Source organism: Flavobacterium sp. (genome assembly GCF_046155325.1).
In the GTDB taxonomy this organism is placed as follows: domain Bacteria; phylum Bacteroidota; class Bacteroidia; order Flavobacteriales; family Flavobacteriaceae; genus Flavobacterium.
In genome coordinates, this window is record NZ_JBJXDQ010000054.1 from 1 (window position 1) to 50,144 (window position 50,144).

At 30.6% G+C, this 50,144-nt stretch carries 41 protein-coding genes and 1 tRNA gene; 16 read left to right on the forward strand and 26 right to left on the reverse strand.

Annotated elements, in window-relative coordinates; all coding sequences use genetic code 11:
• The coding region (locus ACKVOD_RS03500) for a glutaminyl-peptide cyclotransferase (RefSeq protein WP_409208094.1) at positions 1-920 on the forward strand (920 nt) is incomplete at its 5' end.
• A gap of 74 nt (positions 921-994) precedes the next feature.
• On the opposite strand, the gene ACKVOD_RS03505 is transcribed toward ACKVOD_RS03500, so the two are convergent.
• Positions 995-1,879 carry a hypothetical protein gene (locus ACKVOD_RS03505; RefSeq protein WP_409208095.1) on the reverse strand — a complete coding sequence of 295 codons (885 nt, stop codon included), beginning with the start codon at positions 1,877-1,879 and terminating at the stop codon, positions 995-997.
• Positions 1,880-1,972: 93 nt separating this feature from the next.
• On the opposite strand from ACKVOD_RS03505, the gene ACKVOD_RS03510 reads away from it, so the two are divergent.
• Positions 1,973-3,016, forward strand: coding sequence for an arginase family protein (locus tag ACKVOD_RS03510; RefSeq protein WP_409208096.1), 1,044 nt, complete (start codon positions 1,973-1,975; stop codon positions 3,014-3,016).
• 112 nt (positions 3,017-3,128) lie between these two features.
• On the forward strand, positions 3,129-4,382 hold the full coding sequence (locus ACKVOD_RS03515) for a DEAD/DEAH box helicase (protein ID WP_409208097.1): 1,254 nt from the start codon (positions 3,129-3,131) through the stop codon (positions 4,380-4,382).
• 10 nt (positions 4,383-4,392) lie between these two features.
• Here ACKVOD_RS03515 and ACKVOD_RS03520 read toward each other — a convergent pair whose 3' ends face one another.
• The 4 genes from ACKVOD_RS03520 to ACKVOD_RS03535 form a co-directional block, all read right to left on the reverse strand.
• Positions 4,393-6,609 carry a response regulator gene (locus ACKVOD_RS03520; protein WP_409208098.1) on the reverse strand — a complete coding sequence of 739 codons (2,217 nt, stop codon included), beginning with the start codon at positions 6,607-6,609 and terminating at the stop codon, positions 4,393-4,395.
• A gap of 54 nt (positions 6,610-6,663) precedes the next feature.
• Positions 6,664-7,923, reverse strand: coding sequence for a dicarboxylate/amino acid:cation symporter (locus ACKVOD_RS03525; RefSeq protein WP_409208099.1), 1,260 nt, complete (start codon positions 7,921-7,923; stop codon positions 6,664-6,666).
• A 33-nt stretch (positions 7,924-7,956) separates the two neighbouring features.
• The gene (gene aroC, locus ACKVOD_RS03530) at positions 7,957-9,027 is read right to left on the reverse strand and encodes a chorismate synthase (protein WP_409208100.1); all 1,071 of its coding nucleotides are present in this window, start codon (positions 9,025-9,027) and stop codon (positions 7,957-7,959) included.
• Positions 9,028-9,298: 271 nt separating this feature from the next.
• Positions 9,299-9,850 carry a Smr/MutS family protein gene (locus ACKVOD_RS03535; RefSeq protein WP_409208101.1) on the reverse strand — a complete coding sequence of 184 codons (552 nt, stop codon included), beginning with the start codon at positions 9,848-9,850 and terminating at the stop codon, positions 9,299-9,301.
• Positions 9,851-10,074: 224 nt separating this feature from the next.
• On the opposite strand from ACKVOD_RS03535, the gene ACKVOD_RS03540 reads away from it, so the two are divergent.
• From ACKVOD_RS03540 to ACKVOD_RS03550, 3 genes are all read left to right on the forward strand, one after another.
• Positions 10,075-10,659, forward strand: a complete 585-nt coding sequence (locus tag ACKVOD_RS03540; protein WP_409208102.1) for a Maf-like protein — start codon at positions 10,075-10,077, stop codon at positions 10,657-10,659.
• A gap of 169 nt (positions 10,660-10,828) precedes the next feature.
• Complete coding sequence (locus tag ACKVOD_RS03545) at positions 10,829-13,351, forward strand: PIG-L family deacetylase (protein WP_409208103.1); 2,523 nt, start codon at positions 10,829-10,831, stop codon at positions 13,349-13,351.
• 128 nt (positions 13,352-13,479) lie between these two features.
• On the forward strand, positions 13,480-15,195 hold the full coding sequence (locus ACKVOD_RS03550) for a sodium:solute symporter (RefSeq protein ID WP_409208104.1): 1,716 nt from the start codon (positions 13,480-13,482) through the stop codon (positions 15,193-15,195).
• Between the two features lie 77 nt (positions 15,196-15,272).
• Here ACKVOD_RS03550 and ACKVOD_RS03555 read toward each other — a convergent pair whose 3' ends face one another.
• The 5 genes from ACKVOD_RS03555 to ACKVOD_RS03575 all read right to left on the reverse strand — a co-directional run bounded on the left by ACKVOD_RS03555 (position 15,273) and on the right by ACKVOD_RS03575 (position 18,869).
• A complete protein-coding gene (locus tag ACKVOD_RS03555; RefSeq protein WP_409208105.1) occupies positions 15,273-16,118 on the reverse strand; it encodes a DUF2911 domain-containing protein in 846 nt (281 codons plus the stop codon).
• Between the two features lie 69 nt (positions 16,119-16,187).
• Positions 16,188-16,841 carry an HAD family hydrolase gene (locus tag ACKVOD_RS03560; protein ID WP_409208106.1) on the reverse strand — a complete coding sequence of 218 codons (654 nt, stop codon included), beginning with the start codon at positions 16,839-16,841 and terminating at the stop codon, positions 16,188-16,190.
• Between the two features lie 46 nt (positions 16,842-16,887).
• A complete protein-coding gene (locus tag ACKVOD_RS03565; RefSeq protein WP_409208107.1) occupies positions 16,888-17,601 on the reverse strand; it encodes a ThiF family adenylyltransferase in 714 nt (237 codons plus the stop codon).
• A 3-nt stretch (positions 17,602-17,604) separates the two neighbouring features.
• The gene (locus tag ACKVOD_RS03570; RefSeq protein ID WP_409208108.1) at positions 17,605-18,267 is read right to left on the reverse strand and encodes a TatD family hydrolase; all 663 of its coding nucleotides are present in this window, start codon (positions 18,265-18,267) and stop codon (positions 17,605-17,607) included.
• The gene (locus ACKVOD_RS03575; protein ID WP_409208109.1) at positions 18,267-18,869 is read right to left on the reverse strand and encodes a DUF1684 domain-containing protein; all 603 of its coding nucleotides are present in this window, start codon (positions 18,867-18,869) and stop codon (positions 18,267-18,269) included. Before ACKVOD_RS03575 ends, ACKVOD_RS03570 begins: the two co-directional genes overlap by 1 nt.
• A 130-nt stretch (positions 18,870-18,999) precedes the next feature.
• On the opposite strand from ACKVOD_RS03575, the gene ACKVOD_RS03580 reads away from it, so the two are divergent.
• From ACKVOD_RS03580 to ACKVOD_RS03595, 4 genes are all read left to right on the forward strand, one after another.
• On the forward strand, positions 19,000-20,226 hold the full coding sequence (locus ACKVOD_RS03580) for an MDR family MFS transporter (RefSeq protein ID WP_409208110.1): 1,227 nt from the start codon (positions 19,000-19,002) through the stop codon (positions 20,224-20,226).
• 28 nt (positions 20,227-20,254) lie between these two features.
• Positions 20,255-20,398 carry an SsrA-binding protein gene (locus ACKVOD_RS03585; RefSeq protein WP_409208111.1) on the forward strand — a complete coding sequence of 48 codons (144 nt, stop codon included), beginning with the start codon at positions 20,255-20,257 and terminating at the stop codon, positions 20,396-20,398.
• A 105-nt stretch (positions 20,399-20,503) separates the two neighbouring features.
• Positions 20,504-20,577, forward strand: a tRNA-Arg gene (locus ACKVOD_RS03590).
• A gap of 117 nt (positions 20,578-20,694) precedes the next feature.
• Positions 20,695-21,264: a pentapeptide repeat-containing protein gene (locus ACKVOD_RS03595; protein ID WP_409208112.1), complete on the forward strand. Its 570-nt coding sequence runs from the start codon at positions 20,695-20,697 to the stop codon at positions 21,262-21,264.
• 18 nt (positions 21,265-21,282) lie between these two features.
• On the opposite strand, the gene ACKVOD_RS03600 is transcribed toward ACKVOD_RS03595, so the two are convergent.
• The 10 genes from ACKVOD_RS03600 to ACKVOD_RS03645 all read right to left on the reverse strand — a co-directional run bounded on the left by ACKVOD_RS03600 (position 21,283) and on the right by ACKVOD_RS03645 (position 30,342).
• Positions 21,283-22,674, reverse strand: a complete 1,392-nt coding sequence (locus tag ACKVOD_RS03600) for a YHYH protein (protein WP_409208113.1) — start codon at positions 22,672-22,674, stop codon at positions 21,283-21,285.
• 62 nt (positions 22,675-22,736) lie between these two features.
• Positions 22,737-23,354, reverse strand: a complete 618-nt coding sequence (locus ACKVOD_RS03605) for a thioredoxin family protein (RefSeq protein WP_409208114.1) — start codon at positions 23,352-23,354, stop codon at positions 22,737-22,739.
• Complete coding sequence (locus ACKVOD_RS03610; RefSeq protein WP_409208115.1) at positions 23,344-25,062, reverse strand: multicopper oxidase domain-containing protein; 1,719 nt, start codon at positions 25,060-25,062, stop codon at positions 23,344-23,346. The genes ACKVOD_RS03605 and ACKVOD_RS03610 overlap by 11 nt, the downstream gene beginning before the upstream one ends.
• Positions 25,063-25,126: 64 nt before the next feature.
• Positions 25,127-26,149: a cytochrome-c peroxidase gene (locus tag ACKVOD_RS03615; protein ID WP_409208116.1), complete on the reverse strand. Its 1,023-nt coding sequence runs from the start codon at positions 26,147-26,149 to the stop codon at positions 25,127-25,129.
• The gene (locus ACKVOD_RS03620) at positions 26,146-26,763 is read right to left on the reverse strand and encodes an MbnP family protein (protein ID WP_409208117.1); all 618 of its coding nucleotides are present in this window, start codon (positions 26,761-26,763) and stop codon (positions 26,146-26,148) included. The genes ACKVOD_RS03615 and ACKVOD_RS03620 overlap by 4 nt, the downstream gene beginning before the upstream one ends.
• Positions 26,764-26,836: 73 nt before the next feature.
• On the reverse strand, positions 26,837-27,313 hold the full coding sequence (locus tag ACKVOD_RS03625; RefSeq protein WP_409208118.1) for a hypothetical protein: 477 nt from the start codon (positions 27,311-27,313) through the stop codon (positions 26,837-26,839).
• A gap of 2 nt (positions 27,314-27,315) precedes the next feature.
• The gene (locus tag ACKVOD_RS03630; RefSeq protein ID WP_409208119.1) at positions 27,316-27,588 is read right to left on the reverse strand and encodes a hypothetical protein; all 273 of its coding nucleotides are present in this window, start codon (positions 27,586-27,588) and stop codon (positions 27,316-27,318) included.
• A 20-nt stretch (positions 27,589-27,608) separates the two neighbouring features.
• Entirely contained in the window at positions 27,609-28,157 is a 549-nt protein-coding gene (locus tag ACKVOD_RS03635) for an RNA polymerase sigma factor (RefSeq protein ID WP_409208120.1), read from the reverse strand.
• A gap of 163 nt (positions 28,158-28,320) precedes the next feature.
• On the reverse strand, positions 28,321-29,661 hold the full coding sequence (locus ACKVOD_RS03640; RefSeq protein ID WP_409208121.1) for an anion permease: 1,341 nt from the start codon (positions 29,659-29,661) through the stop codon (positions 28,321-28,323).
• A gap of 36 nt (positions 29,662-29,697) precedes the next feature.
• Entirely contained in the window at positions 29,698-30,342 is a 645-nt protein-coding gene (locus ACKVOD_RS03645) for a DUF47 domain-containing protein (protein ID WP_409208122.1), read from the reverse strand.
• Positions 30,343-30,832: 490 nt separating this feature from the next.
• Here ACKVOD_RS03645 and thrA point away from each other — a divergent pair, with 490 nt between their 5' ends.
• From thrA to thrC, 3 genes are all read left to right on the forward strand, one after another.
• A complete protein-coding gene (gene thrA, locus ACKVOD_RS03650) occupies positions 30,833-33,280 on the forward strand; it encodes a bifunctional aspartate kinase/homoserine dehydrogenase I (protein WP_409208123.1) in 2,448 nt (815 codons plus the stop codon).
• Between the two features lie 76 nt (positions 33,281-33,356).
• Entirely contained in the window at positions 33,357-34,292 is a 936-nt protein-coding gene (locus tag ACKVOD_RS03655) for a homoserine kinase (protein WP_409208124.1), read from the forward strand.
• A 41-nt stretch (positions 34,293-34,333) separates the two neighbouring features.
• The gene (gene thrC / locus ACKVOD_RS03660) at positions 34,334-35,623 is read left to right on the forward strand and encodes a threonine synthase (RefSeq protein WP_409208125.1); all 1,290 of its coding nucleotides are present in this window, start codon (positions 34,334-34,336) and stop codon (positions 35,621-35,623) included.
• 37 nt (positions 35,624-35,660) lie between these two features.
• Here the strand turns inward: thrC and ACKVOD_RS03665 are convergent, their stop codons facing one another.
• Positions 35,661-35,972, reverse strand: a complete 312-nt coding sequence (locus tag ACKVOD_RS03665) for a DUF1348 family protein (RefSeq protein ID WP_409208134.1) — start codon at positions 35,970-35,972, stop codon at positions 35,661-35,663.
• A 418-nt stretch (positions 35,973-36,390) separates the two neighbouring features.
• On the opposite strand from ACKVOD_RS03665, the gene ACKVOD_RS03670 reads away from it, so the two are divergent.
• Both ACKVOD_RS03670 and ACKVOD_RS03675 read left to right on the forward strand, forming a co-directional pair.
• Positions 36,391-37,278, forward strand: coding sequence for a carbon-nitrogen hydrolase (locus ACKVOD_RS03670; protein ID WP_409208126.1), 888 nt, complete (start codon positions 36,391-36,393; stop codon positions 37,276-37,278).
• Between the two features lie 2 nt (positions 37,279-37,280).
• On the forward strand, positions 37,281-38,321 hold the full coding sequence (locus tag ACKVOD_RS03675) for an agmatine/peptidylarginine deiminase (protein ID WP_409208127.1): 1,041 nt from the start codon (positions 37,281-37,283) through the stop codon (positions 38,319-38,321).
• 35 nt (positions 38,322-38,356) lie between these two features.
• Here the strand turns inward: ACKVOD_RS03675 and ACKVOD_RS03680 are convergent, their stop codons facing one another.
• From ACKVOD_RS03680 to gyrA, 3 genes are all read right to left on the reverse strand, one after another.
• Positions 38,357-38,857, reverse strand: a complete 501-nt coding sequence (locus ACKVOD_RS03680) for a CAP domain-containing protein (protein ID WP_409208128.1) — start codon at positions 38,855-38,857, stop codon at positions 38,357-38,359.
• Between the two features lie 281 nt (positions 38,858-39,138).
• Complete coding sequence (locus ACKVOD_RS03685; protein ID WP_409208129.1) at positions 39,139-40,413, reverse strand: tetratricopeptide repeat protein; 1,275 nt, start codon at positions 40,411-40,413, stop codon at positions 39,139-39,141.
• Positions 40,414-40,440: 27 nt separating this feature from the next.
• Complete coding sequence (gyrA, locus tag ACKVOD_RS03690) at positions 40,441-43,056, reverse strand: DNA gyrase subunit A (RefSeq protein WP_409208130.1); 2,616 nt, start codon at positions 43,054-43,056, stop codon at positions 40,441-40,443.
• 261 nt (positions 43,057-43,317) lie between these two features.
• Between gyrA and ACKVOD_RS03695 the strand changes: the two genes are divergently transcribed.
• Positions 43,318-45,867: an ATP-dependent Clp protease ATP-binding subunit gene (locus tag ACKVOD_RS03695; protein ID WP_409208131.1), complete on the forward strand. Its 2,550-nt coding sequence runs from the start codon at positions 43,318-43,320 to the stop codon at positions 45,865-45,867.
• Between the two features lie 34 nt (positions 45,868-45,901).
• Here the strand turns inward: ACKVOD_RS03695 and gpmI are convergent, their stop codons facing one another.
• The gene (gene gpmI, locus ACKVOD_RS03700) at positions 45,902-47,419 is read right to left on the reverse strand and encodes a 2,3-bisphosphoglycerate-independent phosphoglycerate mutase (RefSeq protein ID WP_409208132.1); all 1,518 of its coding nucleotides are present in this window, start codon (positions 47,417-47,419) and stop codon (positions 45,902-45,904) included.
• 148 nt (positions 47,420-47,567) lie between these two features.
• Positions 47,568-49,958, reverse strand: a complete 2,391-nt coding sequence (locus ACKVOD_RS03705; protein WP_409208133.1) for a DUF5916 domain-containing protein — start codon at positions 49,956-49,958, stop codon at positions 47,568-47,570.
• Positions 49,959-50,144: the final 186 nt, after the last annotated feature.

A 50,144-nucleotide genomic window follows, 5' to 3' on the forward strand; every position in this document is an offset into this window, starting at 1 on the left:
AAGAAGCTTTAGAGTTAGAAATTCTAAATCCAAATGCTAAAACTATTGACAGTATAAACTATTTTGTAAATGATAAGAAAATAGGCTCTAAAAAGAATCTTGAAAAAGTAAATTTTGAATTAAAAGATCAAAAATTCGGCTATCAAAACCTAAAAGCATTGGTCTATTTTGAAGGTAAAAATAGCGAAGCAACTTCTAGAATTGAATTAGTATCCAGCATTGAGCCTAAACTGTTAAAATACACTATAATAAATACTTTCCCGCATGACCCTAATTATTTTACCGAAGGACTAGAGTTTTATAATGATGCCTTATACGAAAGTACAGGATTAAATGGCAAATCACAGCTAAAAAAATATGATTATAAAACAGGTGAAATATCTAACAAAATTGATTTAGATCCAAAATATTTTGGGGAAGGAATCACTATTATTAACAACAAACTCTTCCTATTGACTTGGAAAGAAAAAACAGGTTTTATATACGATCCAAATACTTTTAAACTAGAAAAAACCTTTACTTACGAAAAAGACATTGAAGGTTGGGGAATGACCAATGACGGCAAATACATTTATCAAACTGATGGAACTGAAAAAATTTGGAAAATGGATCCAAACACGCAAAAAATGGTTGATTATGTAAATGTTTATTCCTATACGAATAAGATTCCAAGCATCAATGAATTAGAATGGATTGATGGCAAACTATATTGTAATGTATGGCAAAAAGATGCTATAGCTGTTGTTAATCCTTCTAGTGGCGCTGTTGAAGGAATACTTGATATGTCAGGTTTAAGAAAACAAGTTCAATCCCCTAATGCCGAAGTACTAAACGGTATTGCGTATAATCCAAAAACAAAAACCATATTTTTGACTGGTAAAAATTGGGATAAAATGTTCGAAATCAAGGTTTCGGAATAATTTAAAATCAAAATTCGGTCATAAAAAAAGAGGAACATCAAGTTCCTCTTTTTTATTAATTTGTAAAAGATATTTTATTTTAAATTAAAACTGGTTTTAGAAACTAATTCATCTTTATCAAAAACATTAACGAAATAAGTTCCTTTTTCAAAGTTTTTACCCGGTAAATCTTCCGAAACATCTACTGTTTTGTTTGCATATTTTACATTAGTAATAAAACTATAGGTTAATGATTTTTCTCCAAAAGATTCTGTTTTCTTTTCGCCTAAGACATTGCTTTTACTGTCAATTACCTGTATATAATAGTTTTTGTCACCTGATTTAGCTATTTTATTTTCGGCAATTGTAAAACTAATTTTTAGCATATCTGCTCTACTTGCTTTTTCAGTTGAAATCTGCTTACCCGAACTTCTCAATTTATAAGCAGAAGATTTGATGTTTAAAACCGTTAATTTTGATCCTAATTCTACTGTTTTCGATAATTCATCGTTTTTAGTTGACAAAACCTCATTAGTTTTTTTTGCTTCACCTAATACAACTACAGTACTATCACGTTGAACTGTAAGTTTGGTGTTTTTGTTTTTAAGCCCTTCATTCTCAGCTAACAAAACTTTCATATCATCCTGCAATTTGATAAACTGTGTTTTGTATTTGGATAATGAAGCTACATCTCCTTTAGATTTTTTTACTTCAGAAATTAAATTTACAATCTTTTCACGTTCTTTAATTAACTCTTCTGATATTGAAGTATTTTCAGCAATTGCTGCATCATAAGTAGTTTTAAGTTCTTGTAAATCTTTTAAAACTGATTCTTTTTCAGATACTGTTTTTACTAGTTCTGTTTGAACAACCTTAGCATCCGAGGTTATTTTAAAAATATAAACTAAACTTCCAGCTAATAAAATTGCTAAAACAGCAACAATTGCTTTTAAACTCGAATTACTTTGTTGATTTTCCATGTTGTATGTTTTTTTTTTACAAAAATAATAATATAATAATAGCAACAAACGAATTATCAACATTTATATTATATTTGGGCAATTTAAATTTTTATGGAAAAGCTCATTCTATTTACCATCAATGAACTTGCAAAAATTACGAACCACAGAAGTGGTGAAATAAAATTTGGAGAAAAAATGTTGACCGTACCAAAAGAAGTTGATGTAATTTCATTTTTAGGAATTTGTGAAGTACAATATGTATTGTTCGGAATACCTGAAGATATAGGAATTAGAGCAAATAATGGAAGACCAGGAGCGGCATCAGCTTGGAGTAGTGCGATTAAAAGCATTGCGAACATACAACATAATAAATTTTGCAAAGGAAGTCAAATTCTTGTTTTAGGACATCTTGATGTTTCGGAAGAAATGGAAGAAGTTAAAAATTTAGATTTTAACAATGTTGCTGATCGAATAAAACAAAGCCAATTAGTTGAAAAAATTGACAAAGAAGTCTCCCATATTATTTTTAATATTATTAAATCCGGAAAAATCCCAATAATTATTGGTGGTGGACACAATAATGCCTACGGAAATATAAAAGGTAGTGCGCTTGCTAAAGGCAAAGCAATTAATGCTGTAAATTTTGATTCACGATCTGATTTTAGAATATTAGAAGGAAGACATAGCGGAAATGGTTTTTCTTATGCTTATGAACAGGGATTTTTAAAAAAATATTTCATATTTGGATTGCATGAAAACTACATCTCCAAAAATGTTTTAGATACAATAAAAAAAACCGAAGATCGAATACGCTACAATACATTTGAAAGCATTAAAATAAGAAAAGAAAAAGAATTTACTTTTGAGCTTTTTCAAGCACTAGAATTTATACAAAATGATTTTTATGGAATTGAAATAGACTTATCTGCAATTCCTTTAATCCCTGCTAGTTTTATGACTTTGGATGGTTTTTCTGTTGATGAATTGAGGAAATTTGTATCTTATTTTGGTAAAAATAAAAACGCAGCTTATTTACACATTTGTGAGGGTGCTCCTGAATTAGGGGATGAAAAGAACGATCATCTCGTTGGTAAATTAATTGGATACCTTTTAACAGATTTCATAAAATCAAATAATGTATTGATTACTTTATAGTGAATTTTTAATTGATTTTAAATTTCAACTAACTATAAATTACAAATTCACAATTAAATCTATCTTTGCCTTGTTATCCATATATTATAATTTGGATATTTAAATAAAATATATGTTATTCGAAGATTTATCACTTTCAAAAAGTATACAAAAAGCCGTTTTTGAAGAAGGCTATACAACTGCAACTCCAATTCAAGAACAATCAATCCCATTAGTTTTATCTGGAAGAGATTTGATTGGTTGTGCACAAACAGGAACAGGAAAAACAGCAGCTTTTGCAATCCCGATTATACATCAATTGCATAGAATCGTTGGTTCCTCAAAGAAAGCAAAAGAAATTAGGGCTCTAATTGTTACTCCTACTAGAGAATTGGCAGTACAAATTGGGCAAAGTTTTGATACCTACGGAAAATATACTAATCTGACTCAATTAACCATTTTTGGAGGTGTTTCGCAAGTGCCTCAGGTTGATATGCTTCGGAAAGGAATAGATATTTTAGTAGCAACTCCAGGACGATTACTCGATTTACACAAACAAGGTTTTATTGATTTTGATCATTTACATACATTGGTACTTGATGAGGCCGATCAAATGTTAGATATGGGTTTTATAAACGACGTAAAAAAAATCGTAAAGCTCACTCCAAAAAACAGGCAAACATTATTATTTTCTGCAACAATGCCAATTGCAATTCGAGAGTTAGCCGAAATGTTTTTGAAAGACCCTGCAAAAGTAGAAGTTTCGCCGGTATCTTCGACTGCTGAAAATGTTGAACAACATATCTATTTTGTTGAAAAAACAGAAAAACGAAATTTATTATACCATTTAATAAAAAATGAAAATTTGTCGGATGTTTTGGTTTTTTCTCGAACCAAACATGGTGCAGATAATGTTGTAAAAGCATTAAGAAAAAACAATATTGCAGCAGAAGCTATTCACGGAGATAAATCACAAAATGCAAGACAACGCGTTTTAGATGCCTTTAAAAACAAAGAAATTGGAGTTCTTGTAGCTACTGACATAGCTGCTAGAGGAATAGATATCGATCAATTACCTTATGTAATTAATTTTGACCTACCCAATATTCCCGAAACTTATGTACATAGAATAGGTAGAACTGGGCGTGCAGGAAACGAAGGAATAGCGATCTCATTTTGTAGTAAAGATGAGCATCAATATTGGAAAGATATTCAAAAATTAATTAAAGTGGATGTAAAAACAATAAATGATCACCCTTATCCGTGGCATTCAGGAAATCCAGAGACAGCTCCCAGAAGCTCACAAAAAAACTCCAACCGAAGTGGTGGAGCACATAAATCGCGAAAATCAGAAGGATCAAAACAAAATAAAAAACGCTGGTACTAATCTACTTAAATTAAGAATTTAAGTCTGATTTTTTTGCTTTTTCTATTTGGTCGTTTATCACTTGAAATAATTGTATCGGTTCAAAAGGTTTAACCATAATATCGTTCATACCTGCCGAAATCCCTTCCTCTATAATTTCTGCTTTTGTAAAAGCTGTAAGTGCAATAATAGGGGTTTTAATCCCTTTACGACGAATTTTTTTTGTAGTTTCGAAACCATTCATAATTGGCATATTAATATCCATAAGAATGATGTCGAAAACTTCATTTTCTAAAATTTCTAATGCCTGAAAACCATCATCTGCAAGGGTGCAAACAAAATTATTTTTATTAATTATCTTTTGGGTAACGATTTGGTTAATCTTATTGTCTTCAACAACTAAGACCCTATACATTTGTTTTTCTGACAAATCGACTTGAATATTATTGATAATCTCTTTTGTTTTTTCGGGATTATATTCAAACGGAATCGTAAAAGTAAATGTCGATCCCACTCCAACTTCACTTTCAAGTGCAATAGTACTATTAAATAGCGTTAATAATTGTTTTACTATTGACAACCCCAATCCTGTACCTTGATAATCGGTATTATTCCTGCCAACTTGAACAAATTTATCAAAAATTTTATCTTGATCCACTTTTGAAATTCCTACTCCCGTATCCTTGATTTTGAATTCTACAAAACGCAATTGATCTTCTTGATTTACTAATTTTGCAAGTATGAATACTTCTCCATTTTTTGTGAATTTCAATGCATTACTGACTAAGTTTATTAATATTTGTGAAAACCTTAGTTTGTCTCCAATTAAATTTTCTGGAATAGATTGGTCAACATCAACAGTTATAATCGTATCGTTATTTTTTGCTAAAAAGGATAACGAGTTTTTTATCATTATAATTTCGTCCAAGATATTCAAAGTTAAACTTTCGAGTACAATTCTATTTTCTTCTATTTTATTGATTTGTAAAACGTCATTTACTAAAGAAAGTAAATATCTGGCAGAGAATTTAAGCGAAGCCAAATGAGGACTATTGGCCAACTCTTTGTGTTCTTCTAATAGCATATTGGTAATTCCTACAACGCCATACAAAGGAGTTCTCAATTCGTGGCTAATGGTAGATAAAAATTGCGATTTTAATTTTGACGCCTCAATTGCGTTGTCTTTGGCAACAATTAATTCTTCATTAGTCAATCTTAATTCGGCATTTACTTTTTTCTTAAATCTATCATTTTTATAAATAGAATAAAGTAATAATAATAATATTCCAAATATGATGTAAAACAAAAAAAGAATAATTCTAGATTTCCTTATGATTTGAACTTGTAATTTATTTTGATTTTCGATTTTAACTACTTCTCTTTTATACTCATCTACTTCAAGATTTATACCAGCGACATTGGCTTTTTCTAGTTTTCCGATTTCATAAATTTCTTCATCAATTTTTTTATATGAATCTAAGTTTAGATATGCATTTTTATAATCTCCCACTTTATATAAAAATTTAGAATACTCATAATATGAATAAGACAAATCAGATTTTTCGTTTCCTGCATTTCCTAATTTAATTGCATTTTTGAAATAAAAATTTGATTCTGACTTTTTATCTATATTTCCATAATACATTCCGTTAAGCATATTCAAAGCTACAATTGTAGATTTATCTCCAAATTTTGGATGAAATCTATTTATAAAATTTAAATGTGGCAATCCCTCTTCAAAATCACCAATATCAAAAGAAGCCCAAACAATATTAATTTTTGTGAAAATAATTTGACTCGTATCAGACATTTTTATATTGAACTCTAATGCTTTTTTGTAATAATTTACACCTTTTTTGAATTGCTTTTTTTCAAAACAATACAAATTACCTAAATTGTTATATAACTTAGATTTCACAAAATTATTATCGGTTTTGTTAGCATATAGAAGCCCTTTATTATAATAGAAAATGGCTTTGTCAAACTCCACTAAAAAATTAAAATTTGCAGCAATGATGTTGTAGTTAATAGCTATAAGATTATCATCTTTTATTTTAATAGCATGGTCTAATGCTTTTCTTGAAGTAACTAATGACTTTTCAAAATTAGCATCGTACATATATTGCGTTGCTAATTTTGACAAATTTTTAATTTCTTCTTTTGAATAAGATTTTGATTGTGCCGTAGAAAAAAATCCGAAAACATTCAGGAAAAACAGGAGATATAAAACATTTCGTTTTGGACTCATAAATAAATTGTACTGCTTCAAATATACACTATAAATCGTATAAAATCATAAAAATCATTCTTCTTTCATTTCCCATTTTCCTACTACTGATGTCGCAAGAGCATTGCCCAAAACATTGGTAGCACTACGAAACATATCGCAAAAATGATCTATCGGAAGAATTAAAGCAATTCCTTCGATTGGAATTTCAAACATACCACAAGTTGCAGCAACAATAACTAAACTGGCTCTTGGAACACCAGCAATTCCTTTACTTGTAAGCATTAGAACCAAAAGCATGGTCAATTGCGTTCCTAAATCTAAATGAACACCATAGGCTTGAGCAATGAAAATACTAGCAAAAGTCATGTACATCATACTCCCGTCAAGATTAAACGAATAACCGAGTGGTAACATAAATGATACAATTTTATCTTTGACTCCAAAACGCTCTAATTCTTCGGTCAATTTTGGAAAAACCGCTTCGCTACTCGTAGTTCCAAAAGCAATAATCAATGGACTAACAATATGATTTAATAAAATTTTCATTCGTTTACCAAGAAAAATAATTCCTATTACCAATAGAAAAATCCAAAGTGAGGCAATTCCGACTAGGAAAGAACTGAAAAATTTGATGTAAGTAAAAACCAACTCGTTTAAATCTTTTATAGCAAAGACCCCTGCAATCGCACCAAAAACACCAATTGGCGCAAATTTCATTACGAAATTTACCATTTTCAAAATGATATGCGATGTTTTGTCTAAGGCATTAATCACGGGTTTAACATAGTCTCCTATCGAAGCGGCGGCTAATCCAAAAAAGATAGAAAAAATAACTATTTGCAGAATTTCGTTATTCGCCATAGCTTCGAAAATACTTTTCGGAAAAATATGTTCAATAAAATTTTGAGCAGAAAAATTCTGAGTTTTTTCGGTTACTTCTACCGCAGAGGCTAAATCAAGATTAGATAAATTTAGTCCAATTCCTGGTTGTAAAACATTAACCCAAAACAAACCTATTAGAAGTGAAATAAAAGAAGCACTAAAAAACCAGACTAATGCCTTCCCTCCTATTCTTCCAACGGTCTTAACATCACCAAGTTTGGCGATTCCTACCACTAAAGTTGTGAAAACTAATGGTGCAATTATCATTTGCACCAATCGAATAAAAACAGTGGCTAGAATTTTTATAGTATCACTAAATTCTTTGGCAAAAACACCATCATAATTGGTATGAATAAAAACACCCAAAACAGCCCCAAAAATCATAGCAATAAGTATTTGAAAAGTCAAATTAACTAGTATTGATTTTTTTGGAGTTTCGTTATGAGTCATTCTATTTTTAATTTAAATTACTAAAAAATGTGTTTAAAAATCTTTATTGTAGGTTTTATTAATTAAATAAAAATCAGCAAGAACTATCGCCACCATCGCCTCAACAATAGGAACTGCTCTAGGAACAACACAAGGATCGTGTCTACCTTTTCCTGTCATTTCTGTAATTTCACCTTTGTTGTTGAGAGAATCTTGTTTTTGCATAATAGTCGCAACAGGTTTGAAAGCTACACGGAAATAAATATCCATCCCGTTGCTTATTCCACCTTGAATACCTCCTGAAAGATTCGTTTTTGTGGTTCCATCAGTATTATACAAATCGTTATGTTCGCTTCCTTTCATAGCTGTTCCTGAAAAACCACTTCCAAATTCAAAGCCTTTTACTGCATTAATTGATAACATAGCCTTACCAAGTTCAGCATGCAATTTGTCAAAAACAGGTTCGCCTAGGCCAACAGGCATGTTTTTTATCACACAACTTACCGTTCCGCCAACGGTATCACCTTGTTTACGGATTTCTCGAATATAGTCTTCCATGATTACTGCAGAAGCTTCATCTGGACAACGAACGGGATTGCTTTCGGTTTTTGAAAAATCTAAATCTTTATATGATTTATCCATCACAATTGGACCTACTGAAGATACATAAGCATTAATCGAAATAGTAGGCAGTATTTGTTTTGCTATCGCTCCAGCAACTACCCTACTAGCAGTTTCTCGAGCCGAGCTTCGACCACCTCCACGATAATCACGAAAACCATACTTTTGGTCATACACATAATCAGCATGACTTGGTCTATAATTATCTTTGATATGAGTATAGTCGTCTGATTTTTGATTGGTATTTGGAATTACAAATCCAATTGGCATTCCAGTGGTTTTACCTTCAAAAATTCCTGATAAGAATTGCACATCATCGGGTTCTTTTCGTTGTGTTACAATTGCTGATTGTCCTGGTTTTCTTCGAGACATTTCAAGTTGTATCGCTTCAAAATCTAAAGTAATTCCTGATGGACAGCCATCAATTATTCCCCCCAAAGCTATTCCATGTGATTCGCCAAATGTTGTTATTTTAAATAGTGTTCCGTAGCTATTTCCTGCCATTATAGTATGTTTTGAACAAAAGTACTGTTTTAGTTCAAAATTTAAAAGTTTAAGTTGATATTTAGAAAAAAGTTTTATTTATTTTTTTATTTTGTCTAAAATAAAAAAAATGTCTGCTGTAGAAAACTATTACAGCCAATCATGAAAAAACATAAATTTAACTAAAAATCGATTCTCATTGAGTCTAAACAAATAAAAAAACAGTAACTTTTAATTATTATTTTTAAAATTATTTTTTGTGAAAAATGTCAAAATCCAAAGTGATTATCTGTTATTTACTATTTTGTTTGAAAAACACTTCGGTTGCTCCTAAACCATATTTCTGGTAATTAGCATCTTGAAAAACTATGTTCTCATAACGACCCATTAAAAAATCTAATTCTGATTTTAAAACCCCTTCACCAACACCATGAATAAAAACAATTTTAGGTATTCGATTTCGGATTGCAAAATCAATGTGTCGTTTAGCTGTTTCTGATTGTAAAGTCAAGATGTCATAATTAGACATTCCTTTGTAGTTTTTTACTAATTTTTCGATGTGTAAATCAAATTCTGGAGCTGAAATTTCATGTTTGTCTTTTTTTTCTTTTACAAAACTTCGGGCTTTTGGAATTTCTTTTTCTTTTGCAATAGAATGTACATTAATACTTTTAATAGAATCCATTAAGTTATTGGAATTGTTTACTTTAATTAATTCATTGACAAAAAAAGTCATCATAAAACCATCCTCAATTTCAATAGTAACCTTTCCATCATTTAGCGAAATAACAACGCCATTAATTGCCTCATCTAATACGCTAACTTTATCTCCTTTAATAAACATGATTTTATATTTTATTTATAATTATCTAATTCTTGACTTATCAATATTTATGTTTGTTATTTGCAAATACAAAATGAATTGTTATGATTTAATATTGATTGTAATTTAAATTAAGTAATTAGAATTGCTAATTTAGTAAAATAATATTTTTAAGAATCAAAAAATATAGAATCATTAAAATCTTTCATTTCACAGTTCTACAATTATAAATAACAAATTCTGTAATGCTCAAAAAAAAACTAGAAAAATATCAATTAATCCTAGCCTCAGGTTCGCCAAGACGTCAACAATTCTTTAAAGATTTAGACCTCGATTTTAAAATTAGGTTGAAAGAAATCGAAGAAATTTACCCAACCGAATTACAACGTGAAGAAATTACTAACTATTTAGCAGAATTGAAAGCTCAAGCTTTCGAGGGAGAACTATATGATAACGAAATCCTTATTACAAGTGATACTATTGTTTGGCACAATAAAACCGCATTAGGGAAACCAAAAAATAAGCAGGACGCTTTTGATATTCTAAAATCATTATCGAATAACACACACGAAGTTATTACCTCAGTTTGTTTTAAAAGCAAAAATTATAAAACAGTTATCCATGATATAACCAAAGTAAGTTTCAAAGCATTAAGTGATCTAGAAATTAACTATTACATTAACAACTACAAGCCTTATGACAAAGCCGGTGCTTATGGCATTCAAGAATGGATTGGATTTGTAGCCGTAACCAAAATTGAAGGTTCTTATGCAAATGTAATGGGATTACCGACTGATAAAGTGTATGATTTTTTAAGCAAGCTTGACTAAAAACTAACTTTTTTTATTTTGTCAATGGTTAAAAAATGATTACTTATACACCGAATCATTAATCATAAAGCTATATAAGTGGCTTAGTTTTTGCTTATAAAATGCAGTTATATTAGCATGTTTCCTATTAATTTGTACATTTGAACAAATGCAAAATAAAAATTAAAAAATGCAAAAAGCTTTAATCCCCTCTTTTATTGTATTCTTTATTTCGATTCAATTATTTTATGCTCAAAAGCCACAAAAACCTAATTCGGTTGAGATTTACAACCAAATTCAAAAATTAAATTTTCTGGGTTCTATTCTTTATATCGCAGCTCATCCTGACGATGAAAACACCCGATTAATTTCTTATTTTTCGAACGAGACTAAAGCGAAAACAGCCTATTTATCGCTAACCCGTGGCGATGGTGGACAAAACTTGATAGGATCTGAACTCCGAGAATTATTAGGAGTTATTAGAACTCAAGAACTTATTGAAGCACGAAAAATTGATGGAGGAGAACAATTTTTTTCAAGAGCAAATGATTTTGGTTTTTCAAAAAAACCTGAAGAAACCTTGCAAATTTGGGATAAAGAAAAGGTACTTGCGGATGTGATTTGGGCCATACGAAAATTTCAACCCGATATTATCATCAATCGCTTTGATCATAGAACTTCTGGCACAACACACGGTCATCATTCAGCTTCTGCTTTACTTAGCGTTGAAAGTTTTAATTTAACCAATAATACTAATGTGTTTCCAGATCAATTAAAACTAGTACAGCCTTGGCAAGTTAAACGACAATTTTTCAACCCATCTTGGTACTTTTTCGGAAGTAAAGAAAAATTCGCGGCAGCAGACAAATCTAATTATATTACTTTTCAAACTGGTGTTTACTATCAATCTATTGGTAAATCAAATCAAGAAATAGCAGCCCTAAGTCGAAGCTGCCATCAGTCTCAAGGTTTTGGCAGTACTGGTGTTCGTGGAGAAGAAACCGAATATCTTGAACTAATTAATGGTGAAGCTCCAGCTGATAAAACAAATCTCTTTGATGGAATCGATACTTCATGGAATAGAGTAAAAGGAGGAAAATCAATTGGCGAATTAGTTACAAAAATCATTGCTCAATATGATTTTAAAAATCCTGACAATAGCATTCCCGATTTGCTAAGAGTATATTCAATGATTCTGGCATTAGATGAAAATCATTGGAAACCATTAAAATTAGAAGAACTAAAAACAATAATATCGTCATGTACAGGCTTGTATTTAGAAGCTAATGCTTCTAATCAAGAATGCACACCGGGAAGTCAATTAAAAATTCAACTTGAAGCCATCAATAGAAGTGCAATTAGTATGAATTTGGAAAGTATAACTATTCTTCCTTCATCAGAAAAAACAATTCAAAATTTGGTTTTGCAGAATAATGTTCTAAAAAGCATATCAATTAATATTCAATTGCCTTCAAATTTAGAATATACCCAACCCTATTGGTTAAAAGAAAAAGGAGATGTTGGCATGTATACTGTAAATAGTCAAAGCGAAATTGGACTTCCCGACATTAAACGTCAGGTAAAAATTGTTTTTAATCTAACTATTAACGGAATTAAAATTCCGTTTGAGCGTACAGTAATTTATAAATATACCGATGATGTGAAAGGCGAAGTATATAATTATCTAGATATAATTCCTTATATAACAAGTACTATTATTGATAAAGTAACTGTTTTTAAAAATAAAAATTCCAGAACAATAGATGTAAAAATAAAATCAGGAAAAGAATTATTAAGTGGTGAATTACAACTAGAATTGCCGAAAAATTGGACCGTTTTTCCAAAATCAATTCCTTTTAAATTAGATAAAAAAGGAATGGAACAAATAGTTTCGTTTGAGGTAACCCCACCAAATCAAAATGATGACGCTATTGCGAAAAGTATTGTATTCATTGATGGAAAAAGATTTGATAAAGATCAAGTTATCATTGATTATAATCACATTTCAAAACAACAGGTATTAAAACCAGCTGAAGCTAAATTGATTCGAATAGATTTAAACACAAATGATGAAAAAATAGCCTATATCATGGGCGCTGGCGATGAAGTTCCAAACGGAATAAAACAAATGGGATATTCAGTAACATTACTCAATCCCGAAGAAATTTCAATTGAAAAACTAAATCAATTTGACGTAATTATCACTGGGATTAGAGCTTATAACATGCTACAAACCCTAGAAAATAAGCAAGATATTCTTTTTGAGCTTGTAAAAAATGGCAAAACAATGTTGGTTCAGTACAATACAACTGCTGATATTATTACGCAAAACATTGCCCCTTATCCATTAAAAATTTCTAATGATCGAGTTACTGAAGAAAATGCCGAAGTTCGATTTTTAGCTCCTGATCATCCTGCTTTAAATTACCCAAATAAAATTACATTAAAGGATTTTGAAGGCTGGAAACAAGAACAAGGATTATATTATCCAAAAGAGTTTGATTCCGCTTTTACTCCAATTATTTCATCAAACGATAAGGGAGAAAGTCCTAAAAATGGAGCTATATTAGTAGCGAAGTATGGTAAAGGATATTATGTTTATACCGGTTTAAGTTTTTTTAGAGAATTGCCCGAGGGAGTTTCTGGAGCCTATAGACTTTTAGCTAACCTGATTTCTTTAAAAAAATCAGAATCAAACACCATTCAAAAATAAAAGCTAAATTTTAAATGATAATGAAAAGAAAAGTTGAAAATTGGAAAAAAAGCTATACTTGGGTATTGTTAGCCAATGTTATATATATATTTATTTTCATTTTACTCATGAAATTATACTCCTAACCCATGCAAGTATTTGATTGGATTGTTCTTATTGTAACCTTACTTTTTATAGTAATTTATGGAGTTTGGAAAACAAAAGGAAGCGAAAACGTAAAAGATTATATTTTAGGTAGCAACGAAACACCTTGGCATACTGTCGGGCTTTCGGTTATGGCTACACAAGCAAGCGCAATTACTTTTCTATCAACACCAGGACAGGCTTATCATGACGGAATGGGGTTTTTACAATTTTATTTTGGATTGCCTATAGCTATGGTGGTAATTTGTGTCACATTTATTCCTATTTATCACAAATACAAAATTTTTACTGCCTACGAGTATCTTGAAAAACGATTTGATTTAAGAACTCGTTCACTTACAGCCATACTTTTCCTAGTGCAAAGAGGTTTAGGTACCGGATTAACTATTTACGCACCATCCATTATTCTTTCGGCATTGTTAGGTTGGAATTTAACCTTAATGAATGTTGTAATTGGAGTTTTGGTCATTATTTATACTTTTTCAGGGGGTACAAAGGCAGTAAATGTGACCCAAAAGCAACAAATGTTTGTGATTATGTCAGGAATGTTTATTACTTTTTTTCTTATTTTGTATTATTTACCCAATGATATGACTTTTGATAATGCAATGCATATTGCAGGTGCCAATGATAAAATGAATATTGTTGATTTCTCTTTTAATCCAGAAGAAAAATATACTTTTTGGAGTGGTATCACTGGAGGTTTTTTTCTGGCTCTTGCCTATTTTGGTACTGATCAATCTCAGGTAGGCCGATATCTTTCGGGCAAATCAGTTCGAGAAAGCCAAATGGGGTTAATAATGAACGGGCTTTTAAAGGTTCCCATGCAATTCTTTATTTTGCTTACAGGAGTAATGGTTTTTGTGTTTTTTCAATTCAATCCAGTACCTTTAAATTTTAATCCCAACAACAAAATAATCATTGAAAAATCGGCTTACAAAAATGAATACCATTTGTTGGAAAAAAAATTAGATGCCTTATCCGAAGACAAAAAAGTGATTAATCTTTTGTATATCGACCAACTTAATCAAGATTATGACAATCCAATTCTACGAAAAGAACTCATTGGTTTATCAAGTAAGGAAAAAGATTTAAGAGATCGAGCAAAAGAAATTATCTTAAAAGCTGATAGTAATAGTGAAACAAACGACAAAGATTATGTGTTTTTTCACTTCATTTTACATTATTTACCCAAAGGACTTGTTGGTTTACTTCTTGCAGTAATTATATCGGCAGCGATGTCATCAACAGCTTCTGGGCTGAGCGCTTTAGCTTCAACTACTGCTATCGATATTTATAAACGAAATGTAAAAGAGGAAAAATCAGAAAAACATTATGTAAATGCTACCAAATTTTTCACGCTATTTTGGGGAATTATTGCTATTCTTTTTGCTAGTATTGGCACCTTATTTGAAAACTTAATTCAATTAGTTAATATTGTAGGCTCAATATTTTACGGAACAGTTTTAGGTGTTTTTCTAGTAGGTTTTTATATAAAAATAGTGAAATCAAATGCCATATTCTATAGTGCTGTTATTAGTCAAATCACTATTTTTATTATTTATTATTATGCAATTTTCATTTATGAAAGCGGTCATGAAAAATTAGGGTATTTATGGCTTAACTTTATTGGAGCGATTCTTACAATATTTTTATCTATAATAATTCAAGGATGCTGTTATAGAAAAAACAAGATTTAATACTTGTCATATTTACAAAAAAAATCCCGTTATCTATTTTATTAGGTAACGGGATTTTTATATGAATTTATGCTTAACTATTTCTTACTCCATTCTTCAATACTTTCTTTGTTCATCTTAATATAATCCTGGTTTTTAGCAATTTCAGCTGCTGCCAAAGATAATTTTGCGGTTTCTATTGCTTCTTTTTTCGCACCTAATTTTGCTTGAATTAAAGATTTCAATCGGTAATACCAGAATGGTTTTTCCTTTTTCATTTCTAATGCTTTATCGACATAAGTCAAAGCTTTTTCTAAATCTACATTAGATTGAAATAAATATTGTGCCGAAGAAAAATAATCACCTGCCGATGGTCCTGACAAAACTTTTTCAATATTAGCTATTGCTGTTTTTTTTGTTGGAACCTCAAACTTCAAAGTCACATGAGTTTTTTCCCATGAAAATTCTAAAACAGCGAAATTTAAATCTAAATTATCAATGCTTATTGTGAAACTCTCTACAAAATTATCATAAATTTCAGATTTGGCATTGGTTCTTAAAGCAACTTTTGTTTCATCCCATATTTCAGGTGTTCCCCAATTGTCAATTACAGAATAAAATACAACTTCCCATTCATCAGCTTTAGGGATGGTAAATAATGCATACTTACCTTTTGCTAATGTTTTCCCGTCGATTACTACATCATCAGAAAAAGAAATTATAGAGTTCTCATTTGCACCAGTTCGCCACAATTTCCCAAAAGGAACTAAATCCCCGAAAACAGCTCGACCTTTAGCGCTTGGTCTAGAATAATTGATTTCCACTTCTGTCAAACCCACCATTTGTGTTAAAGTAGCTTTAGGACTTGGAGCAGGAGTTTTAACCTGAGCTTCGATAGTAAAACTAGCTATAATTATTGATATTAAAATTACAATTTTGTTCATAAGTACTTTGTTTAGAGATTATTCAAATTTAATAAAACTAAAATTTAAAACGATACTATTAGTTATAAATTATAATAAAATGATTTTTTCAGCATTCAATTCATCAAAATGATTTATAATCATGTCAGCCATCGATAAATCTTGAAGTTTTGAATTTTCGCTACAATAGCCTATACAAAAAACACCGGCGGCTTTGGCAGCAATAATTCCATTTGTGCTATCTTCAATAACAATACAATTTTCTTTAGGCGCAATCGATAAAGAAGCTGCATGTTCAAAAATTGCAGGGTGTGGTTTAGAATTTGGAAAATCTTCACCACTTACAATATGCGAAAAATAAGAATGTAAATTAAAGCGTTTAAAAACACGATCAATCGTTACTTTTGATGCAGATGATGCCAAAATTAGTTGGATTCCGTTAGCATGTAATTCTTTGATTAAGACTTCTACTCCATCCAGTAGCGCCAAATCTTCTTTTGAGTCAAAAGCATCATTAAATATTGTACGCTTTCGTTGAATCAAATCTTCAACATCGGCTTCAATTGAAAATAGCTTTTTTAATTTTTGAAAAGTATTTCGTGTAGAATTTCCAGTAAATGAACTGTATGTTTCTTGAGAAACAATAACATTTAACTCGTCAAATTGTTTGAAATAGGCATAATGGTGAACGGGTTCTGTGTCAACAATTACCCCATCCATATCGAAAATTACAGTTTGAATCATTTTAAGAGTGTTCTAGGTTAATAGGTATTGAATTGTTTCTTAAAAACTATTTATTTAGCAAATAACGAATTACTGTTTCGGCTGTATACAAACCAAATAACCCAGGCATATAACTGTTGGTTCCATAGAATGATTTTTTGTAATTTGAGCCATCGGTCATTTTTAAACTGGATTCATCTTGAATTTCTGATGATGAAACTACTTTTAGTTTGTCAATTTTTTCGGCTTTTAATCGCTTTCTAATGGCTTTTGCCAACATGCAATTACTCGCTTTTGAGATACAAGAAACGTGTACTTTTGCTGCTTCCATCTTACCTCCTGCTCCCATACTACTAATAATTTTGACTCTTTTTCGTTTGGCAGCAATAATCAAGTTCAGTTTAGGTGTAACACTATCAATACAATCTAAAACATAATCGAATTCATCACTAACTATTTCAAAAGCACGTTCAGGAGATAGAAACTCCTTAACTCTTGTGAGTTTTAATTCTGGATTAATATCCATTAATCTATCGCCTACAATAGTCACTTTTGGCGCTCCAATTGTAGAATGTAACGCTGGTAATTGTCGGTTAATGTTGGTGATATCAACAATATCGCCATCGACAATAGTCATTTTTCCTACTCCAGCTCTTGCTAAAAATTCTGCTGCAAAAGACCCTACGCCACCAAGCCCTACTACCAATATATTGGCATTTCCTAATTTTTGTAATCCTTCGGCTTTAAATAAAAGTGCCGCTCTTTCTGTCCATTCTGCCATCGGTTATGAATTATTATGTGTTGATTGAAAAACCGCTTTAAAATTAGCGTTCACTATTTCTTGTAAATTGCTTATTGTTATATTTTTATATTTTGATGCTAAGGTATAAACCCCTTGTATCCCCTCTGCTACCATATCAGTTTCTAAGAAAAAACGATCGTCTGGAACACTTGTAAAAACAAATTCTAATTCTGGATTTTGCAATAAATTTTTACCAAAAGAAATATAAAATCCATTATCAATTAATTGTTTGGCCAAAACAGTATTTTTTGAAAATCCATGAATAAGCATAGGCACTGAAATCCTCAATCTTTTCTTGATTTCGATAAGTTCTTGAAAAGAAGCAACACAATGGATCAATACTGGCTTATTGTATTTTTGCGCAAGTAATAATTGTTTTTCAAAAATTTCAATTTGTAAAGCAAATGGAGTTTCAGCGCGCTTGTCTAAACCACATTCACCAAGAGCCAAACATTCTGACAAGGCTAATTTCTGATCCACAATTTCAAAATCAGACTCCAAACGATCTTCATCTATATACAAAGGATGTATCCCAATCGAATAGGATGAAATAGCAGTATCAAATTCTTGTGGATATTGATTAACTAATTCTAATACATCTATTTGATTTGTAGATATATGTGTGTGTAAATTAAAGTATCTCATTAATCTTTAAATTTTTTGACTCCAGCGAATATTTCGATATATAAATCATTTTCTAATGGTACTTTTGGACAAGAATAGTTGTGATTATAAGCACAATAAGGATTGTATGCTTTATTAAAATCGATTAAAACAGTATCATTTTTGGGTGCTATTAAATCTAAATATCGACCTCCAATATAACTTTCTTTGCCACAGGTAAAATCAAAAAAAGGTAAAAACAAATCATCTTCATGACCTTTTTGTGAAGAATAATCAACACTTTGATATACATTTAATTTAAATGGATTTCCATCGATAACAAAACTCACCTCACCGTATTTAATATATAATGGTCTTCTTTTAGTAGAAGTTAACATTTCAAAAGGCTTCTCATCTTTGGATTTAACAATTCTTGCCAAAACACAAAATTTTTCAGTTATTGGATAAAAACCCAATGTTTTAAATTTAGCTAAATCATTTGTAAATAAAGGGCTTGTCAAAACATCTGCAAACTCCTTATTTAATTGTTTTTGGTAATTATTAGAATCGTTAGCATCAAATTTTTCTTGGCAAAAACCAAAACTTAAGGTCATTAAGAAAAATAGATTAAAGATTATTTTCATTATAAAAATTTTAAGCAAAAATAGTTTAAAAGATAGTTAACCACAAAGCTAAATTTATATTATATAGATTACTAATCGCTATTCAACTGCTCTTTAAACTTTGTAACTTTGCAAAATCAAAATCAAGCTTATGCTCAAAAATGCTTTAAGTCGTTATATCAATAATTTCAAAGGTTTTAGACGTGAAGTATGGATATTAGCGGGCATTACTTTTGTCAACAGAGCAGGTACCATGGTGTTGCCTTTTTTGACTAAATATTTGAAAGAAAATTTAGAATTCTCATTCAGTGAAGTTTCTTGGATTATGGTATGTTTCGGTTTTGGATCTATGCTAGGGTCCTGGCTTGGCGGAAAACTTTCTGATAAATTAGGCTTTTATAAAATAATGGTATTTAGTCTTTTCACTAGTGGAATTTTATTTATTCTACTCCAATATATTACCAGTTTTTGGGGATTGTGTTTAGGAATGTTTGTAATTATGAGCATTTCTGATATGTTTAGACCAGCGATGTTTGTTTCGATAGGTGTTTATGCTAAACCAGAAAATAGAGTTCGTGCCCTGTCCTTAATCAGATTAAGTATCAATATGGGTTTTGCTGCAGGTCCTGCCTTAGGTGGTTTGATAATTCTTGGATTAGGTTATCAAGGATTATTTTGGGTTGATGGGAGTACCTGTATTATTGCTATTTTGCTTTTTTCTTATTTCGTAAAGGAAAAGAAAAAAATGGATATGAAAGAAGATGTTCTAGAATCAAATGATAAAAATAAAACCGCATTTCAAGACAAACCATATTGGGTATTTTTATTCATCAGTTTTACTACCGCTATGCTGTTTTTTCAAATATTTACTGTTTTACCTCTATTTCACAGCCAACAATTTGGTTTGTCTGAGGTTGAAACAGGATTGTTAATTTCTTTAAATGGCTTCTTAATATTCATGTTCGAAATGCCATTAGTTAGTTTTTTAGAGCGAAAACAATTTGACAGAATGAAAATTATTTTTTGGGGGGCTTTGTTGATGGCTATTAGTTACTATATATTATTGTTTGATAGCTGGTCAGGCATTTTAGTTGTTGCAATGGTCTTATTTACGCTTAGTGAAATTCTTTCTTTTCCCTTTTCAAATGCAATTGCTATAGGAAGAGCACCTAAAGGCCAAGAAGGTCGATATATGGCATTATACACCATGAGTTTTAGTTTGGCTCATATTGTAAGTTCAAAATTAGGACTTGAGGTCATAGGGCATTATGGATATTCGGCAAACTGGTTAGTTATGGGGACATTTGGAATTGTAGCTATGTTTGTTTCAATTGGATTTAAACGAATGGTCGCCAAAGAAAATCAAGCAACCCAATAATTATTATATTTTTGTAAAAAAAATCATTATGTTCAAAATATTAGCAGAATTAAACAAACTCTTGTTACCTAGTTTTACCAAAAAAAGATTGGATATTAGTAAAGCTAAGAAATGGCAAATGGCCATTATTGGTTACCGTTACTTTGTAACTACAAGAGCGCTAGGGAATTGATTTTAAATTTTATAGTACTTTTTTAAGATTTTCAAATTCTCTATTTAAATTTTATTTCTGGTTTGCAAATCACATATTTATACTTATATTTGCACCCACAAAATAGGCCTTGTGGCGCAACTGAATAGCGCACTTGATTACGGCTCAAGAGGTTACTGGTTTGAATCCAGTCAAGGTCACTAAATATCGAAAGCTCAAACAAATGTTTGAGCTTTTTTTATGTAAATTTGAGTAGTAATTGAAGCTATAAATTTAATATTTTAAGACCTAAAATTGCACTAAAACTCTTTAAAAAAATGCCCAATTATTTCCTTGACTTAGAATACAACAACATCTTTTATGGTGAAGATGAAGTTAATTTCAAAGAATTTGAATCGTGTACTTTTAATAATTGTGATTTTTCAAACTGCGTATTTTTAGATGTAACTTTTATTGATTGTATATTTAATAACTGTAATTTTAATACAGCCAAAATTAATTATGTGGCTTTAAGAACGGTTACTTTTAATGAATGCCTTATGAAAGATATTAATTTTTCTATGTGTGACAAATTGATATTTGATATTGCATTTAAAGATTGCATACTTGATTTTTCTAAATTTTATACTCTAAAACTTAAAGGAACCAATTTTGTAAATTGTAGCATGATTGCTGTTGATTTTATGAGTGCCGATTTGACCGAAGCAGTTTTTGAAAACTGCGATTTGTATCGCTCTGAGTTTGCAAAAGCTATAGCTAACAAAGCCAATTTCAAAACGAGCCATAATTACACTATTGATCCTTCTAAAACCAAAATCAAGAAAGCTATTTTTACTTTGAAAGGTTTAAAAGGGCTTTTGGCTCAATACGATATTTTGGTAAGCTAATTAAAAAGACTTTTTTAATTATTTATTTATTAATATTTTAAATGTTTTTGCATTGTTTCCCTGTCCTATTTTTATAAAATAAATACCGTTATACAATGTTGCTGTTTCTATATAACAAGTTGAACTCCCTTGATAAAAAGTTTTAGCCATCACTAATCTACCTATAGTATCAATCATTTCAACTTTTAAATCATTGGTCAAAATTGAAACCGATTGAATCGAAATTATTTCAGAAGTTGGGTTTGGATAAATTTTAAAATCTAATTTAGATATTATAAAATCATCCGAACCTAAAGGTGGATTATACAAAGTAGTACCTTCTGGAACTGCATTAAGTTTTGTGGCAACATTAACTCCATAAAATTTAGGACCAACGACATAAGGATATTCTGAATTATGATTGGCATTGACAGTAGCAAAATAGCAATAAATTCCTTGTGGATATTCGGGTGTGATACAAAATCGACCATTGTGTGCATCTAAATAATCTGATGACGTTGGGGTGGTAAATTTATAATCTTCTCTATAATATCCTAATCCACGATTCGGATTTTGACCCCCAGATGGTGGGCCAGCACTTACTACTGGGCCATCAGCAACATCAGTTCCATCAGCATAAGTACTTCTAATTGCCCCCACTGGCAAATCAGTTCGCAATGAAAAACTCGATTTCATTCTGGCTATTTCACCTGTTCCATTTGTGTTTATATAAGCATAGGGGCCATAAATAGGATAACCATCATAGGCAAATCCAATTAATGGGGAATGTACAGCCGAATTAATAACATACAATCCATCTGAAGCGTAGGTGTCACAAATTGTAGATAATACAACTAAATCTAAATTAAATGCACTTGGATTTTGATGATGATGATAATTACCATTTGCAGGATGTGCTTTAGAACAATCAAAACCAGCTCTCTCAGCAACAACTGCATCTCGATACCAAACTTTATCCCCATTCTGCATTACATCAGATGACGACGATGCTGTCCAAGTAAAAGCATCACCATAATCAAATAATGCTACTCCATTAATAAATACACCAATATTACCACCAGTTGTATTTGTTGGGTTTGTTGCGGGAGTTGGCACTAAAGGAAAACGAAAAACAGCGTTTCTTTCTGTAGCAACTGTACTTGGATTATTGCCAAATGGCCCAGAAATATAGGCTGGAATTCCATCGGTACTAACATATACATATCCTGCAGTTGTATTATAATTTACAGCTTGAACATTAGCTAATAAATTGAGGTCGTTTATTGGAATTGATGGTGTAGTGACTGTTGATAGATAATGTCTTCCAGTTACACCTGTTGTATTTCGCAACCAAGATGTAATTATAGGATTGGTTTGTGCATTTATTGTGATTACTGTCAAAATAAATAGTGTAGTAAATAGTTTTCTCATAATCTAATAGTTTTAAACTTTTGTTTTATTTAGTCGAAAGTATTTAAAATTTCTTGAAAATATTAATGAATTTGTTTTTCGCCTCTATAAAATATTTTACACCCAAAAGATTCTGTTTTAGGATTTGAAACATTTTTATGGGCTAATAACTCATCTAATGAATTGGTTAATAAATTATTAGCTTTTTCAGGATAGGTTGCATTGTCGTCTATTGCACCATGATATTTAATAGTATAATTATTTTTTTTATTTTTCCAAATAATAAATGATTGTGGTGTATGTGTTGCTCCAAACTGTTTGGCAACTGTTTGTTTTTTATCTTGTAAATAAGGAACAGTCAATTTATCGTTTTTAGATTTTTTCTGCATTAATTTAAACGATTCCTCAGCATAAGCTAAAGTATCCATCGAGTTGATAGCTAACAAGTAAACCCCTTTATTTTTATATTTATCATTAATTTTATTTAATCTATTGGTATATAATTTAGCCATCGGACATTTGTTACAAGTAAATACTATTATAAAACCTTTTGCATCTTTATAATTACTCAATGAAACAATTTTATTATCAATATTTTTTAAACTAAAATTTTTAATTGCTACCTCAGAGCTTTTAAATGAAAAAACAAAAAAAGCAACAGCTGTAATCAATATTGAAAAGAAATATTTACTACTTTTCATTTTTAATGAATTTTCTAGTTGTAATACTTTTAGTTTTTTTATCCATCATTTTGAATAAATATGTGCCTGTAGGCAAATTTGAAATATCAATTCCATCTTTCCATAGTGGTTGTGGTAACATCATAACTGTTCTTCCTTCTATTGAAGTAATTGTTATATAGTAAACTTCTGTTGATTCATCATTTAAACTAATAAATAATTTATCATTGGCTGGATTAGGGTATAACTTGAATTTGGTAGAATTTGATACTGTTTTCGTTCCTAAAGGAGTTCCTGTAACTACAAATTGACCCATCATACCATCATCTTCATGTTGCGAAAAATGACAATGGTACATAAAAGGGTGAGTAGCATCGGCATAATCCTGAAATCTACAAACAAATGATACGCTTTCTCCTTTACTAATAAAAAAAGTGTCTTTCCATCCTGATTCATAAGCACCAACATTACCTGAACTACGTGAGACAATTTTAAACTCTACATCATGAATATGAAAACTATGTCCAAATATTGCATTTGGTGTATTTGCAATAGTCCATTTTTCAGTTGTATCAACGACGACTGTTTTATTTATGTTGTTGATATTAAAAACTGTACTGTCAAATGTAAAAGGTACTGCCCCTCCATTTTGTCCACCAGTAATTGAAACTGTTCTTGTAACTGAAGCATCCGCCTCAGTAAAATAAGTGTTATTTGCCAAAGTTGTAGGTATAGCAGTTATTGGTGAAATAGTTGTAGCTCCAACATTTATATGTAAAACATTGAAGGTAGTATTATTTAATAAACTCCCAAATTGACCTGTAGTACCAGGTTCACCTCCAGGAAAACTATTTGATTGTCCACTATTATATGCTTTTAAATCTAGAGTACTTCCTAGACTTTCTCCACTTAAATCCACTAATATTTCATAACGCTCTCCAACATGTATTGGTAATCGAGTAACAGAAACAGGAGCATTTAATAGCCCTCCATCATTTCCAATAACATAAAAAGTTTTGGTTACTCCTGTCGAAGTAACTATACCTAAATTATATCCCCTTTCTATTTCTGCATTCAATATTCTTAAACGTACTACTTGCTTTGGCAAAGTTATTTGCCCATTCAAAGTACCATTTGTCAACATATTATCACCATAAGCTCTAGCAACAGAAAATTGATTAGCAGCCGTAAAATTTCTACTGGTTAATATTAATGGAATATCATCTGTTCCATAATTTCTAGGTAATGGCAATGCTGATTCAACAGGGTCTTTTACAATAATTAAACCACCTACACCTTTAGTTATTTGCGCTTCGGTAGTTTCATGTAAATGGGGATGATACCAATAAGTCGCCGCATCATTAGTTACTTTCCAATAGGGTTGCCAAAGTGTACCAGCAGGTATTACTTGATGTGGCCCACCATCCATAACAGCTGGCAAATGCATTCCATGCCAATGCAAAGTTGTAGATTCATTCAAATTATTGGTTACATTCATATGCACTTCGTCACCTTTATTTATTATTAAAGTTGGTCCCCAAAACGCTTCATTATTTATAGATCCAGTTACTGTTTGATTTCCAGTTGCTTTTATTTGTTTAACCGATTCATGAATATTAAGATTAAATGTTGTTCCGTACAAAGCTTCTGGAATTGGAATAGTATTGTATTGTGAATACACTACAGAGAAAAAAAAGATTAAAATTGAAGTAACAATAGATTTACTCATAAATTATTTTTAATGGTTATTATTTATAGACGAATAAAAAATTAAATTCTTGCGGAATTATAAATTAATTTTTTGAAAAAGAAAAACGTGGATTTGATAAAAAGTCTTTATCTGTTAATGTTGTTAAAAACAAAACTAAATCTACCCTGTCATTATCAGATAAGTTCATTGGTTTTATAAACTCTTTTGGAAGGGTTTTATCATGACCTAATGAATTATAATGTTTTACAACTTCTGTTAAGGTTTTAAATCTACCATCATGCATGTAGGGAAATGTAAATTGTGAATTCCGAAGCGTTGGTACTTTAAAACGCAAATAGTCTTCCTTTTTATTAGTGATTTTCATTCTGCCAAGGTCATTCAAAGAAGTATCTATAGCCAATCCATTATTTTCTAATTTTTCACTGGTAAACAAGGGTTCATTATGGCAGGATGCGCAATTTATTTTGAATAATTCATATCCTTTTTGCTCTCTATTAGTAAATTCTTCTTCCTTTCTCATTACTTTATCATATTTTGAATTGGCGGAAGTCAACATTACTGTGAATTGCGCTAATGCCTTTAAAAGTCTTTGACTGGTTACTTTTTCATCACCAAAAGCTTTTGTAAATAGTTCTCTATATTTTTGACTTTGTTGCAATTTACTAACAACATTTACTAATTTTTCGTCCATTTCTAAAGGACTTGTAATAGGATTGATTGGCTGTACTTCTAAATTATTTACACCACCATCCCACATGAAATTTTTACTCCAAGCCAAATTGATTAATGCCAATGAATTTCGTGTGCCAATTCTCCCATCAATTCCGTGGCTTACATTATGGTCAACATGGGTAAAACCGGTTTGTTGCAAATGACAACTGGCGCAGGAAATCGTTTCGTCTCTTGATAAAATTGGGTCGTAAAATAAATTTCTTCCTAAAAGAAATCCCTCTTCGGTGAGGGGGTTTTTCTTAAAATCATAGTTGGGTTTTGGCCAACCTTTAGGTACTTCAATATATAATGGAGTTGTGAAGTAGCTTTTTGAAAAAGCTAAAATTCCAATAATAGAAATTCCAAATACCAATATGACAAAGACTTTCTTCATTTTAGGTAAAACATTTTAGCGCTAATATCAGCCAAATCCATTGCAGCTCTTCCGGGAATCATAATTGAATTCATTTTCTCCAAATCTATTTCGGCTAAAAAAACGGCAACATCAATTCCTATATTGATATTGTCATTGCCATTGATATTACCATTGATTACTTTTTTTCTTAAAGCATAATTGGGTTTAAGATAACCTCCTATATGAAACTGAAATTCATTATTACGGGTTTTGCAACTCGAACTTTTACCTTCAATTTTCATGTTGATATAACCACTTTGCCAAGCCCAATACATGCCGTTGATAGGATCTAAATCTCCAGCCATTGCTCCAGAAGTATTAGTTATGCTGTCTATGCCAATATTAAATGTGATTTTTGAAATTAGTTTATCACTTTTTTTCGTTATCGGAATAACAAAAGAATCTGGCTTGTCAGCATCGAGTAGATGGTAGGTGTTTTTTTGAATAAATGTTGATTGGTCTTCGTAGTGAATTTCAATATTCGAAATATAGCATCTGAAAGTTTCAATACTCAAAGTGTCATGGCTTACTGAAACATGTTTTTTGTTTAACTGTAACGGAAATTTATCAAATTCTAAATGAAAATTAACCATCAATGAATCGTTTATACTTTGAGAAAATATCTGAAAGCAAATAAAAAAAAGGAAAACTATATATAATTTTTTTTTAATCATTTTTTGGTCCGTGTGGTTTTGGAAGAAATACTCTCGATAATTCTTCCGTCAATTCGCTAAAGTCTTCCATTTGTTCTTTATTACATAGTTTTTTAATGTCTTCAAAATGCTGGAAATGTGTTTCTTCAACTTGCTTTTGATATGAATTTAGCAAAATAATCAGACTATCTTTTGCTTTTACATTTACTTCAGTTTGGTTTAATTGCGAATATAATTTGTTTTTAGTTTGTCGAATATTACTATCAAGTCTTGTGATTTCACGACGATGCCATTCGATTAATTTGGCATAATCTCTTTGCTGAACAACATCAAAATTCAATTGACGAATAATTATTTCTTTTGGTTTCGTTCTGTCTTCATGCGGAGGTCTGTGGCCTTTTGTCCGATGCAAAAATAAAAATCCTAATGTGCCCAAATTGAGCAACAATAATCCGATTATGGTAATCGTTAATAGTTTCTTTTTTTCCATTATTATTGATATAACTGGTTACTTTTATTAACAGTCATTTCTAAGTAGGTTGTGGATAAACTTGCTTTTTGTTTGGTTTTAGAGACAATAACAAAAAAATTTAGCATTACTAAAACCACTATTGATGTGGCAACAAACCAAACTGTTTTTGTTGAAACTGTATTTTGCTGTTTAATTCTTTTTTGGATTTTTGAAAACAAATCATCATTGGGAGTTACCTGAGTAATTCCGTAAGTACTTTTTAAGATGTATTCTATCCAATTATCTTTTTCCATATCTATATAGACGAAAGTTTTTATTTTTTCTTGCGGTATTCTATAAATTTTTCTGACAATCTTTCTTGCAATGTTGCTTTCCCCCTGAAAATTAAAGATTCAACAGATGAAATACTTAGCTGCATAATTTCAGCAATCTCAGAATTACTTCTTCCTTCCAATTTGGATAAGATGATAGCGTTTTTTTGATTAGCGTTTAAAGAATTGATTGTTTCAAAAAGAATTTTTGCATCCTCTTTTCTCTCAACCAAAACACCTGGATGTTCAAAATTTGCAGAATTCAAGTATTCCTGTTCGTTTTGACTTTTCTTTCCAAAAATAAAAAAATGTTTTTGACTAGTTTTTTTTTTAATAAAATCTAAAGACTGATTAATTGCAATGCGGTAAATCCAGGTTTTAATAGAAGATTTGTTATTAAAATTATCAAATGAATTATAAACTTTAATAAAAACATCTTGGGTTATTTCTTCAGCATCTTCAACATTTTGAACATAGTTTAATGCAACATTATAGACCAATAAGTTATAGTTTTTATAAATTTGATTAAATGTTTCTTGATTAATTTTCATGCAAAATAATTACACTGGAAGTTTGATATTTTAATTGAATTAAAATGTATTATCAACAAACATATAAAAAAAACTGCAAATTGATTTTATTAGTGAAAAACCAAACAAGTTAAATTAATTTATAAGTATATACAAATACTTAAAAGAGGTAAAATATAAATGCTTATAAAAATAAACTAAGCAAGTAATAAACTAAAGAAGCCATTAATGCCGAAACTGGAATAGTCAATACCCAAGCCCATAATAAACTTACAGTTACACCCCAACGTACTGCAGAAATACGTTTAGTTAATCCAACACCTATTATAGACCCTGTAATGGTATGGGTAGTACTAACAGGAATTTTTAAATGCTCAGTAAAATACAATGTTAATGCACCAGCAGTTTCTGCTGCAACACCTTCAAATGATGAGACTTTTGTTATTTTTGAACCCATTGTTTTTACAATTTTCCATCCACCACTTAATGTTCCTGCTGCTATAGCTGAATAACATGCTAAGGGAATCCATCCAGGCATTGCCCCTTTGATATTCAAATCATCATTTGGAAGAATCACATTTAACCATTCACTCATATTTTCTTGTGATTGACCTGTGGTGTTGATATAAACTGCAACAGCAGCGGCAATAATACCCATAACTTTTTGTGAATCATTACCTCCATGCCCTAAGCTAAATGCAGCCGAAGACAATAATTGCATTTTTTTCAAAGAAGCATCAGCTTGATGCAGATTTAAACTACTAAATACCAATGCAAATAATGAAATAGCTAGTATTATAAACGATACTAAAAACCATTTTATATTATGTGACTCTAAAATAACACTCCAAAAATGAGAATCAAAACGTGGCTTCTCAATTTGATCGTAGGGTACCATTTGGATAAATACAAACCAAACGGTCGCAATCATTAATGACACTGTGAATAATTTTGGGAAAATACTTTTCTTGGATGCGTTTAACAACCAAATAGATATTAAATACGAAACTATTGCACCTACAAGTGGAGCAAAAACAATAAAAGCTATAACTATAAGTATTCCTGATGGCAAACCATCTTTACTAGGTTTATACCAACTCACAATATCATACCAATATGCTGTAGAACCATCTCCAGTTACATAAGAAGAAAAACCATGAACAGCTATGGCATGAGCTAATGCAGCTCCAGCAAAACCTCCAATTAAAGTGTGCGAAGAACTTGAAGGAATTCCTAACCACCAAGTCAACAAATTCCATACAATAGCAGCAATAACTCCTGCTAAAATTACAATTAGATTAATATCCATAGTATGAGCGGTTTTTGCAACAGTATCTGCTACACCAAAACCAAAAACCCAATAGGCTAAAAAGTTAAAAAAAGCAGCCCAAACTACTGCTTGAAATGGGGAAAGAACTTTTGTTGCTACTACTGTTGCAATAGCATTTGCTGCATCATGAAAACCATTGATATAATCAAAAACCAATGCTAATGCTATAATAACAATAAGTAGATTAAATTCCATAATTTTAATTGAAATATTTTAAAAATGCTGAAATTTTTACGAATGTTTTACAGAAATTGATTCTAAAACACTCGCTACCTTTTTACATTTATCAGTAGCAGTTTCTAATACAGATAAAACCTCTTTATACTTAATTATATTTTTTGCCTCGGTTTCTTTCTCAAAAATATCAGCAACCGCAACATTATATACACTGTCGGATTTACTCTCAAGTTTACTAATTTTAGAACATGCCGAAATAATATTTTTCATGTTTTTTAAATATCTCAATTCTTGAACAGCAGTGTCAATAAGTTGACATGCCTCTAAATTAATTTCTGTTAATTTTCTTATTGATTTTGTAATTTTATCTACTTGATATAATCGCATTCTACTCGCAGCCCCATGAAGATTATCGGCTACATTATCTATCGAAGTAATTAAAGAGTGTATATCCTCTCTATCGAATGGGGTTATAAAATTTTTACTTAATTCAAGATTAGTTTGTCTAGTTATATCCTCCCCTTTTTGTTCCAGCTCATCAATTTTCTTAAAAAGCTCATTTCTTTCTTTTAAAGGAAGATTAACAGCTTCATGCAAAATAAAGGCTAATTCGACTAAATTTGCAGAGGCTTCTTCAAAAAGTGGGAAAAATTTTTTATCTTTTGGAACTAAAAATTGGAAAATACTATTTATAGACATTGTAAGTTTTTTTTAGGACTGTAAAATTACAGCTTTATTTTTAGCTAATGTTAATAAATTGTAAACAAATTAAATTGACTTTTAAACAATTATAAGTATTAAAAAAAAATATTTTTTCTTTGGAAAAACATTTAAAAACTAAACAAATAAAACAATTAACTATATTGCTAATTCAATTTTAAATTGATTTGTAAACGTATTTAAATTTATTGTTCAAATAACAACAAAAACAAAACAAAAAATTTTGTTCTTTTATAAAAAAATGTACTTTTGAAAAATTATTTTATGGTACTGAAATTTAGCACATACAGCACTTCTTTTTCAACCCGAACCAGGGTTGCTAAAACTGTTGAATTTACCACAACTACAACAATTACAACCCCAATGGGGTTAAAAATCACATATAATCCTAATTAGTCGTTATATTTTTTTCTAAAGAAATAAATATTTTGATTCTATAAAAAAATCACTTTTCAAATAAAAAAACAAAATGAAAGTATTAAAATTTGGTGGAACATCAGTAGCCAATGCACAGAATATAAAACTCGCTTTAAATATAGTTCGTAATAAAGGATTAAAAGACAAAATTATAGTAGTAGTTTCCGCTTTTACCAAAGTAACCGATTTGTTGGTAATAGCATCAAAAAAAGCGGCTTCAAATGATGAAAGCTACAAGGAGGTTGTTGCCGAAATAGAAAAAAAACATTTAGATGCTATTAAAGAATTAATTCATGTAAGTGAACAAAGTAGTTCATTAAGCCATATAAAAAGAATTATTAACCATCTTGAAACTTTATTAGATGGTTGTTTTTTATTAGGAGAATTATCATCAAGAACATCCGATACTATTTTAAGTTTTGGAGAATTATTATCATCCTATATCATTGCTGAAGCTTTTAAACAAGAAGTTAAAAATTGTGGTTATAAAGACAGTCGTGATTTGATAAAAACAAACAACAATTTTGGTAAGGCTGTTGTGAATTTTGAAATCACGAATTCATTGATTTCTGAATATTTTGCTTCAAACCAAAATCAAATAGTTGTAATGCCAGGATTTATTGCTAATTCTATTGATGGCATTGGTACAACGTTAGGACGTGGAGGTTCAGACTATACCGCTGCTATAATAGCAGGAGCATTAGGAGCTACAGAATTAGAAATTTGGACCGATGTAAATGGTATGTTTACAGCAAATCCTAAAGTAGTAAAACAAGCCCAACCTATAGCAATGATTTCATATCAGGAAGCGATGGAGCTTTCACATTTTGGTGCCAAAGTTTTATATCCTCCAACTATTCAACCTGTTTTGAGTAAAAACATTCCTATTTGGATTAAAAACACTTTTGAACCAGAAGCTGTAGGAACTCTTATTTCCAATCAAGAAACATCATATACAAACCCAGTAAAAGGAATTAGCCATATAGATAATATCAGTTTAATTACTCTTGAAGGCCCTGGAATGATTGGCGTTGCAGGTTCATCGAAAAGACTTTTTGAAGTATTATCACAGGAAGATGTTAATGTAATTTTTATTACTCAAGCCTCATCTGAACATTCTATTTGCATCGGAATATTAAATATCGATGCAGAAAAAGCTGAAAACGCTATCAATAACGCTTTTGAAGTTGAAATTTCTCAAAATAAAATTGACACTTGCATCATCGAAAAAAACCTTTGCATCATTGCTTTGGTTGGTGAAAACATGAAAAACCATCAAGGTTTGAGTGGAAGAATGTTCAGTACTTTAGGAAAAAACAATGTCAATATTAGAGCCATAGCACAAGGCGCATCAGAAAGAAATATATCGGCAGTAATCAATGAAAAAGATGTAAAAAAAGCTTTAAATACACTTCATGAGGTGTTTTTTGAAGAGAATTCAAAGCAATTGAATTTGTTTGTTATGGGTGTTGGAAATGTAGGTGAGAAATTCATTGAACAAATCAACCAACAAAAGAAATTTTTAAAAGAGAATTTAAAAATAAATTTGAGAGTAATTGCCATTGCAAATTCTAGAAAAATGTATTTTAATGAGGAGGGAATTTCTCTAAAAGATTGGCAATCTTTATTAGATAATGGAGAAATTACTAATCAAGATACCTTTATTTCAAAAGTAAAATCTCTCAATTTAAGAAATAGCATTTTTGTTGATATAACTGCAAACCAAAGTGTTTCTGAAACTTATGCTCAGTATTTGAATCAAAATATAGCTGTAGTTACTTGTAATAAAATTGCTTGTTCATCAGACTACGACAATTATAAAAAACTTAAAAATCTATCGCGACAATATAACGCTCCCTTCTTGTTTGAAACTAATGTAGGAGCAGGTTTGCCAATTATTGATACCTTAAAACATTTAATTGCTTCGGGAGATAAAGTCAATAAAATACAAGCGGTTTTATCTGGTAGTTTAAACTTTATTTTTAATAATTTTGACGAAAAAAATTCTTTTCACGATGTTGTTAAAGAAGCTGGAATTCAAGGATTTACTGAGCCAGATCCAAAAATAGATTTAAGCGGTGTTGATGTAGCAAGAAAAATATTAATACTAATTCGCGAAAGTGGTTACCAATTCAATATTGAAGATATTACTAACAAATCATTCATGCCTAGTGAATGTCTAGCAACAACAAATAATGACGACTTTTTCAAATCACTCCATGCAAATTCAGTCCATTTTGAAAATTTATTAAAAGAAGCTAACACTAAAGAAAGTCGATTAAAATATGTTGCCACTTTCGAAAATGGTAAAGCAAGTGTTGGATTAGAATTCATACCAAAAGAAAGTCCCTTTTATAATTTAGAAGGAAAAGATAATATTGTACAATTTTATACAGATCGTTATATAGATCAGCCATTATTAATAAAAGGAGCTGGTGCCGGTGCGGCTGTTACAGCTTCTGGAATTTTTGCTGATGTTATACGAATTGGAAATATTTAAAAATTAGTTTAAAGTTTCAGGTTTAAAGTTCTCTAGTGATTTTAAATCTTTAACTTGAAACTAAAAACAAAATTTTATGAACGAAATTAAACTATTTTGCCCAGCAACAATTGCCAATCTTTCATGTGGATTTGATGTACTAGGACTTTGCTTAAAAACTGCTGGGGACGAAATGATTATCCGTAAATCTGATATTAAAGGTGTTCGTATTACTAAAATTGTTGGTGCAGATTTACCATTAGAAACCGAGAATAATGTTGCAGGGGTTGCTGCTTTAGCTATGTTAGAGGAATACGAAAGAGAATTTACCCCGATAACTATCGGGTTTGAAATTGAAATCTACAAAAATATAAAAGCAGGAAGTGGTATAGGAAGCAGTGCTGCAAGTTCAGCAGGAGCTGTTTTTGGAATAAATGAATTATTAGGAAAACCATTTACAAGAAAAGAATTGGTGAAATTTGCCATGCAGGGTGAAAAATTAGCCAGCGGCAATGCCCATGCAGATAACGTAGCCCCTTGCCTATTGGGTGGTTTTACTCTGGTAAGGAGTTCTAACCCATTAGACATCATTAAAATTGATAGTCCGAGCGAGTTATATGCTACAGTAGTTCATCCCCAAATAGAATTAAAAACTTCGGATGCTCGTTCTGTATTAAAGCAAACCGTTACATTAAAAAGTGCCATTACTCAATGGGGTAATGTTGGTGGATTAGTAGCTGGATTATATACTCAAGATTATGAATTAATTGGTCGATCTTTGCATGACGAAATAATTGAACCTGTTCGAAGTATGCTAATTCCTGGATTTGATTTAATTAAAAAAGCAGCATACGAAAATGGAGCTTTAGGTTCAGGAATATCTGGTTCTGGTCCTTCCATCTTTGCTTTAAGCAAAGGTGCAGCAACAGCTGAAAAGATTGCCAAAGCCATGAGTGATGTATATAATAAGTTTAATTTACCTTATGAAATTCACGTTTCTAAAGTGAATCCTGAAGGAATTAGTATAATTTAAATAAAAAATGAGATTGCTTCGTGCCTCTCAATGACATAAAAATGAAATACTACAGTTTAAACCATAACGCCCCTAAAGTTTCTTTTGAAGAAGCCGTAATAAAAGGATTAGCAACCGATAGAGGATTATATTTTCCAGAATCTATAACGCCATTATCAAAAAGTTTTTTTGAAAACATCGAAAAGTTAAGCAATGCCGAAATCGCTTTTGAAGCCATTCAGCAATTTGTTGGAGACGAAATCCCAACCGAAACTTTAAAAGAAATTATAAAAGAAACATTGTGTTTTGATTTTCCAACTGTAAAAGTAGAAGATGATATTTATTCACTCGAGTTATATCATGGTCCAACTATGGCTTTCAAAGATGTTGGTGCGCGGTTTATGTCTCGTTGTTTAGGCTATTTTAATAAAGATAAAATAGATAATAAAAATACGGTCTTAGTAGCGACTTCAGGTGATACTGGCGGAGCTGTTGCAAGTGGTTTTCTGGGTGTTCAAGGTGTTGAAGTTGTGATTTTATATCCTTCTGGAAAAGTGAGTGATATTCAGGAGCGACAACTAACAACTTTAGGACAAAACATTAAGGCCCTTGAAGTAGACGGCGTTTTTGACGATTGTCAAGATATGGTTAAAAAAGCATTTTTGGACAATAGTTTGTCTCATCATAATTTAACTTCTGCAAACTCAATCAATGTTGCCCGTTGGTTACCACAAATGTTCTATTTCTTTTTTGCTTATAAGCAATTGAAATCTCATAACAAACCAATTGTGTTTTCTTGTCCTAGTGGAAATTTTGGAAATATATGTGCTGGTATCATTGCTAAAAAATTAGGATTACCTATTGAACATTTTGTAGCTTCTACTAATGTCAATGACACTGTACCAAGATTTATGAAAAATGGTATTTATGATGCTAAATCATCGATTGCTACAATATCTAATGCTATGGATGTTGGCAATCCAAGTAATTTTATTAGAATTCAAGAAATGTACAATAATGATTTAGAGTTATTTAAAAAAGATTTTTCATCTTATTCGTATACTGATGAAGAAACTTTAAAAATAATGAAATCAATCTATAAATCTACTGGATATATTGCAGAACCTCATGGCGCTGTTGGTTATTTAGGATTGAAAAAAGAATTGAAAAATCATTCGAATGCGATTGGAGTTTTCTTAGAAACAGCACATCCAATTAAATTTTTAGATGTTGTTGAGCCAGCATTAGAAATAAAACTTTCAATTCCATCACAAATTGAAAGCGTTTTAAACAAAGACAAAGTAAGTAAGAGAATAAAAACCTATGAAGATTTAAAATCTTTTTTGGGATAAGAATCTAAAATTCAATAATTATAGCAGATTTTAAAAATTAAAATTTTAGAATCTGCTTAATTTTTATAACTAAATTTAAAGACTTTAAAAAATCCTTCTGTTTTTTTTCTTCTATTGGCAAAACATTAATACTAGCAAAACGTTTTTCCATTAAACCATTACAATCAAATTCCCAGTTTTCATTGACATAAGATCTAAACCATTGCCCTTCAGCATTATGATATTTATATTCGAAACGAACTGCAATTCTATTATCATAAAAGGTCCAAAGTTCTTTTTTTAATTTATAGCTTATTTCTTTTGACCATTTTACTCTTAGAAATTCAATTACTTCGTTTCTTCCATTTATAAAATCGGTTCAATTTCGCCATTCAGTATTTATGGAATATGCAAAGAAACCCTTTCAGGATACTTGCTTTTCCGTGCATCTTCTGCCATTTGATTTTTTCTTATAGCAGTTTCAGCCGTAAACGGAGGGAGCGGTAGTTTTTGTTCCATTTTGTTTCAAATTTAATTTACTAATCATAAAGTTAGCCAATTAAATTATTACTTAATTTAATATTTATTCTTTCAAAAAATAAGTAACAAATACTTATTTAAAAAAATCGAAATTGTTGATTTTATAAAAAAATGGATTAAAAAAAACATAAGTAAAACTAAAATAAGAAACAAAAATTAAAAATAGTTTTAGTCCCTGTAAAAAAGACAATCGCCCTATTTACTAGTGATTATAAAATTCACTATTTTTGCAATCTAAATTTTGCCTTATGCCAAATAATAAATATAAAATAGCTGTAATCCAATTAAATTTAAATGATGTTGCCGAAAACAACTTGAAAAAATGTTTAAGTTGGGTTCGTCAAGCTGCAAAATTAGGTGCCGAAGTAATTTCATTACCCGAATTGTATAGTAGCCATTATTTTTGTCAAAGCGAAGACGTGGAAAATTTTGCATTAGCAGAACCTTTATACAGTACTTCATTTATAGCTTTTAGTGCATTGGCAAAAGAATTAGAGGTGGTAATTATCGTTCCATTCTTCGAAAAAAGAATGGCGGGTATCTATCATAATAGCGCCTATATTATTGATACGAATGGTTCTGAAGCAGGTTTGTATCGAAAAATGCATATCCCAGATGACCCCCATTTTTACGAAAAATTTTATTTTACTCCAGGTGATTTAGGCTTTAAGGCATTCCCAACTCAAAAAGGAAAAATTGGCACACTAATTTGTTGGGATCAATGGTATCCTGAAGCAGCTCGATTGACAGCTTTACAAGGTGCCGAAGTGTTATTTTATCCAACTGCAATTGGGTGGCATCCATTAGAAAAAGAACAATATGGTGTAAACCAACATGAGGCCTGGATGACTGTAATGAAAGGTCATGCTGTTGCTAATGGTGTTTATGTTGCAGCAGCCAATAGAATAGGTCTAGAACAATATATTAAAGGCACTGCAGGAATACAATTTTGGGGATCTTCTTTTATTGCAGGTCCGCAAGGTGAAATTTTGGCGCAAGCCTCACACGACCAGGAAGAAATCTTGATTGCCTTGGTCGATTTGGATTTACAAGAAAATGTACGCCAGAATTGGCCGTTTTTTAGAGACAGAAGAATTGATGCTTTTGGTGATATTACAAAAAGAGCAATCGACTAATTATGAGTACCAACAACAGAAGATTTCCGGCCGAATGGGAAAAACAAGAAGGTATTTTGCTTTGTTTTCCGCATAATGGAAACGATTGGCCAGGAAAATACGAAGCCATTCAATGGGCTTTTGTAGAATTTATTAAAAAAGTAGCCACTTTTGAGCAAGTTTTTTTAGTAGTTTCCGATGAAAAGCTAAAGACTAAGGTATTAGAAATGCTAGAAACAGCTGTCGTTCAAACAAGTAAAGTTTCATTTATAATCTATAAAACCAACCGAAGCTGGATGCGAGATTCGGCCCCCATTATTATAAAAAATGGAATAAAAAGAGAAGCTTTAAACTTTAATTTTAACGGTTGGGCAAAATATAAAAATATTCAACTTGACAAACTAGTTCCTGCTAAACTGAGTGAATTTCTTAAACTGCCATTGACTCAAGTAATTTATAAAGGCAAACCTGTTATTGTAGAAGGCGGTGCTATTGATACTAACGGAAAAGGAACCTTGCTTACTTCGGAAGAATGTTTAATGCATCCTAATATACAGGTTAGAAATCCCAATTTTACTAAAGCAGATTATGAAGCTGTTTTCAAAGAATATTTAGGTATCACAAACGTAATTTGGCTAGGTGAAGGAATTGAAGGTGATGACACTCACGGACATATTGATGATTTATGTCGATTTGTAAACGAAGATACTATTGTTACAATAATCGAATCTAACCCAAAAGATAAAAATTACAAGCCTCTACAAGATAATTTAAAAAGGCTTAAAAAAGCAAAATTGCAAGATGGAAAAACTCCTAAAATAATAGAGTTACCCATGCCTAAGCGCATTGATTTTGACGGATTGAGATTGCCCGCTAGTTATGCAAATTTTTTGATTCTGAATAAATGTGTTTTGGTACCGACTTTCAATGATTTAAATGATAGAAATGCATTAAATATTCTTGCTGATTGCTTTCCCGATAGAGAAATAATTGGGATAAGTTCAGTTGACTTAATATGGGGTTTTGGAACTTTACATTGTTTAAGTCAGCAAATTCCTGAATAATTTTAAAATACTATTTTAAGGTGTTTTTAATCCAATTAAATTTTCACAAATATATTAGTGTAGTATTTTTTTCCTTGAGCATTAGTTTTAATTGCTATTCCGAAATGTGTATAATCACCAACTATGTTCTCTTTGTGTGAAGGACTATTCAACCAAGCAGTTACTGCGGATTGTGGGGCGTTATAGTTATAAGCAACATTTTCACCTACTCTTTTTGCTCCTAAAACTGAAATTAAGTTCTCAGATCTTTCAACAAAATTATTGTGATTAACTACATTATTAACTATCATATAATCATCATGTTCTTCAGATTTGAATGATACATGATTTATTTGTTTTAATGGTAACAAACCTACACTTACTCTGTATTCATTGATGATATTCATAGCTTCTAACTCTGATGAATTATAGGAATAATTCATCACTTTCTGATTAGAAGTTTCTGAAGTAGTCGTTTCTGAACTATCAGAAGAACATGAATTCATTGTGAATATTATTGCAACTAGCAACAATACTCGAAGTAATTTTGCTTTCATAATTTAGTAGGTTTTAGTTTAAAGTAGAATGTGGGGCAAACTCTTTATAGTTATTATTAAATTAAAGTAGATTGTGGGGCAAGCTTCTTTAAGAGTATAATATAAGAACGTGTTTTTTATTTTGTTATGTAAATATAGAAATAAAATCGTTTAAAAGCGAAATTTAATCGATTAAATACACAAAAATAATATATATTAACTATTTTACTTACAAAAATAATATTGAATAAAAAAAATCCTATTCAATTAAGAATAGGATTAAAAATATAAAGTAAAAAAATTTATTTTACAGCATTAGCTTTTTCTTTCATATCTAAAGTTTTGTAAACTTTAATTAAAAGATATTTAATATCTTCATTAACAGAATCTATAGTATATGCTTTTTCTAATAAAGGTAGTACCTCTGTTAATAAAATATTCTCTGATTGCTTTTTTAAATAATCATATTTTTTCATGTCAACTGCAGAAGCTCCAAGTTTATTCATTTCATCAACAATCTTATTACGTCCGTCTAATTTTAGATTAGCTAAATTTAAATAAGCTACACTATAATTTGGATTTGTTGAAATAGCTTGCTTATAAAATTTTTCAGCATCTGCATACTCTTTATTTTTGTGACTAGCAACACCAAGATTATAAATTAGTTCAGCATTATCTGGATTTTTCTCTAGAGCAGAAGTAATTAATTTTTTATACATGACCATGTCATTCTCTTTATAATATAATTCAGATTCCAACAAAATTAAAGAGACATTATCAGGACTTTCTTTTATTGCTTCTTCAAAGGCTACTTTTGCTTCAGCAATTTTACCTTTTTCGGTTAAAATTAAAGCTATATTCTTATTGATTTCTGGTCGTCTGGATGGTGATTTTTCATCTCTAGGTTCACTATATATTTTTAATTTTACTCTAGAATCTCTGTCTGCTTTTGCACTAGGAGTTGTTCCAAAAAAATCTTCTTTTTCAGTTACTAAATTCTTAGCATAGTATTGAGTAGCTTCACCTGTATAGTTATAATTTTTAAGTTCTTGATAATATTTTAATGATAAATCATAATCTTTATCATTAATAGCATAGGAAGCTGCAAAATATAATTTTTCTAAATCACTTTTATCTAGCTCATAGGCTTGAAATAACAAAGAAGAGGCTTCTTTAAACTTTTTTTCAGCAGATTTATCAATTGCTAAATTTATAATTTTACTTTTTATATCAGCAATAGATGTTTGTGCTTGACTTGAAAATTTATCTTTTCCTGAAGTTTTTTCAATACCTAATAAATCTCTGTAGGCAATAGATGCTAAAGAAAGATTATTTTTCACATCTATCTTTTTATTAGCCAAATCAAGTAAAGCGTTTCCTTTTACAAAGAAATATTGGGCTTTTTCAGTATCAGGAGCTGCGGAAATTAATGATTCAGCTGTTTGTAAAACCGTTAATGCTTCTTGAGAATTACCTGCTTTTAATGCTTTTTCTGCGGCTTTTATTTGGTCTTTTTGAGCAAAAGTCACAAATGAAAACAAAAGTGCTGGTATTACTATCAAATTATTACTGTTCATATTATTTTATTTTACTTAATTTTAAAATTATTCATCATCCTCATCAGAATCGTCCTCAATATCTTCTTCTAATTCGTCTTCAGTAGCATCTTCCTCATCTTCTTCGGTTCCATCATCCTCAAGAACTTCTAATACTGGTTTAACTCTTTCAATAGTAGTATCTTCGATAATATTACCATCTTCGTCAACTAAAACTTCAACAACATCATCTTTCATTACTTTAGTAACCGCAGCAATAGAATCATTTCCTTTGATATTAATCAATTTCACACCTTGTGTTGCTCTTCCCATGACACGCAAATCTTCAACTGCCATTCTAATAGTCAATCCTGATTTGTTGATAATCATTAAATCATCTGCATCGGTTACACTATTAATTGAAATAAGCTTCCCTGTTTTTTCAGTGATGTTCAATGTTTTCACACCTTTACCACCACGATTAGTAATTCTATATTCGTCAATACTTGATCGTTTACCATAACCGTTTTCAGCAACTACAAGTATTTCGCTTTCCATATCGTTTACAGAAACCATTCCAATAACTTCATCAGTTTCATCTTTTAAAGTAATTCCACGAACTCCAGAAGCTGTTCTTCCCATTGGTCTGGTTTTACTTTCTTCGAAACGAACCATTTTTCCAGATCGAACGGCTATCATTATCTGACTGTTACCATTAGTTAATTCAGCAGCTAATAGCTCATCGTCTTCTTTAATAGTTATAGCAGCTACACCATTAACTCTCGGTTTAGAATATTTCTCCAAAGATGTTTTCTTAACCTGTCCTTTTTTTGTAACCATAATTAGATTATGGCTATTTGTATATTCTTTGTCTTTTAAATCTTGAGTACAGATAAATGCTTTTACTTTATCATCACTTTCAATATTAATTAAGTTTTGTAATGCTCTACCTTTTGCGGTTTTGCTTCCTTCAGGAATTTCATAAACTCGCATCCAGAAACATTTCCCTTTCTGAGTAAAAAACATCATATATTGGTGATTGGTTGCAACATACATATGTTCTAAGAAATCTTGATCTCTTGTTCCTGCACTTTTTTGTCCAACTCCTCCTCTATTTTGTGTTTTGTATTCTGTTAAATTTGTACGTTTGATATAACCAGCATGCGAAATGGTAATCACTACATTCTCATCGGCAATCAAATCTTCGATACTTACATCTCCTCCTGAATACTCGATTAATGAACGACGTGCATCACCATATTTATCACGAATTTCGATAAGTTCCTCTTTGATTAATGCAATTCTTAAATTCACATCAGCTAATAAAGCTTGTAAATGAGCAATTAACTTCATGATTTCTTCATATTCAGCTCTTAACTTATCTTGTTCAAGACCGGTCAACTGACGCAAACGCATTTCTACAATAGCACGAGATTGAATATCAGATAATTTGAATCTTTCTATTAATTTTTCTCTTGCCTCTTCTGTGTTTTTTGAAGCTTTGATTAGTGCAATTACTTCGTCGATATTATCAGAAGCAATTATTAAACCTTCTAAAATATGAGCTCTTTCCTCCGCTTTACGTAAATCAAACTGTGTTCTACGAATCACAACATCATGACGGTGTTCAACAAAATAATGAATCATATCTTTTAGATTCAACATTTGCGGACGACCTTTTACTAAGGCAATATTATTTACACTAAAAGAAGATTGTAATTGAGTAAACTTGAAAAGCGTATTTAAAACTACATTAGGTGTTGCATCACGTTTTAGTATATAAACAATACGCATACCATTTCGATCAGATTCATCACGAATATTGGCAATCCCCTCAATTTTCTTATCATTTACTAAATCAGCTGTACGTTTAATCATATCAGCTTTATTAACTTGGTAAGGGATTTCAGTAACAATTATACTTTCTCTTCCATCGACTTCTTCAAAACCAACTTTGGCACGCATTACAATACGTCCTCTACCAGTTTTAAAAGCTTCCCTAACACCTTCGTAGCCATATATTGTTCCACCAGTTGGGAAATCTGGGGCCTTAATATGGTTCATTAATTCATCTATTTCAATATCATTATTATCAATAAAAGCTAAAGTTCCATTGATAACTTCGGTAAGATTATGAGGTGGCATGTTGGTTGCCATACCTACAGCAATTCCTGTTGCTCCGTTGATCAATAATGTAGGAACTCTTGTTGGCATTACTTTAGGTTCATATAAAGTATCGTCAAAATTCAATTGAAAATCGACTGTTTCTTTCTCAATATCAGCCATTATTTCTTCCGAAATTTTGCGCATTCTAGCTTCGGTATAACGCATTGCAGCTGGACTGTCTCCATCTACAGAACCAAAGTTACCTTGCCCATCTACTAGTAAATAACGTAAACTCCATTCTTGGGCCATACGAACCATAGCATCATAAACAGATGTATCTCCATGGGGGTGATACTTTCCTAAAACCTCTCCAACGATTCTTGCAGACTTTTTGTGCGCAGATTTTGAAGTTACTCCTAAATCATACATTCCATAAAGCACTCTTCTATGTACTGGTTTTAAACCGTCTCTAACATCAGGAAGTGCTCTAGACACAATTACAGACATCGAATAATCGATGTAAGCTGATTTCATTTCATCTTCAATGTTAATAGGAATTAACTTTTCTCCTTCTGACATAAGTTGTAAATATTTAATAAATTTATTTCAATTTCAAAACGTGCTAATATACATCTTTTAGATTTTTTAGACGGCATTTTAGCTTTCAAATTTAAACGATTTATTAACAAAAATATGTTGTTTTTTGGTTAATAAATTATATTGTTTTTAACATATTTATCATTCTTTTTTTGTCAATTAGCAATTATAAGCACAGAATGGGTACGATTATTGTTTTTCATATTCATATTCACTAAATTTACCTAATAAATCAAACATGTTATGGATGATAATTTTTCACCAAGAGTAAAAGATGTAATTACATATAGTAAGGAAGAAGCACTGAGATTAGGGCATGATTTCATTGGCACTGAACATCTTATGCTAGGAATTTTAAGAGATGGTAATGGAAAAGCAATTAATATTTTAAATAACTTATCAATTGATTTAGATCATCTTAGAAAAAAAGTAGAAATACTAAGCCCGGCAAGCCCAAATTTAGAAAGTAACATTGAAAAGAAAAATTTACATTTAACTCGACAAGCTGAACGTGCATTAAAAACAACTTTTCTTGAAGCAAAAGTATTTCACAGCACTTCTATTAGTACGGCACATTTATTATTGTGCATTTTAAGAAATGAAAATGATCCAACAACCAAGCTATTGAATAAACTAAAAATAGATTATGATGTAGCTAAAGAACAATATTTAAACATGACGCCAAACGAAGAAGATTTTATTGATAACTTGCCAAAAAACGAATCTTATAATGAAGATTCAGGACAAGATGACAGCTTAAAAGAAAACAGCTTTAACAATCCAGTAAATAAATCAAATAAAAAATCTAAAACTCCTGTGTTAGACAATTTTGGTAGAGATCTAACCGAAATGGCAGAAGAAGGAAAATTAGATGCTGTAGTTGGACGAGAAAAAGAAATTGAAAGAGTTTCTCAAATTTTAAGCCGTAGAAAAAAGAACAATCCATTATTAATTGGAGAACCTGGCGTTGGGAAATCAGCTATTGCCGAGGGATTAGCTTTAAGAATTATTCAAAAGAAAGTTTCTAGAATTTTATTCAATAAACGCGTAGTTACTTTAGATCTTGCAAGTTTAGTTGCAGGAACTAAATATAGAGGACAATTTGAAGAGCGAATGAAAGCTGTAATGAATGAATTAGAAAAAAATGATGATATTATTCTTTTTATAGATGAAATTCATACCATAGTTGGCGCAGGAGGTGCAACTGGTTCACTCGATGCTTCAAATATGTTTAAACCTGCTTTGTCTAGAGGGGAAATACAATGTATTGGAGCTACAACTCTTGATGAATACAGACAGTATATTGAAAAAGATGGTGCATTAGAAAGACGCTTTCAAAAAGTTGTTGTTGAACCTACATCTATAAGTGAAACTATTACAATATTAAATAACATCAAAGATAAGTACGAAGATCATCACAATGTAACTTATTCAAATGAAGCCATAGAGGCTTGTGTTAAATTGACTGATCGGTATATGTCAGATCGATTCTTGCCGGATAAAGCAATTGATGCTTTAGATGAAGCTGGATCTCGTGTACATATAGTAAATATTGATGTTCCAATACAAATATTGGAATTAGAAAAAAAGTTGGAAGATGTACGCGAATTAAAAAATTCTGTAGTAAAAAAACAGAAATATGAAGAAGCAGCAAAACTTCGTGACGATGAAAAAAGAATTGAAAAAGATTTAGCTATAGCCCAAGAACAATGGGAAGAAGATGCTAAAAACAATCGTATTGAAGTAACTGAAGATAATGTTGCCGATGTAGTATCCATGATGACTGGAATTCCTGTAAATAGAATTGCACAAACTGAAAGTAACAAACTCGCTAAACTACCTGAACTTATTGAAGGTAAAGTTATTGGGCAAAAAGAAGCTGTTTTGAAAATTGCACGTTCTATTCAAAGAAATCGAGCTGGATTGAAAGACCCAAACAGACCTATTGGTTCTTTTATTTTTTTAGGTCAAACAGGAGTTGGTAAAACACAATTGGCCAAAGTTTTAGCTAAAGAATTATTTGATTCTGAAGATGCTCTCATAAGAATTGACATGAGCGAATATATGGAGAAATTTTCCATCTCTCGTTTGGTTGGAGCTCCTCCAGGATATGTTGGTTATGAAGAAGGTGGACAATTAACTGAAAAAGTACGTCGTAAACCATATTGTGTTGTATTGTTAGACGAAATCGAAAAAGCACACCCTGATGTATTTAATATGTTGCTTCAAGTTTTGGACGATGGATACTTAACCGATAGTTTAGGAAGAAAAATTGATTTTAAGAATACTATCATCATCATGACTTCAAATGTAGGAGCACGTCAATTAAAAGATTTTGGGCAAGGTGTTGGTTTTGGTACTGCAGCCAAAGTAGCTCAAGCTGATGATAATTCAAAAAGTATTATTGAAAATGCCTTAAAAAAAACCTTTGCTCCTGAATTTTTAAATAGAATTGACGACGTTATTGTATTTAATTCTTTAGAAAAACATGATATCGATTTAATTATTGAAATCGAATTGAAAAAATTATATGATCGCATCAATGAATTAGGATATCAATTAAATCTTTCTGATACTGCAAAAGCATTCATTGCAGAAAAAGGATATGACAAGCAATTCGGTGCTAGACCACTAAAAAGAGCCATTCAAAAATATGTTGAAGACATCCTAGCTGAAGAAATTATTACTTCAAAAGTTAATATTGGCGATGCTATTTTTATCGATTTGAATGGCGAAACTCAAGAATTAACAGTAAAAGTTAAAAAAATAGAAAAAAAGCCGTCTCATAATTGAGGCGGCTTTAATTTTACATCTTAATCAATTGAACTTATAAAAGTGAGTTACAAGTCATAACAGCTGGCTTTTTCACACCCATCAATTCTAGAATTGTTGGTGCTATATCTCCCAAAACACCATCATGAATTTCTTTTAAATCTTTATCTACCAAAATAATTGGAACTGGATTTGTTGTATGCGCTGTATTTGGACTTCCATCAGGATTAATCATAGTTTCGCAATTACCGTGATCAGCAATAACAAGGGTTGTGTAATTATTTTCAAGAGCAGTTTCTATTACTTCTTTTACGCAAGCATCAACTGCTTCACAGGCTTTGATTGCAGCATTCATATCACCAGTATGACCTACCATGTCGCCATTTGCAAAATTAAGACAAACAAAGTCAACTTCAGCTATATTTAATTCAGCAACCAAAGCATCTTTAAGTTCGTATGCACTCATTTCTGGTTGCAAATCATAAGTAGCTACTTTAGGTGAATTTCTCAAAATTCTTGTTTCTCCCTCAAATGGCAATTCTCTACCTCCTGAAAAGAAGAAAGTAACATGTGGGTATTTTTCAGTTTCTGCTATTCGAATTTGTTTTTTGTTAGCTTTTTCTAAAACCTCTCCTAAAGTCTCAGTAATGTTATCCTTATTATAAACCACTTTTACATTTTGGTAAGTTTCATCATAATTGGTCAAAGTAACATAATACAAATTGAGCTTATGCATGTTTTGTTCATGAAAATCTTGTTGTGATAATGCTTCTGTTAATTCACGCCCCCTATCAGTTCTGAAATTAAAGAAAATAACTACGTCATCATCTTCAATAGTTGCCAAAGGTTTATCATCATCGCCAGTTACTACCAATGGTGTTATAAATTCATCTGTAATATTATTTAAATAGCTTTGTTGTATTGATTCAACTGCATCTTTTGTATGAGTTCCCGTTCCGTTTACTAATAAGTCATAAGCTAGTTTCACTCTTTCCCAACGCTTATCACGATCCATAGCATAATAACGACCAATTACCGTAGCAATTTTCACTGTCGTCTTTTCTATGTGTTGTTCTAGATCTTGAATATATGTTGCCCCAGATCTTGGATCAACATCTCTACCATCTGTAAAAGCATGAACAAATACGTCTTTTAAACCATATTCTTGAGTTGCATTAATTAATCCTCTCAAATGTGATGTGTGAGAATGGACTCCTCCATCTGAAACTAAACCTAAAAAATGAACTTTTTTATTGTTTGCTTTAGCATAATTAAAAGCATCAATTAAAACTGTTTCTTTAGTTAAAGTATTATTGGCAACTGCAAGATTAATTTTCGCTAAATCTTGATATACAATTCGGCCTGCACCCAGATTCATATGTCCTACTTCACTATTACCCATTTGACCTTCAGGAAGTCCAACATGCAGACCATCAGTCCTTAATTGAGCACTTGGGTATTTTGTATATAAACTATTTATAAAAGGTACTTTGGCATTGTCTATTGCTGAAACTTTTGGGTCTGGAGATTTTCCCCAACCATCAAGTATCATAAGAATTACTTTCTTGTTCATTTAAATTATATTTATTTTATGCAAAGATAAAGTAATTTCAAAAAAAGTAGTGTTGAGATAAACTACAATTATATAATTATAATTTCAAAGTAAAAAAAATGATTATAGTATTGTAAATTTCTTTTTTACTTAAAAATAATTGAAATTTTTATTTACTTTTTAATTTATTGTAGTCAATAAAATAACGAATACTTATTGAAAAAATATTAGTTAGATCGGAATTGAAAATATCTTTAAGATTTGTATTTACATTTTTTTTAACTGAATCAGTTTGTTCTTGCCCATAATTACGATACAAAACTTTAACTTCACTTCCAGGAGCAAACCACCAGGAATAGGACAAATCAAAATTCCATAAATTATAATTCAAATCTTGATTTACATTGTAGGATTCATTTGGAGTTAAATGACCATTATTTTGTAAAATAAAAAAATCATGATTTTGAGAATAAGACCAATAATATCTTGCCGTTAAATTTATATTCATTTTGTTGGTTAGAGAATATTTACCTATCAACTCATGCTGAATAACCTCTTGATTACGTTCTCCAAAAACAATATTTGATTCATCATAATCATCCGAAAAAGCCCCACGATCATTTTTATAATTTTCATATTCAAAACGATAATCTAGTGAAAATTTTTCGTTAAACCTGTATTTTGCTCCTGTATTAAAAAAATAGGTTTGTCTATTCGTTTCATCAAATTTGTTAATAATAGCTTCTGTATAATAATTAAAAGATTTGTTAGGATTTGAAAAAAATTGAGCATAAACATATACACTTTTAGGAATAAAAACAAATTTTCCATTTTCTCTAGGCTCATAAAAATCAAATCTATCAATTGGGTTAATTTGAATTCCAGAACCAATAATATGATTTTTTAATGTACTTGCATTTATTGCTACTTTATAGTAACCTTCTTGCGTTTTCCCTGTAGTATTTTGTATTTCAGAATTAATTTCTTGAGTAATATTGAATGTGTTGAATATTTTGGTTGGATTAATTATTCTGTAACTCATTTCGCCATAACCACTATGATAATTATTATAAAAAATAATCCCTAAATCATTGATATCATAATTTTCAGAAAGGTATTTTCCTGAAAACAAATACCTATATTTTCCACTGGTTTTAGCAAAGTTTAATGCTGCTTTATAGCCATTGTAGTCATTAATATCGTTAATTGTGCTGTATTTAAAATCTCCATACAAATTATAAGTATTTGCTTTGGTATTTAAATCGAATAACAAAGCTGAAACATTGGCATCTCTATAGCTACCATTTCGGGATGTATTTGTATTGATTAAACTAACAGAAGAGTTTTGATTAAACCTTTGGTCAAGCACTATAATATTATAATTTGTTAAAGGCTCTATTACAGCTTTTCTTGTTTCGTTAGTTGTAGTATTAAGTATAGTTGCAAACGTTTTCTCGGTTACAGCATTTAAAACTCCTATTCCTAAACCATTTTCGGTTCTTCCCGAAACTTTTACTGCATTTATTAAATCTACAGAACTAGGATAATTGGTGATTTCTTCAATTTTAGCATCATACTCAGGAACTGTCGAGGGCTCTCCTCCAATTCGTCGAGAATAAAACAAATTACCTTTCGAAAACAGATCCGTTCCTTCGGTAAAAAAAGGTCTATTTTCATTAAGTTGCTGTTCAAATGGCTCAAGATTTAAAATGAGATTGTCAAATTTTGTTTGACCAAAGTCTGGAACCAATATTGCATCCAATGTAAATGAATCATTGATTCCGTATTTAATATCCAAACCTGCTTTAAATGTTTTATCTGAACCTAAATCGTTTTGTTGGTAATATTCTGAAAGATAAGGAATGAAAAAAAGTCTAATTGGAGGTTTAATATTTTCAATTCCCTCCAGAATTCCTTCTTGAGTAATAACTGCACCAATTTTAGCATCAACGGGATTCCAGGTATATTTTTGAACATCTCGTTTAATGTCTCTCATAAAATTCAAACCCCAAGTCTGTTTTTTTGATTTAGAAAAACGTAATGCGGCATACGGAATTCTCATTTCTACAACCCATCCAAAATCAGTAATTACAGCCTTACTTTCCCAAATGGCATCCCAAGTAAAATCTTCTTTATCCTCTGTTGCCAAACAATCTGATTGTACCCCTGCAGCACTTACAAAAAATCTAAAATCCTGTTGACCGTCATTAAATCCATTTATTGAAACTGAAAAACTATCAGAAAACCCAAAAACATCGCGGTTAGTAAGCTCGTTTGAAATTTTATTGGGTTCATCATCTAATAATCTAGCCGCAATATAAATAGCATTATTATCATAAAGTATTTTTACATCTGTTTTTTTAGAATCGGCAATTGGTTTTCCGTTATCTGGAGAAAACATTACAAAATCAGAGGCATTTGAAGCTTTATTCCAATCCTCTTCATCAATTTTACCATCAATGATTACTTTACCAATAATTGGTTTAGTCTGAAGAGTCTTTTTTTGAGCATGAGAATGAATGCAAAAAAAAAACAGGAAAGGAATTAAAAGTTTAGGCATATCTTAATTTTATTTAATACAAAAATAATACAATTAATCTCATAAAAAAAAAATTAGATTAAAAGATGTAATATTTTACGGTCAAAATAAATTATTATATATAAATTACATAAATAATTAATTTATTAATGATTATCCTCAATAAAACCATGAAATCCTTAACACAATATTAATAATGACACTTGG

Excerpts from the sequence above, each read along its gene's own strand:
- ACKVOD_RS03505 (WP_409208095.1), bottom strand. The coding sequence starts at position 1,879 with ATGGAAAATCAACAAAGTAATTCGAGTTTAAAAGCAATTGTTGCTGTT.
- ACKVOD_RS03510 (WP_409208096.1), top strand. The coding sequence starts at position 1,973 with ATGGAAAAGCTCATTCTATTTACCATCAATGAACTTGCAAAAATTACG.
- ACKVOD_RS03515 (WP_409208097.1), top strand. The coding sequence starts at position 3,129 with ATGTTATTCGAAGATTTATCACTTTCAAAAAGTATACAAAAAGCCGTT.
- ACKVOD_RS03520 (WP_409208098.1), bottom strand. The coding sequence starts at position 6,609 with ATGAGTCCAAAACGAAATGTTTTATATCTCCTGTTTTTCCTGAATGTT.
- ACKVOD_RS03525 (WP_409208099.1), bottom strand. The coding sequence starts at position 7,923 with ATGACTCATAACGAAACTCCAAAAAAATCAATACTAGTTAATTTGACT.
- aroC (WP_409208100.1), bottom strand. The coding sequence starts at position 9,027 with ATGGCAGGAAATAGCTACGGAACACTATTTAAAATAACAACATTTGGC.
- ACKVOD_RS03535 (WP_409208101.1), bottom strand. The coding sequence starts at position 9,850 with ATGTTTATTAAAGGAGATAAAGTTAGCGTATTAGATGAGGCAATTAAT.
- ACKVOD_RS03540 (WP_409208102.1), top strand. The coding sequence starts at position 10,075 with ATGCTCAAAAAAAAACTAGAAAAATATCAATTAATCCTAGCCTCAGGT.
- ACKVOD_RS03545 (WP_409208103.1), top strand. The coding sequence starts at position 10,829 with ATGCAAAAAGCTTTAATCCCCTCTTTTATTGTATTCTTTATTTCGATT.
- ACKVOD_RS03550 (WP_409208104.1), top strand. The coding sequence starts at position 13,480 with ATGCAAGTATTTGATTGGATTGTTCTTATTGTAACCTTACTTTTTATA.
- ACKVOD_RS03555 (WP_409208105.1), bottom strand. The coding sequence starts at position 16,118 with ATGAACAAAATTGTAATTTTAATATCAATAATTATAGCTAGTTTTACT.
- ACKVOD_RS03560 (WP_409208106.1), bottom strand. The coding sequence starts at position 16,841 with ATGATTCAAACTGTAATTTTCGATATGGATGGGGTAATTGTTGACACA.
- ACKVOD_RS03565 (WP_409208107.1), bottom strand. The coding sequence starts at position 17,601 with ATGGCAGAATGGACAGAAAGAGCGGCACTTTTATTTAAAGCCGAAGGA.
- ACKVOD_RS03570 (WP_409208108.1), bottom strand. The coding sequence starts at position 18,267 with ATGAGATACTTTAATTTACACACACATATATCTACAAATCAAATAGAT.
- ACKVOD_RS03575 (WP_409208109.1), bottom strand. The coding sequence starts at position 18,869 with ATGAAAATAATCTTTAATCTATTTTTCTTAATGACCTTAAGTTTTGGT.
- ACKVOD_RS03580 (WP_409208110.1), top strand. The coding sequence starts at position 19,000 with ATGCTCAAAAATGCTTTAAGTCGTTATATCAATAATTTCAAAGGTTTT.
- ACKVOD_RS03585 (WP_409208111.1), top strand. The coding sequence starts at position 20,255 with ATGTTCAAAATATTAGCAGAATTAAACAAACTCTTGTTACCTAGTTTT.
- ACKVOD_RS03595 (WP_409208112.1), top strand. The coding sequence starts at position 20,695 with ATGCCCAATTATTTCCTTGACTTAGAATACAACAACATCTTTTATGGT.
- ACKVOD_RS03600 (WP_409208113.1), bottom strand. The coding sequence starts at position 22,674 with ATGAGAAAACTATTTACTACACTATTTATTTTGACAGTAATCACAATA.
- ACKVOD_RS03605 (WP_409208114.1), bottom strand. The coding sequence starts at position 23,354 with ATGAAAAGTAGTAAATATTTCTTTTCAATATTGATTACAGCTGTTGCT.
- ACKVOD_RS03610 (WP_409208115.1), bottom strand. The coding sequence starts at position 25,062 with ATGAGTAAATCTATTGTTACTTCAATTTTAATCTTTTTTTTCTCTGTA.
- ACKVOD_RS03615 (WP_409208116.1), bottom strand. The coding sequence starts at position 26,149 with ATGAAGAAAGTCTTTGTCATATTGGTATTTGGAATTTCTATTATTGGA.
- ACKVOD_RS03620 (WP_409208117.1), bottom strand. The coding sequence starts at position 26,763 with ATGGTTAATTTTCATTTAGAATTTGATAAATTTCCGTTACAGTTAAAC.
- ACKVOD_RS03625 (WP_409208118.1), bottom strand. The coding sequence starts at position 27,313 with ATGGAAAAAAAGAAACTATTAACGATTACCATAATCGGATTATTGTTG.
- ACKVOD_RS03630 (WP_409208119.1), bottom strand. The coding sequence starts at position 27,588 with ATGGAAAAAGATAATTGGATAGAATACATCTTAAAAAGTACTTACGGA.
- ACKVOD_RS03635 (WP_409208120.1), bottom strand. The coding sequence starts at position 28,157 with ATGAAAATTAATCAAGAAACATTTAATCAAATTTATAAAAACTATAAC.
- ACKVOD_RS03640 (WP_409208121.1), bottom strand. The coding sequence starts at position 29,661 with ATGGAATTTAATCTACTTATTGTTATTATAGCATTAGCATTGGTTTTT.
- ACKVOD_RS03645 (WP_409208122.1), bottom strand. The coding sequence starts at position 30,342 with ATGTCTATAAATAGTATTTTCCAATTTTTAGTTCCAAAAGATAAAAAA.
- thrA (WP_409208123.1), top strand. The coding sequence starts at position 30,833 with ATGAAAGTATTAAAATTTGGTGGAACATCAGTAGCCAATGCACAGAAT.
- ACKVOD_RS03655 (WP_409208124.1), top strand. The coding sequence starts at position 33,357 with ATGAACGAAATTAAACTATTTTGCCCAGCAACAATTGCCAATCTTTCA.
- thrC (WP_409208125.1), top strand. The coding sequence starts at position 34,334 with ATGAAATACTACAGTTTAAACCATAACGCCCCTAAAGTTTCTTTTGAA.
- ACKVOD_RS03670 (WP_409208126.1), top strand. The coding sequence starts at position 36,391 with ATGCCAAATAATAAATATAAAATAGCTGTAATCCAATTAAATTTAAAT.
- ACKVOD_RS03675 (WP_409208127.1), top strand. The coding sequence starts at position 37,281 with ATGAGTACCAACAACAGAAGATTTCCGGCCGAATGGGAAAAACAAGAA.
- ACKVOD_RS03680 (WP_409208128.1), bottom strand. The coding sequence starts at position 38,857 with ATGAAAGCAAAATTACTTCGAGTATTGTTGCTAGTTGCAATAATATTC.
- ACKVOD_RS03685 (WP_409208129.1), bottom strand. The coding sequence starts at position 40,413 with ATGAACAGTAATAATTTGATAGTAATACCAGCACTTTTGTTTTCATTT.
- gyrA (WP_409208130.1), bottom strand. The coding sequence starts at position 43,056 with ATGTCAGAAGGAGAAAAGTTAATTCCTATTAACATTGAAGATGAAATG.
- ACKVOD_RS03695 (WP_409208131.1), top strand. The coding sequence starts at position 43,318 with ATGGATGATAATTTTTCACCAAGAGTAAAAGATGTAATTACATATAGT.
- gpmI (WP_409208132.1), bottom strand. The coding sequence starts at position 47,419 with ATGAACAAGAAAGTAATTCTTATGATACTTGATGGTTGGGGAAAATCT.
- ACKVOD_RS03705 (WP_409208133.1), bottom strand. The coding sequence starts at position 49,958 with ATGCCTAAACTTTTAATTCCTTTCCTGTTTTTTTTTTGCATTCATTCT.